Here is a 57,671-nt window from a genome sequence, read left to right as displayed (position 1 = left end):
AGCTACATGGCGACCAAGAAGGCCAAAATGGGACACATCCTTCCCGACGAAAGCATCCCGGCGCCGGCCGGTCGACCGTCGTGATCCGGCCGAGCGAATTCACCGCCGGTGAACAACTCGTGTTCGGCCGATCGCCGCCCCGCCGCACAGCGTTGGATCGCATGCCGGGCTGTTGTATTGTTTGCTGACGCTTGTCTTGTTGCCCGCAATGCCAGGATCCGCCATGCATTTTCGACTTGCCGTGTGTTGCCTGTGCGTAACTTTCAGCTCCGGGATTTTTGCCGCGGACTTTGAACACGACGTCGCACGGGTGCTCGTCCGGCGCTGCCTGGAATGTCATAAGGGAGCCGAACCGTCCGGTGGTTTGTCGCTGGAAGACGCCAGCGGTCTGGCTCGCGGCGGCGATTCCGGCCCGGCCGTTGTTGCCGACAAACCAGACGACAGCTTTCTTCTGCAGCGTGTCCGGTCCGGTGAAATGCCGCCGCCCGTCAAAGGTGTCGAACAGCGGCTGCCCGACGATGAAGTCCGGCTGCTTGCCGAATGGATTGCCGCCGGAGCCGCATGGCCGAAAGAACGCCGACTGGACCTGTACGAAGTGACGACCGACATTCGCGGCGGCCGCGACTGGTGGGCGTTCCAGCCCGTCCAGCGCCCCGAAGTTCCTGACGTGCCGTCGTCGCAAAACATCGCGAATCCGATCGATGCGTTCGTGCTGGCGAAACTGAACGCGAACGGAATGCAGCCGGCGGCCCCTGCCAGCGGCCCGGAACTCGTGCGGCGGCTGTTCTTCACCACCATCGGCCTGCCTCCTTCCGTCGACGACCTGCAACGATGGTCGGCGGAAAAAAACCATGACGAACTGGTTGACGAGCTGCTTTCCAGTCCGCATTTCGGCGAACGCTGGGCTCGCCACTGGCTGGATCTGGTTCGATACGCCGAAACGTCCGGCTATGAACGAGACCAGCCGAAGCCGTTCGCGTGGAAGTACCGCGACTGGGTGGTCGACGCGATCAACAGTGACATGCCCTACGATCAGTTCGTGCTGCAGCAACTGGCCGGCGACGAAATTCCGGATCGCACAAAATCGACCGTCATCGCCACGGGATTCCTTCGCCTGGGCACATGGAACGATGAACCGAACGACGACGAAGACTACCGGTACGAACGTCTGGAAGACATGGTTCACGCCGCGTCGTCGTCGTTTCTGGGACTAACGGTCAAGTGCGCTCGATGCCACGATCACAAGTTCGACCCGATTCCGCAGCACGACTACTATCGCATGGCGTCCGCGTTCTGGCCGGGGCCGATTGCCGCGCGGGATCGAGCGCTTCTGGGAGGACCGTCCGCCGAGGAACTGGGCTTCGACGATGTCCTGGGCTGGACGGATCTGTCAGCGACGCCCGCGCCTCTGCACGTGTTGAAAAGTGGTGAACGTCACCATCCGCTGAACGAAGCCGTTCCCGGTCCACTGACGCTTTCGCCGTCGCTGTTCCGCGAATTCGAATCGCCGGCCGACTCTGCGAAAACAAGCGGCCGGCGTCTTCAACTGGCCGAATGGATCATTGATCCTCGCAATCCGCTGACGCCGCGAGTCTTCGTGAACCGCCTCTGGCAGCATCACTTCGGAGAAGCCATCGTCCGTTCACCGAACAACTTCGGTTACAAGGGAGACCTGCCGACTCATCCCGAACTGCTGGACTGGCTGGCCGACGAATTCGTCCGCAGCGGCTGGTCGGCAAAGCACATTCATCGGCTGATTCTGACATCGAACACGTGGCGGCAGTCATCGCTGCATCCGCTCGCGGCGGAATACTCGCAGCGTGATTCGTCAAACCGGCTGTGGTGGCGAGCCAACCGCCGACGGCTCGACGCGGAGACTCTGCGCGACGCGCTGCTGACCGCGTCCGGAGAAATCGACCTGACCGTCGGCGGTGAAAGCTTTCGACCCGAAATCAGCGCGGAAGCTCTGGAAGGCCTGTCTCGCAAGGAAGCCGCTTATCAGGCGTCGCCGCCCGAACAGCAGCGCCGCCGCAGTCTGTACAGCTTCGTTTCCCGAAGCCTGATGCCGCCGATGATGACAACCTTCGATCAGTGCGACACGACACTGCCCTGCGGTCAGCGAGACGTGACGACCGTTCCCACGCAGGCGCTGGCAATGCTGAACAACGATTTCGTCCACGCCCGCAGCAGAGCCCTCGCGGCCCGCGTCCAAACTGCCGCACCGGATGATCTCGGGGAACAGATCACCGCCGCCTGGCGATTTGTGCTGGGCCGTGCTCCGGATGACGACGAACGCCGGCTCGCGATGCAGCACCTGACATCACAAACGTCGCGACATTCGCTGTCAGAACAGCAGGCGCTGGCCTCACTGTGCCACGTCCTGCTGAATTCCAACGAATTCCTGTACGTGGACTAATGCCGTTTCTTCTGAATCCAGCAGAAGAAGCGGTCGATGAAGGCTTACCGATGTTCGCCGTCAAAGGACACGTCCGGTTGTTGATACCCTGAGGGCAGGCACAACCTCAGCCGGAGCCACCAGGCTCCGGAAGCCGGTGTCTCCGCGTCTGCAGGCCTGAAGGGCCGACACGCGCTGCGGTTAAACCTGTATCGCCCCTCCGAGGCTTTGGCCGGAAATCAGCTCTTCTCCCGCTCACCTGAACCTGCTCAATGGCACTTGGTTCCTCTCCGTACAATGACAGATAGTCGACGTCTTCCAGCATGTCATGTGTTCCGCTGGACAGGACGGAGGCAAATGTTCGGAGTGCTCCGCTGAATGAGTGGCTCAAGTGTGGCATGCGAATTCGTCGCCTATTTGATTTCACAGACAGGAACTCGACACTGCAGGCGGCGCGCATGGAAGGTACCTGTAAGGCGATCGGCGGATGAGAATTTACCAGTGCAGAGCGGCGATTGCTTCACCCTCCCGTTTCAACGGGAGGGTCGCTGAGAAATCGGCGTTCAGCCGATGTCTCGCGGGGAGGGCGATGCACGGGGAGCTCCCGTTGCGCGGTCCACCCTCCCCTCGTTTGAAGGCGGATGTGGCGTCCCAGATTCGCAGTTGTCCCGCGCTTGTCGGCTGACAGCAGGCTGAAGCCATCGGGGCTCCAGTCGAGGCCTTCGACGCCGTCTCTTGAGGCCGTGATTCTCAGGACTTCCGCGTCGGAATCCGTGTTCCAGAGCCTGACGGTGCCGCCGCTGCTGACACTGTCGACGATCGGATGATGTGCCACTGGCTGTGCCAGTGTTCGACGTTGCGTGACTGTGGGCACTGACACAGCCAGAAGTGGCACGCTTTACCGTTCTCACATTCTCCGACCTTTCACAAGTGCCACCCGCCGCGTGATCGACCGCAAAGCCCCGTCCGTGCTGCCGCCCAGAGTCGTCACCTTCTGCGACCGCGAACGACGCAGATTGTCGAAGCCGTACGCGATCACCGTCCCCCGCTGATCTTGGTTACTCTTTGCAGTTTTCAGGAATTCAGTCGATCAAAGGTTCCTGACACCTTTGTCGCTCACCGACGCAGACTGTCGAAGGCGTAGGCTGATCACCTCCCCCGCTGATCTTGGTTACTGACTTTGCAGTTTTCAGGAATTCAGTCGATCAAAGGTTCCTGACACCTTTGTCGCTCACATTCTCCGACCTTTGTCGCTCTCATACCGCCGCGTGATCGACCGCACAGCCCCGTCCGTGCTGCCGCCCAGAGTCGTCACCTTCTGCGACCGCGAACGACGCAGACTGTCGAAGGCGTACGCGATCACCGTCCCCGCTGATCGGTCCGCTGGCCAACAGTACCGTCACAATGATAAGTTTCAAAAAGTAGAATCGCACCAAGTGAATGTCACCGATTTCGATGGACTTCGTCTGTCTCGCGATAATCACTGCAGCATTCCATGTCGCATACAGAACAGAACCAATCCTCTGCCGAAACTCCTTGACGTAGTTACGCCGTCGCATGTGTAGATCGTCACTAAGTCATCGTCCGTGAGACACAATAGGTGAAGCAGCCACTGAGATTGCCTCGTCGGCAGCGGCGATGCGTGCCTCTAGCTCTTTGGAGTCGTCGTAGTTCGTTGTCATTCCCCAATTCTGACAATAGCTCGTCCTTTGTCAGCTCGTTGATGTTGCCAGATGTAATCTTGTCACCCTGTGACGAGTAACCGGCGTGATGGAACGCCTTGGACGAGTTTATATCCCATCCTTTGCAACGCCGACAGCACTTTGACAGCGGCTTGTCGTCTCCGTACGCGATGCACCGTGGCAGCATGTTGGATGCAACCTAAATCCCATTTCGCGGATATTTGCAGGAAACGCAATTGCAAATGCAAATTCTGATCGGCGTCTGTTGTGTCAGGAACGCAAGGCCTTCCGGCGTTACCGCCGCACCTTCAAGCCAATACGCCGAAATTCTTCGGTGCCCGGGTGTTGTGGAAACGTTTGGAAGCAATGGTGGATACCATTGGCAACTGCTCTTTTCGTTACCCGTGATGATGGCAACGGCTGCCTCCTCGTTGCCCATAGCGAATTCGTGTGTCCAGCAAGTAGATATGGAAAGCGTTATCCTTGTCGATATTGCAAAACGACTGCCATTGCAATTCTCTGTACACCATTTCCCTTCCGCGATCGCCCCGTTTACTCAGAGTGTAACCACCACGCAGGGATGAAGAGGAAGCAGCGAGAGGAGGCTCGAAGTGGATCGACATCGTGCTCGTGCAGTGCGGCAAAGCAGACGAGATCGTCGTGAGTCTGAATTTTCCAGCGACTTCCATGAGAGCCTGCCGCAGCAGCAAAATACTATCCTCGCTCATTGTGTGAGCACCGCTCGCCACGCTGGGCGAAATTGTTGAGCCAACTGAAGCCTCTGGGTTTCTGCGAGATCAGCTAGTTCAGATATAATGTGCCTCGACCTCCCAGATGCTCAGCAAATGAAACGTAAATGGGAGCCTTGGAACGCGACCATATTCACAGCCGCAGTAAACCTCGCACATGCAGAGACATAGTCTGCAGGGTCTGAAGATGACGAAAGCAGGATCGCATCGCTCCACAATTGAGGGACTGTGGGCTCTGCTGCATTCTTCGAACCGCACAAAAGTAAATGCCAGCGTCGCAAGTGAGACTACTTGTACAGCAGCCGTGAATAACGACGTCATCATACGCGTCCACTTCGCCAGCATAGCTCTCCGCCCTCCTAAATCAACGGCAAGTGCCAAAACAGCGCGGTGATCTCTTTCCACTCTTTAACATTCTTGAATGTGTCAACGGGCCATCACCGCGTCCAGCTTTTCAAAGTCGCTTTAACATTCTTGAATGGACACTGCTGAAACAGCCACAGGTCTCGCCCTTCCCCCGCAGTGGCCAATCCGGTGACGGCCAGCAGTAGTTGGACTCGTTTTCCGGCCAACTGGTTGGCGGTTTTCGCCCGCCAGTGGAAACCTCCACCGGTTCTTTCCCCAGTGACACGGGTCTGGATAATCATCCTTATTTATCACGCAGCAAGTGTACTTCATCAACTGTTCAATAGCTTCGTCTGCCAAATTCGCCCTGCCTTCTTCCAGACACATTCGATGATTTTCTTGAGACTTCCCCTCAGCACTACACTTTGTAAGTGTGATGAGATAGTCGTCAATTGGCTCACGGAACAGATCCTTATGATCGACGAACATTTTCCTGCACATCTCCCGCCGCCCAGGGGTTACGACCTTTTCGAAACCCGGATCCACGACCATCGTGCCGCCTGGATCAGTCCTTCCGAAGACGAAATATGCCGTATACATGCTTCCGCCATCAACAAACCCCAGCGGATCCCGGCCGATGAATCGTCCGATACCGTCGTGGTAGTAGCGTGCCCGGAAGTAGTGCATTCCGGTTTCGGCGTCGTGTTCCCGGCTGGTGAAGCGGTATTCCCAGGCGTAGTCACTGATTCCGTCGCCGTCGGCCGTGAAGTCGGCTTCCAGCACTGTCGAGCGGCCGTAGGCGTCGTAGACGAAGCGTTCGACGATTGTTCCGCTGGTGTCGGCCAGGGCGGTGATGTTCCAGTTGGCGTCCTGCAGGGCGTACAGCGTTTCGTCCAGAGACCCGTTGGCGTCCGTGTCGCGGGTGCGGAGCACGAGGTCGTCGACGTAGCGGGCTCCCAGGTGAACTGCCGGTCGGCGGAGGTCGACGAATCCACGCGTTCCTCCAGCACCTGATTCCGCATGGACAGGTAGATGTGCCGGGTTTCGTCGAGACTGCCGCCGCTGTCGATCTTCTTCACGATCCGGCGGTTCAGGCCGTCATACTGGTACTCAGCCACGGTGTTCGCTCCGTCGACGACTTTCACCAGCCGGTTCCAGGCGTCCCATGTCAGGTCGTAGTCGGTCGACCAGGAACCCGGCTGCGGCACCGTGGTCATGTTGCCGGCCGGAGTTCCGGCCCAACGGGCCAGCCGTTCGTCCAGCCTGGGGCACCGCCCCAGGAATCTGCGCCGCGAATGGCCCCAAGGCCCAACGGGCCGGCCGTTCCAAAGGAAGCTCTGGTGACGCGAAGTCATCCAGTGCCTGTCAGAATTCGGCTCCCGCTCCGGGTTGCCCTGTGCGGATGCGGCGTGCGGGGTTGGGGCGAACTGTCGGCCCGCTGGGCCTTTGCCGAATGGGGTTGTTCCGAACCTGGGGCGATGCCCCAGGCTGGATGATTGACCGGCCCGTTGGGCCTGTACACCGGGCGTGCTGCCGCTGACCGCTCCGGAGTGCGACTGCTGGCTCTTCGTCACTTTGCCGAGATCATTGAGCGTGTACACGATCTGGTTCTCGACGCGGGAGCCCCGCGAGGCGATTCGAGCTTCCGCTCGGAACGAAATTGTCCCGAGCGGCGTGGATTCGTGATTCCAAAGGCAAACGGGACGGGGTGGCATCGTCCGGATCGTCCGTCTGGTTGCCGTGCGACGTGATCTTGTCCACCCGCCCCAGAGAATCATACCGCGGGCGGGTGAAACTGTCGACGCCCCGATGGTGTGCCACTGGCTATGCCAGTGTTTTTGTTGCGTGACTGTGGGCACTGGCACAGCCAGTAGCACACTTTATCGTGCTCACGTTTTCCGACCTTTCACAGGTGCCATCCGGCCGATGTCGACAGCCCGGACCTGTTCGCTTTCCGCAGCACCTACCGCCGCACTGAGTCCGACGAGCTGTTCAACAGCGCCTTCGAGTCCGATGGCGACGGCGACATCGACGTCCTCGACTACTTCGCGTTTCGAAGCCGCTACCGAACGGTTCTGAACCCGTAATCACCTCTACCGCCAACTGCCCCCCGGTTCGCGGCCACCCGGTTTCCGTTGGTGGCGGAAACAGCGGACTTGCATCATCCTTCCGGGACTTTCCATTGGCGGCGGTTGCCGTCGTGGACGACCTAAAAGGTGACTGACGAGAAATCGATGGCGACGATTGTGTCTTGGGGGTTCTCTGGAATTTGCGTGTATTCGTGAGCTACTTCTTTCGCTGTACCTGCATTGACCTTCGAAATAAGAATTTGCTTTTCTGAATCGGCTGCGGGAAATGATGAAATTCCTCCTTGCTTGTGCGATTCTGGCGGCGGCATCGTCTGGGGCAGTCGGCGGCATCATGTACGCGTTCGATCAGACGAACGACACCGTCGCCCCCGGTGGAACGGTCGATGTCCGAGTCTTCTTGCATCAGGATGGCGCGGACACTCTACTCACGGATGGCGGATCAATGCGGTGCATCTCAACGACTGACGTCACAACGCGGCGTCGGAGGTTTTGTTAGGGGTTCTTAGTCTTCGGCTGAACGAAGGAACGCGTCCGGGACCGAATACGTTCGACGTCGCCGGCGGCTTCGGTGTTCGCGATCGTTGCGACCGCTGGCTGTCCGTGGTTCGCGAACACAAAGCCCGGACAACGGTCACCCCCGGCGTGTTGCACACTGCGGAATGCCGACCTTACGCTGATTATGTCTGATTGAAAGTTCAACGAATGGATGTGGTTTCCGATGAACTGTTCCGGGAGCTGGTGCAGGTGCGGCGCGATCTGCACCGCCATCCGGAACCAGGCTGGAAGGAGACTCGCACGGCGGAGAAGATCTGCGAATTTCTGGACAGGCACGGGATCAGCTATCGCCGCGGCGTCGCCGGCACGGGAGTCGTCGCGGATATTCCCGGAGCGCCCCGACGTCATCGTCGCTGTGCGAGGCGACATGGATGCGCTTCCGGTTCAGGAAGAAACCGGTCTGGAATTCGCCTCGGAAGTCCGCGGCATGATGCATGCCTGCGGTCATGACGGTCATACGACGATGGTGCTGGGTGCTGCGGTGCTGCTGAAGGATCGTCGGCTTCCGGCGACTGTACGACTGATCTTCCAGCCGGCAGAAGAAACGGGGCTTGGCGCCAGCCGCATGATTGACGAAGGCGTCCTGGACGGTGTTTCGATGATCTTCGGTGGCCACGTCGACCGCCACTACGACGCCGGCTGCATCGCGATTTCGTCCGGCCCCGTGAACGCTTCCACGGACCAGTTTGAAATTACCATTCGCGGTGGTGGCGGTCATGCGGCGCGTCCTCACGAAGCCGTGGATACGGTGGTCGTTGGTTCGCTGCTGGTCATGGCGCTGCAGACAATCGTGTCTCGGGAGGTTGACCCCGCGCATCCGTCTGTCGTTACCGTCGGTGAATTCCATGCCGGCACGGCTCCCAACGTCCTGTCCAGCCTTGCCGTCCTGCGCGGCACGATCCGGGCTCAGGAGGAATCCGTTCGGCGTCACCTGAAGACGTCGATCCGGCGGATTTCTGAATCCATCGGTCAACTGCATGACACCGCGGTCAGTGTGGAGATTCACGAAGGGACGCCGGCGGTTGTCAATTCCGAAGACATGATTCAGCTTGCGACGCAGGCTGCGATCGCCGCCGTGGGAGCGGAACGTACGGTTTCCATGCGAGCAGCCAACATGGGCGGCGAAGATTTCGGGTTCTACCTGCAGAAGGTTCCGGGGTGTTACGTCCGTTTTGGATCGCTCGTGCCTGGCAAGGAGGGCTATCCCGCTCATTCCAGCCGCTTCGACTTCGACGAACAGGCGCTTGCGGTCGGTGCGGCGTGGTTCGCGGCCGTCGCGGAAATCGCCGGTCAGCGGATGACTTCCCGCACGGGTCTTCGACAGACAGAGGTGACGACGGATGCCGGAAGTTCGTGAAGCCAAAGCGTCAGATGTGCTCGGCATCCGTGACGTCTTCATGACGACTTACGGCGAGGAATATCCGTATCACGAATTCCTCGAACCCGACGCGTTGACGCGCATGGTGTTCTCTGACAACAGCATCCTGCTGGTCGCCGTGGAACCGGAATCGCAGAAGGTTCTGGGGACCGCTTCGGTTGTGATGGACGTGGGAGCGTTCGGAGATCTGACCGCGGAATTCGGGCGGCTGGCCGTTCATCCGGACGCGCGCGGGCAGGGAGTCGGCGGGTTGCTGATGGAAGCACGCCTTCGATATGCCCGCGACAGAATTCACGTGGGCATCGTTGAAAACCGCGTGGCTCATGCATTCTCGCAGCGAATCTCGCTCCGCTACGGGTTCGTTCCGGTCGGCTTCCTGCCGTGGAAGCTAAGGTTCATCGGCCGGGAAAGTGTGGCCCTGTATCTGCAGCATTTTGGTGAGGCCGTCGCGTTGCGGCGAAATCATCCGCGAGTCATTCCCGAAGCGTTTCCTCTGGCGGAATTTAGCCTTCGCAACCTTGGAATCCGCTGCGACGCCGTCGTTACCGACTCCGCCGTTTCTTATCCTCACATCGAAGACTTCGAACTTCAGGAAATGTCCACCGACGGATATGCCACACTATTGCGGCTGCAGCGGGGACGAGTTCACCGGCGGGAAGTATTTGGTCCGGTGCGACTGCACTACGGCCTATTTCAGCTTCAGGCCCGGCGCTGCAACTATCTGATCGCCCGAAGAAGCGGGACGATCGTCGGAGCCATCGGCTTTCTGCACGACAAGAATGAAAAGTCCGTGCGAGTTGTGGAATTGCTGTCTGTCGATGATCAGCCGATTCATTTTCTGATCCGCAGCCTGGAAACGTCCTGCCGGGAAGACTGGCAGGTTGAATACATCGAAGTTGACGTCAACGCGTACGCGCCGCAAATGCAGCAGACGTTTCTGGAATGCGGCTTTCTTCCCTGTGGATACCTGCCGGCCATTGTGTTTCATGAAGTCGAACGGCTGGATTCGGTGCGAATGGCACGGCTGCTGGTCCCGCCGGAGATCCCGGAGCCGGAAGTCACGGAACTCGCCGGGCCGATCGCCCAACACGTTCTTTCCCGGTTTCGCCGCCAGGGAGTTGTCCCGGCAGTGTCGGAAGCGATGGGCGAAGTTGTCTTCTTCGAAGGCATGACGGATGAACAGGCCGTGACTGTGGCGGAAATCTGCAGAACGGCGACATACCAGGAGGGAGATGAAGTGTTTCGCGTTGACGGCGAACCTGCGGAAATGTTTCTGGTGCTGCGCGGCCGAGTCGGCCTGTTTGCGCCGGGACAGACGAGTCCGTGCGGCATTGTGGAACGTGACCTGATCGGAGAATCATCCATAGTGTCGCCGCGAGACCACACGCTGGCCGCGCGAGCTTTGTCGGACTGTCTGCTGGCAGTGATCGATCGCGGACGGCTGGAACAACTGTTACGTCGCCGGACGGATATCGCCATGATTCTGTATCGCAACCTGGCACGTAGTCTGGCTCAGAAGCTTCGCCGCAGCCGATCGGAATGCGACCTGTACTGATGACGGATCCGGCCGGGTTGGTTAATTCCGCCGCCGAAGTCTGCGGGAGACCGCTTTTTCCGCTTCCACCAGCAGCAACAGAGCGGCACTGGCAGCAGCGACTCGCATCCACATCCAGCGCGTCAGCGGCTGCACTTCGAACAATGAATTCGCCAGCGGCCAATACGTGAAGAGGCTCTGAAATACCAGCACGGCCGCAACGCCCCACCAGGAGACCGAGTTTCCGAAAAGGCCCGCGCGATTCAGAATGGAGTCTGTCAGATGGCGGCTGTTGAACAGGTACGCGACCTCGAAAAAGACGATCACGTTGACCGCCACAGCGCGTGCGACTTGAACGCTGTGGCCGGCTCGCACTTCGAAAAAGAACAGCCCGAACGTCCCCGCCGCCATCAGAATCGATACGTAAACGATTCTCCAGATCAGCAACCGGTCGACCAGCGGTGACTTCGGATTTCGCGGCGGCTGATGCATCACGTCATGGTCGATTGGATCAAAGGCCAGCGTGATCGCCAGCGCCACGGTCGTGACAAGATTGATCCACAGAATGTGCAGCGGCAGAATCGGCAGCGTGATTCCCATCAGCAGCGCCGCGACAAGCGTCAGGCATTCGCCGCCGTTGGTCGGCAGGATAAACAGGATTGTCTTCTTCAGGTTGTTGAAGACGGTGCGACCCTCTTCCACCGCCCGCTCAATGCTGGCGAAGTTGTCATCCAGCAGGACCATTTCGGCGGCCTCCCGGGCGACTTCCGTGCCCGTGATTCCCATCGCCACGCCGATGTCCGCCTGTTTCAGAGCGGGTGCATCATTGACGCCGTCACCGGTCATGGCAACGACTTCGCCCTGTGCCTGCAGCGCCTGAACCAGCTTGAGTTTCTGTGCCGGCGAAACGCGCGCGAACACGTCCGCTTCGGCAGCGGTTTTGCGGAACGTTTCATCGTCGAACGCATCCAGCTCCGTTCCCGTCACAGCGCCGTGGCCGTCGCTGATGCCGATTTCCCGGCCAATGGATCGAGCTGTGGCGATGTGATCTCCGGTGATCATCTTGACTCGGATTCCCGCCGCGTGACACTTACGAACCGCCGTCACCGCTTCGTCTCGCGGCGGATCCATGATTCCCACCAGTCCCAGCAGCTTCAGTTCGGACTGCGTGTCGTCCGGGTTCAGAATCGTCAGTTGCGCATCGACCTGCTTTTCGGCGATTGCAAGAACTCGCAGCCCTTCCGACGCCATCTGTTCCGCGATGCCCTTCCATGTGACCGCGGCAAACTCCGCATCGTGGTGCCATTCCTGGCTGCAGCGAGACACCACGGCCTCCGGCGATCCCTTCACAAAGATCACCGCGCTGCCGGACGGATTCCGGTGCAGCGTGGCCATGTATTGGTTATCGGCTTCGAAAGGCATCACGTCTGTTCGAGGTCGCGTCCGGCGGAGATCATCGACCGACAGTCCGGCCTTCTCCGCCAGCACCAGCAGCGCACCTTCCGTCGGGTCACCGTCGATCTTCCACTGCCCGTCATGATGTCGCAGGCTGGCGTCGTTGCACAGAACGCCGGCCCGCAGCAGTTCGCTGAGTTCCGGCGCGGCTTCGAGCCCGACAGTGTTCTGCTGACTGTCGAGGACGGTTCCGGTGGGTTCGTAGCCGGTACCGGTGACGGTATAGCGACCGGCCGCTGTGGCGATTCGCGTCACCGTCATTTCGTTGCGAGTCAGCGTGCCGGTCTTGTCGGTGCAGATGACGGTGGTGCTGCCCAGGGCTTCAACGGCCGGCAGTTTGCGAATCACCGCATTCCGCGCGGCCATACGCTTCACGCCGATGGCCAGCGCGATCGTCATGATGGCGGGCAGACCTTCAGGAATCGCCGACACAGCCAGCGCGACTGCGGACATCAGCATCACCAGCGGAGTCTGTCCCGAGAGGACTCCTGCGATGAAGATCACAACGCAGAACACGATGATGGCGACCGTGATGACGTTGCTGAATTCCGCCAGACGGCGAATCAGCGGCGTGTCGACTCCGCGGACGTCTTCCAGCATTCCGGCGATTCGGCCGATCTGTGTGGCGTGGCCGGTGGCGACCACCATGCCGGTTCCGGTGCCCGCGGTGACAAGCGTCCCGCCGAATGCCATGTTGCGTCGATCTGCCAGCGACACGTCACCTTTCAGAACGTCGACGCACTTTTCCACGGGCAGAGATTCTCCCGTCAGCGGCGCTTCGTCGACCTGCAGATTTCTGGACTGAATCAATCGCAGATCGGCCGGCACCTTGTCGCCGCCGTGAAGCACGACGACATCGCCCGGAACGAGTTCGGATGTCGGAACACTGGTCTGTTTTCCGCTGCGCAGCACGATCGCCTGAGGCGCCAGCATCTTCTTCAGGCTGTCGATCGCCTGCTCGGCTTTCGATTCCTGAATGAAGCCGATCACGGCGTTGATGACGACAACGCCCAGAATAACGCCGGCGTCGATCCAGTCACGCAGCGTCACCGTGATGACCGCCGTCACCAGCAGCACGTAGATCAGAGGATTGCGGAACTGAAGCAGCAGCCGAAGAAGTGCCGACGTCCGCCTTCGTTCCTCGATCAGATTGGGGCCGTAACGCAGCAGGCGTCTGCGGGCTTCGTCCGCAGAGACGCCGACCTCGGACGACCGCAATCGGTTCAGCACATCAGCGGCCGACTGCAGGTGCCAGTCAGCCGCCTCATGTGCCGTATGCGAACTGTCAGCCGCTGGGTTCGGGGCGTTTTGGTTGATGGCGTCCACAACTGTTGGCCTGTCGACCAGAGCCCACTCAACACTTGTCTGCGGCGCGGTTCAGCGCATCACTGCCGCTACCAGCGGTAAATGCGTCGAGGTCTGCCGCCGTAGTAAACTCGCACCGACGGGCCTCGGTAACCGCTGCGAAAGCCGACACTGTAGCGCGGTCCCGCGTAGGCATACGAAGGAACATAGCGATACCGATACGTGTACCGCGGCACCGGCGGATAGTAGACCGGGGCCGAATAGTAGTACACCGTCGACGGATAATACGCCGGCGCAGAGTAGTAAACCGGCGGCGAATAGTAGCTCACCGATGCCACCGGCTGCTGGTAGGTGATGATCTGAAATCCCCGCGCCGTGGCCGGAGCGACGCAGCAAAGTCCAGCGACCATCAATCCAGAAATGATGAAATGTCTCATCACAGTCTCCCTTCGAAAATCAGCCACGGAAACACCAACACCGGCCCGCGCGGTCTGTTGTGGAGGCGGCAAACGGTATGCCGATAAGGCGCGATTCTCACAGCGCAATGTGCTGCGCGGCAGCGGACGTCGCCACGTTCACCGCCGTGGGTTGTGAGTCTCGCCGAAGTGAATGATCTCGCGAATCTGCGGCTGGCAGACAAATGCGCCGCCTGGCTGCTTCCACGCCCGAATCCACGCAATGAAAAGGTGTGTCGACTGGCGCACGTGTGCGTTTCGGGATCGCAATGCACCGCCGTGTCAGCAAAATCCCGACACGCCGGCGACCATCGCCGCACCGGCGCGGGAAGATTCGGATGCACAAACCGTGTAAGATGCCTGCAACAGCATTCACCCGCGGAATTCAGACGGGAGCCGGATCCATGATCGACTTTGACTACCTTCACAAGGGACTGTACGGGCTTGCGAATGCGCACAAAGCCAGTGCTCTGGCCGGACATCTGGGAGCCGCCGTCGCTGCCGGGTATTTTTGGGGCGAAGACAACAGTGATCTGGATGAGGCCGTACACCTGGGAGTCGAACGTGAGCTTGACCGGATCATCAAGGGCGAAGAAGCCATCTGGTTCAATGCAAAGAAAGCCGGCATCACGTCGCACGAATTGTTCGAGCCGCTGGCTGACGAAGCCGCGGACGAAAAACTGATTCCCGTCATTGCTCAGGCGCTGGCGGAAAACATTGGCGGAACCCGGCAGTCGGGCCACAACGTCATCTTCGCATCCATCGCCATCCGCGCGCTGCATGACCACCCCGAGTACGCGACGCCGGCCATGGTGGAAGGCATTCGGAAGCTGATCCGGGGATTCAACGGAGCCACCGCGGGGCGCGGCTACTACGGGAAGGAACGCGGCTGGTTACAGGGCGAACAGGTGACCGTCGCAACCGATGACGGCTTCGAGTTGTATCAGTCGGAACAGGAAATGGTCGAAGTGGTCATCGATGAGCTGATAAGTTCCGTCGCGATTCGAAGGCAGGGTTTCGGAAGCATGTGGCACATTATCAACCACACGGCCGGCCTGACGGAGTTATCCCGTTTCGGCTACGAAGAACTCGCAAGGCAGGGCTTTGAGGCTCACCGGCATCATATTCGTCTTTGGCGAACGCTGCCGGATGTCGCATCCGATCTGGGCCCGCTGCAGCGCTCAGAACACGATCCCGGCGAACCGGCGTATTGGACCGGCGATCTGAAACGAGACGAAGCCCGGCTGACGCATCGCATCAAAACGCTTTACGGATTCCACACAATCCTGCGATTCATCGAAGACGCACAAAAGCGGAAGAAGGCGGAAGACAGCCTGCGTTTTCTGATGGCGTGATTGCCTCGGCGCTGTGCATTCTGCGGAACACGCCGCGGCCGGACCGGAGGAAAGATTGATCGCCGACCGGTTCACTGATCGATGGATGAATCCCCCGGCACGTCCGCATCGCGGGAATCCATCGTCGGCAGTTCCTCAATCTGACGCAGGTACGACTGAAACTCCTGCGAATCCTGGCGCGAGTAATTCAGATTGCGGAACAGGCCGGTCAGGCGAGTGAAATAGCTGCGGACCTGGTCTTTGTTCGTGAACAGACGCTCGCGGTCGATCAGCTTCTGCAGCAGCAGGAGCATCTGCTTCTGTCGGTCCAGCGGAACAGAGACGTCCACCTCGTCGAAGGCATCCTGCTGCAGATACGCGATGTCCAGCAGGACCGACTTCTGGTACGTCACGAAATCTTCCAGTGAAATCCCTTCTTCGCCGGTGACCTGCATCATCTGGTGAATGCCGTCGCCTTTCCGCAACAGGTCCGCCAGAGAATCCACAAGTTCCGTCCAGCCAGGATGCACCTGCGAATCGAAGTACTCGCGAAGCTGTTCGCGGTACCGGGACCAGCTGATCAGCGGATCGATCGCCGGGTACGCGCGCCGGTAGGCGCGGTCGTACGACAGTCCCAGGAACGTCTTCACGGTTCCCAGAGTCGACTGCGTGACCGGTTCTTCGAAGTTGCCGCCGGCCGGAGATACCGTGCCAACCATCGTCAGACTTCCGGAACGGCCGTCCGGACACGCCAGCACGCCCGCTCGCTCGTAGACGCTTCTGATCGCGGAATCCAGATATGCCGGATAGGCTTCTTCGCCCGGAATTTCTTCCAGCCGTCCGGACGTTTCCCGCATGGCCTGAGCCCATCGCGAGGTGGAATCCGCCAGCAGCAAAACGTCCAGTCCCATCTGCCGATAGTATTCGCCCAGAGTGATTCCCGTATAGATCGAGGCTTCCCGCGCGGCGACCGGCATCGACGACGTGTTGCAGACAATAATCGTGCGATCCATCAGCGAACCGCCCGTGCGCGGATCCTGAGCGTGAGAGAACTCATTGATCGTGTCAACGACTTCGCCCGCCCGTTCCCCGCACGCGACCACAATGACGAGGTCCACCGCCGAATAGCGAGCAATCAGCGTTTGAAGAACTGTCTTGCCCGCGCCAAACGGTCCCGGAATACAGGCCGTGCCGCCTCGCGCGACGGGAAAGAACGTGTCGATGACTCGGATCGTGGTCACCAGCGGGCCGCTGGGGTATCTGCGTTCGACCTGCTGACGGCTGAGCATTTCCGACGGCAGAGGAACCCGCACCGGCCACCGCTGCCTCATCGTCACCGGCCTGTCCGCGCGTCCGTCATGAACGCGGGCGATCGGTTCGTCGACACTGAAGCTGCCTCCCTGAATCCACGTCAGTTCCCTCTGGCCGGCCAGGTCGAAGGGCACCATGATTTTGTGTTCGATGCCACGTTCTTCCACCGTTCCCAGAACATCGCCGGCCCGAACGCGGTCGCCCGCTCGTCGTCGCGGCACGAACGACCATTTGTGTTCCGCGTCGAGTGAATCCACATAATGGCCGCGGCGCAGAAAGATGCCGTCGCGGCCGGCCAGCGTCTCCAGAGGATTCTGCAGGCCGTCGTAGACCGTTCCCAGCAGCCCCGGACCAAGCGACACAGACAGCAGCCGGTGAGTCAGTTCGACGCGATCGCCGACGCGCACTCCGGGAGTGTCCTCAAACACCTGCAGATCGGCCGAACGGCCGTACACGCGCACGACCTCGGCCTTCAATCGCCCGTCGCCCGTGCAGACAAAGGCGACTTCGTTCTTCACGATGGTTCCGTCCGGAACGTCAATGGACACAATGTTGCCGTTGACTCCGGACACCGTCGCCTGGGCCGGTGCTTCAGTGGTTGATACCGCCATGATCTCCAATCGCTTCCGTCAGAAGTGTTGCGAACCGCTCGCGTCCTGTTGCTTCATCAAGCCGTGTCCAGCGATCCACGATTTCCCAGCGAGCCAGATAAAGCAATATGGTCTCGAACGAAAAATGATAACGGTCCGCCTGGCGGCTCCAGCGATTCCAGTTGCTCAGCAGCAGTTGCCGTTCGGCCCGCTGAGGTTCATTGGCTTCGAAGTGTTCGCGGAACTGTGGAATCCAGGGATGCCGCCGAGCCAGCGCGAAGTCGGGGTGAGTCCAGTGTCGCGAAATATGGTCGACGAACTGTCCCACCTCGGTCGGCGGAGGCTGTTCCAGGCGGCGCCGACGAAACGCACTGGTGATCGTCCGCACGTCCATGCGGTGAGAAATAATATCCCGCAGCAGTTCGTTGGAAATTGTGCTCATTAGCCGATCGTATTCCAGACGTACTTCTTCGTCGGTGCGTTCCCGATGCTGCCGATCCCACAACAGAAAACTCTGCATCTGATCGACGACCGCTCTGTCGTCATCGCCGAGAATCGACAGCCGCTGCTGCAGTCGAATCCGACTGATCGGCACCTGCTCGACTTCAAACGACCGCGGCATGTGCGGCAGACTGGCAACCAGCATGTAGTAGTCGGTCGAAGATGTCACGGTTCGACGAATCCTGGTACCATGAATTCCGGTGCAGGCAGCTTCAAAATTCAGGTGATGTCACCGCTTGCTGCCTGGCATGGCGAAGAACTCGGCGACGGGACATTCGAAATCCGCCAGGCCTGCCTCGCCGCGGATCGTGTCGGCATCCGTCAGCAGCTTTGATTGCTGCCCGGCCCGGCAGATACTGACATCTTTGGCTTCCGGATCAACGACCCACACAACCGGCACACCGTAATCCAGCAACTGGCCGACTTTGCTCATCACTCGGTTCACCCGGTCATTGGGAGACATGACCTCCACAGCCAGCAGCGGCGGCTTCGTCGAATACCGGCGTTCCATATCGTCGGCGGTTTCGTCGTCGTCATAGAACGTGACATCCGGACCATGCACACTGTCGGGGTCGCGTTCGATAATAAGCCCCGAGTCGTTGGTGCAAACGTAACCGTGACCGCGACGCTTCGAAAACTCTCGAAGAATGCCGGCCACATTCCCGCAGACGAAGCCGTGATATTTTCCTGGTGGCGGCACTTCGATCACCTCCCCGCGATCAAGTTCAAAAGATCGGTCAATGTTCTCCGGCTGATGGACCCAGTCGAAGAACTGTTCCGCGGTCAGCTGATTTGTCGAAATGGTCGACATCACAATGCCTTGCTTTGGAAACCGTGTAAGCGTCCGTGTGCGATGATACCCATCTTCAGTGTCGCTGCTGGTGTTGAGAACTCAAGCCGAACCGTGCCGTGCGAGGTGGATTTCCAACGACTCCCGTCGGTCTCGTGGGGCAACGAAATATGGCCCTTCCGGGGAATGGGGGTGTTGCTGATGGATCGGTCGATGAAGGCTTGCGGATGTTCGCCGACATTCCTGCGGAGACTTCGATCGCATCTGACGTTGCGATCCGACATCCGTGCGTTTCCGGTTGTTGATGCCCGGAGGGCAGGCACAACGTCAGCCGGAGCCGACAGGCTCCGGAAGCTGGTGTCTCCGCGTCCGCAGGCCTGAAGGGCCGACACATCCACTGCGGTGAAAGCTGTATCGCCCCTCCGTCGGGGCTCTTGCCAGGAATTCCGCGCCTGACCGGTGGCTGACGCCACCGGCTGAGGTTGTGTCGGCCCGCCGGGCCTGAAACGCTGTTCCATCAACAACCCCATTTTCCGGATGAGCCCGAAACACCCCTATTGCACGATGCCTTCCATCATCGCCCGGAACCTTGGCGTCAGGTGACGCAGCAGCAGGGTCGCGATGGATCTGTCCGTCAGATCGATTTCGATGTCGTCGTCCTTGAGAGCGATGCGAATCCCGGGAGATTCGTCGTCGCGAACGCCCACGTCCATGCCTTCGCGCAGCATGTCCTTCATGATCGTGACGACGTAGTGGCTGAGCGTCCCTTCTTCCGCTTCTTCCGGATTGCGACGCAGCTCTTCCAGCCCGACCGATTCGTTGGGCAGCAGAATCTGAGCCGTCCTGTCGGCCGACGGAGCCGCGCGACCGGCGACTTCCAGGATCAGTTGTTTTAGGAAGTCTCCGTTCCGCAGTTCGTGACTGACCAGATGCCGGATGCGATCAGCAAACTGCCTGGCGACGTCTGCTTTCAGGCTCAGCATCGCGTCACGGACGGCCAGTTGGACGGCTTCTTCGCCAGCCCGCTTTGTATGGCTGGCTTCGTCGCGTGCCTTCTGGACGATCTGCTCCGCCTGCTGCCGAGCGGTCTCGAGACGCTGTTCGGCCTGGCGACGCGCGTTCTCCACGATTTCGTCGGCTTCGGTCTTTCCGGTCGCCACGCCTTCTTCGCGCAGCCGCTGAATGAGATCGTCGACGCCGGATGTGATACGGTCTGTCGTCATATAACAGTCAGTCCTGAATGGCAAATGTTGTCTGCTGTGTGCGTCGCATCTATTCCCCACCGCCGGGGATTCCGCCGCCGACGATCATCGCGAAGATGAAGGCAAACACGGCGAAACCTTCCACGATCGCGGCCGGAGCGACCGACAGACCGAAGACTTCCGGTTTGGACTTCGTTGTATTGATGGCCGCCGCACAACACGAACCCTGGTACATCCCGCTGAACAGCAGAGCCAGACCGACCAGCAGCCCAATCGAGAAGAATCCGGGAGCCGCTTCCATCGTCACTGCGCGGTTGAACTGCATCGTGACCACAATCCCATAGATCGTCTGCGACGACGGCAGCGCCGATAGCCCGACCAGACGTCCGTAGCCGCTTTCGACGTCCAGCAGCGCTCCGGCGGCCGCCTGACCCGCGCGAGCACAACCGATCATGCTGCCAATCGCGCCCAGCGCTGTCGGCAGAAACACGCCCGCCCAGCCCAGCAAAAGTATGATGCTGTCCATAACTATTTCACCCTCTTACGAAACGGCCGAAACGGAAACCCTTCGCCTTCCAGTCCCCAGCCGAAGAATTCGATACAGTTCAGACGCAGTCCGTGAACCACGCCGCTCATCACGATCAGCACAAAATTCAGACTGTGACCGATCAGCAGCACGAGAAGGGCCAGCAGACTGCCGACACCCGCGGTGCCACTCGCCTGATGGGACAGGTCATTGAATGTGATGGCAAGCTGAGCACTCGCCAGGCCCAAGGCAAACAGCCGCAGATAGCTCAGCACGTCGCCGAAGGCTTTGGAAATACTCGTCAGCGACAGGATGCCATCAACCAGCCGCAGTCCGTGATCTTTCAGTTTCGCTCCGGCAAACGGCCGCTGGCTGCTGAACAGGAGGACGGCGACACCTCCGACAGCAATGGCCCAGCCGCCGAAGATTGACAGGGCATTCTGAGGCTCGATGCCGGCCCTGCCGAATCCGAATGCCAGGCCACCGGCCAGGACTGCCACCCATCCCAGCGATCCGATCATGCGCAGGGAATGCCGTCGGTGCCAGGCCAGCACCAGATTCGCGATCACCAGATGAATGACTCCCACCGCCACCGAAATCAGCATCATCAACCGCGTGTCGGTCGCGTCGATGACATGCAGTGTTCCCGCGAACGATGCGTCACTCGGCGTCACACCGAAATAGCTTCCCACGGCAACACCGTAAGCGACGGAAGCCCCCACGACTGCCAGGACAAGTTTTCTCAGCCGCCGTCCGCCATCCATCCGGCCGAGCCGTTTCCAGACCAGCAGCAGGACGACGGCCAGCAGCGCAGCGTAACCGGCGTCGGCCATGATCATGGCAAAGAACAGACTGAACGATACAAACACGATCGACGACGGATCCCAGTCGCGATAATCGGGCGTTGTATAAAAGGTCACGGCCTGTTCGCCGCCTTCGGTGACGCCGGAATTATGCAGCAGCGTCGGCGGGTGATCGTCGTCGGCAGGAGCTTCCACGGTCAGCGACATTGCTTCGTCGCGGCAGAATGCTTGAAGCTCGTCAAGCCGCGGCTGCGGCACCCAGCCCTGAACGACAAACAATGAGGGATCGTCCCAGGCACGTTCGGCCGCGTGCCGCAGTTCCGCGCGGTCTTCGGCGATCGCGATCGCTCGCGACAGCAGCGCGTTCCACCTTGTCAGCGAGACCCGGCGAAAGTGCAGTTCTTCAAGCTCCGCATCGACAGACTTCAGTCGTTGTCGCAGTTCTGACAGCGGCCTGTCGTCCAGGCGGACTCGCGGCACCGGCATGTCGGCCGGTTCGCTTTCGTTGACGACAGCAACATAATCAAACCGGTTGTCGCGAGACACCACCTGCCACGCTTCCTTGCGACTTGTCAGTTCGGCACGGCGATGATGCGGAAGAATGTAGAACCATAATTTCAGCGAACGGAGTTCTCCGTTGTTCGGCAGTCGAAAATCGCCCCACGGCTGCAGATTTTTCACGGCCAGCAGTAACTCGTCGCGTTCCTCGTTCAATTCCTGTTCGTGACGTTCCAGTTTCAGCGCCTGATGCACGATGCCTTCAAAGTCAAAGTCAGATTCGTCTGTGGCCTGCCGATGATGCTCGTGACAGGTCTGCAGATACCGAACGGCGCGGAGAGTTTCGGTCGAGATATCGTGCGGCGGACTGCTCGACTTTCGACGACCACTCAGATCCAGCAGGTGTATGCAACCCAGCTTCTGCAGCCGGTCCAGCTGACTCCTGCTTTTGCCGCGCACTGCCGATCAGGCAGACTTTGCGAACCGGGACAATTGCCATCAGCCGAGCCTCCTGGATTGCGCTGTCTGCTGGCGTTTGGCTTTGGCAATTTTGGAACGCACAACGGCCGTGCGTTCGGCATCGGCCAGGTAGATGCGAATCCGCTGAATGTTTTCCTCCGCGCGCGGAATGAGCACTTTTTCGAACAGGTTCACTCGCTGAGTGATTTTTCGAACAGCTTCGTTCAATCGTTGGACACGTTGTTGTTCGACGTGTTGTCGCAGGCTGAGTCGCGCCATTGATTCCAGTAGTTCCACCAGCAGATCGACCCAGAACGGCTTCGCCAGCATGGAATACTCCTGCCGACGAAACGTCACGTTCCCCAGCGTCGGCAGTCGAACACCCAGGACGTTTTCTTCGCCGAAGTCCGCGGATGCCACTGTCACAAGTCCGGACAAATCCTGCTCGCTTGCTCCGAGCAAAGCGAACAGCTCAGCGTTCTCAGTTTCCAGGTGAGCGATCTCGCGTTCGGTTGCGGCGATCACACTTTTCGCCTTTTGAAAATCGGCGATCAACTGCTGTCGCTTCAGATCGAGCGATGGCAGAAACCTGTTGTACATCGCCAACTGGTCGCGTTGTTGTTTGAGCGATGTTTTGTTGATTGCGAGAGACATGGGTCAACTCTCAACTCTTCCAAAGTACTTATCCACCAGTGACTGCTTCATCAGCAGTTCGTCGGCGTCAAAACATTCGGCGAGTGTCTTCCAGCTCAGGTCCAGAGCGTCATTGAGCGGCATGGAAACGTCGATATTCATGAATCGGTCGACAAACAGTCTTCCAAACCGCAGCAGCTTGTGGTCGAACGCCGACAGGTCGAAGGCCATGGCCTGTTTCTTTTCCGCTTCTTTGGCTCCTGAATACAGTCGGATCATTGTGTTCATGACCTGAGCGTGATCTTCGCGAGTCACCTTGCCGATGACCTGCTGCTTCAGTCGAGACAGTGAACCAAACGGATCGATCATGCCGTCGTGCAGATAGAACTGACCTTCCGTGATGTAACCCGTGTTGTCGGGTACCGGATGCGTCACATCGTCGCCGGGCATTGTCGTCACAGCGAGAATCGTGACCGAGCCCGCTCCCTTGAAGTCGCAGGCTCGCTCATAGCGCTGGGCGAGCTGCGTGTAGAGGTCGCCCATATAGCCGCGGTTGGACGGAACGCGTTCCATGGCGATGCCGATTTCCTTCAGCGCGTCGGCGAAGGCTGTCATATCGGTCAGCAGAACAAGAACTCGCTTGCCTTCTTCCACCGCGAAGCGTTCGGCCACCTTCAGAGCCATGTCGGGAACGAGCAGCCGTTCGACGATGGGGTCGGATGCCTGGTTCACGAACATCACGGTCCGGCCAAGAATCCCTTCGTCCTCGAACGTTGTGCGGAAGAAATGATAGTCGTCGAAGATCAGCCCCATGCCGCCGAAGACGATGACGTCCGCGTCTGCCTGAATGCCGATGCGCGCGAGCAACTGGTTGTACGGTTCACCGGCGACGGAGAAGATCGGGATTTTCTGACTTTCGACCAGGCAGTTGAACAGGTCGATCATGGGGACCTGAGTGTGAATCATCTTCTGCGGCACGACGCGCATTTTGGGATTCACGGAAGGGCCGCCGATGGGAATCTCGGGTTCACCGGAAAGATCGGGTCCGTTGTCAATCGGTTCGCCCGAACCTCGAAAAATGCGTCCGGCAATCGCCGGAGAAAACGTTACCTGCATGGAATGTCCGGGGAAGCTTACGCGCGACTTCGTGGACAATCCTGTTCCGCCGGAAAAAACCTGCAGTGAAACGATGTCGCGGTCCAGTTCGATGACCTGAGCCAGCGACGTCCGGCCGTCGGGATTCTCCACAACCGCCAGCTCACCAAATCCAACATCTCGGGCACGCACCTTGAGAATGTCACCAACAATCGCCAGAACGCTGGTGTATCGGACAAGGTCGGAAATCATGGCGGCGGGTTGCTCCCTGATCAGCGGCACCTCGGAACAACGCTCGATCGCTGAAGCGGCCTTCCCGCGATCGGCACCGGCGGACAGGCGTCGTTATAGCGACAGCGGCTGACGAGCCGGGGAAAGGTTTCGCGATTCTTGCCCATCATCCTTCCGTCGTCAAACCGCGCCGATACATCGTCGGCCGGAGGCAGTGACGTGAGTGCCGCCAACACGCCGCATTCCCGGAAGAGCCACAATCGTGCGCCATCGGCGCGCTTAACTGCACACAGCTCGGGTTAGAACAGCCGAGGAGCCGGACGTCCCGTCTGACGAATTCTCAGTTCGTTAACGAAGAGTCACTCGCTGGGTGACGGCGACAGGCACCGGGCATGCGTCGCGGGAACAGGCTGTTCCGCCGTGAATTGGCGTTTGCAGCGGGAGTCCATTCGTTCGACTCAAGCGTGCCTTGTGCTGAACGTGCCAAAAACGGTACGTGGTTTGCCTGTCGGAAATGCTGTGTGCAGTGTCCGTCCGGATTCCGGAACAACATCGGGTTCACAGAGTTCATAGCGGAGCGACAACATGGCGATCGAACACATCATCACGCGGGGCGGTTCGTTTGATTCAGAATTGAGTCCGCCGAATCACCGTGACAACGGTTCGACACTGACGCTGATCGTGAAGTTTCACCTGTACCAGCTCAATCCTCGCGGCACCGATCACCGCGGATCGTTCAATGACTCTGGGAACACCTATCAGATCCAGCGGTGGGATCCCGGAGACTGGGCGGTGTTTCGCAGACGGTTTGACGATACCTGCGAACGCATCTGGTCGCGTCGTCTGTTTCTGACGCCGCCGGCCACGCTTCCGAATCTGGCCGAACTGAGGGCTCCCGGCAACGACGAGACAACTCCCTTTCCCTACGTCACCTGCGCTCTGGACGTGCAGGTCGTTGATTCGCTATCCGAATCTCACGTCACCATCGGCTGTTACTACCTTGCGCCGGATGAAAGACACGTGTTTCGATCGTGGATCCAGCGATCGTCCGGCCGCGATCGAGGCCGGTTCTGCAACCGCGACTTCCTTTCGGAGCCAGGTTTCGAAGGAGCCGTGTACCAGGACTTTCACACTCTGGCTCATGAAGTGGGACACATTCTGGGACTGGATCATCCCGTCTGTCCGGGCAACGCAATGATTTGCTACGGAGCGCCGGGATCACCGGGCTACGAGTCGGTGATGGGATTCGGGACGAATGTTCTGCCCGCGTTCGCCGAACCCTGGCGGCGTCGCATGGGGCTGCATGTCGGGCATTCCACGAATTCCGGCTGGACGCAGAGCATGACGAATCCGCACTACGACGCCCAGGCGACGCTCGATCGCCTGATGGGCCGCGCTGGTCCACCGCGGCATCCGTCGTGTCGTCCGGGAATGCGGCCCGGCCCGCACCTGCCGCCATAGGTGCCGGGAGAATATCGGTTCCCGGTGCAGGGCCTGCAGGATTATCGAACCCGGTTTCGATGCAGACCAGACCGGCTGCAGATGTGCCACCGGCGCTTGTGAGGGCGCGGCTCCTGCCGACCCGCGTGTGCCTCACCGAACCACACAAGTATTTGGGTCGAAAAAGGGCTCTTCGGCGAAATGGGGAGACGTCTGCGGAACGACAGCAGTTCCGGTGCGACGCCGCGAGGTTCGGCACCAGGATTTTCCGCTGGCACTCCGCGGAGAATGGACATCACTCTTCCTTCGGTTCCTTTGGTCGTTTCGCCACCTCGGCCATCGTTCTCAGCAGGGATTCCCATTCCGGTCGATTGTGAAGTGCGTCCAGATCGGGGTCATTCAGGACGTGGCCAACGTCGCCGAACCCGGATTCGATGGACCTGGAAAACAGATCCACCGCGCGATCCAGATACTGCTCCCGCTTTTCGTCACTGATGCCGGGAACTTCGTCGGTTCGGGCATAGGCGCAGGCCGTGTTGTAGAGCGTAATCCAGCGCATGTCTCCTGCCTCTTCAGGAACCCGGGACAGGATTTCATCCGCGTATTCCAGGCCCGCTGCGACATCACCGCTGCGGATGCGGGCAATCGCCAGCGTACTTTCGGCGACGATGTCTTCCGGCTGCAGTCGAATGGACTCCTCCAGATCCCGCAGCGCCGGACCGATCCTGTTGTCACGAAGATACAGCGACGCTCGCGAATGCAGGGCGTCCGCCATAAAGGGATCTTTGGCGATGGCATCGCTGGCGGCTTCCAGAGCTTCGCTGTACTGCCGCTGGTCGGTCGCCTGGCTCATCCTGATATAATCTGCAATGCCGGGCGACTTTTGTAACGAACGCTGTATCGCCAGCTTTGCCTGTCCTCGCAACATTGAGGAACGCGAGATGTAGCAGCGGTTGAGGATGCGTTTGGCTTCGGGGTGAGAAAACGTGCTGACCTGAGCAATCAGGTTTTGAGCGTATCCGGCTTCCTTACGGTCGAATTCTTCTTCGGAGTCGGCACGCAGTCGCGTTTGCTCCAGAAGCCGCAGCAACAGATTCAATGACTCCGGCGACGGATTCGCGCCCATGATCCGCAGAACGGCTCCGTCGCGAGCCGGGTTCTTGCCGAGCGTGCTTTCCGCCAGCTCCAGCCATCGCGGATGATTCGACGCAGCAAGCTGTTGCAGCAGCAGAGTCTGAGCGGAATCGTCCAGCCCGTTGAAATCTTCGATCAGCGGGTCCAGTTGCCGTCCCGTCGCACAGTGGATGGCGGCGGTCATCAGATTGTTGCGGACAGAAGACCGCAGCGACGCGTTCTTCGAAAGCTCCAGCAGCCGTTCGGTGTAGCGCTTGTCGGGAAACTGTGTGACCACGGCAATCAGCCGGTCGGACGTGGTTCCGTGCGGAAGCCGCAGATCGATGTACTGCCGCGCCAGTTCCGCATCGGTCGGATCATTGAATGCCAGCAGAAATTCCAGAACGCGGTCCTGCGTCTCCGGTTCGTGAATCTCCAGAACGCGAGCCCTGGCAAAATGCACGAAGCCCGGTTCCTCATGTTCCTCAAAGAACGCCAGAGTTCGCTGCAGCAACTGCGATTCAGAACGGGACAGCGGCGCGGGTGTGTCTTTGGAATCGGCTGGAGCCGCGTGTGCCACAGGTTTGTCCGGTGCTTCGTCCGGCGGATCTTTCGGTTCAGCGGAATCAGCGGACGACGGTGGTTCTGATGCTGACCGCGCGGCTCGATCCAGCAGTAGTTCGGCGGTTTCGCGAACGTAGGACGACCACCGATCGTCATCGGCGCTCAGCATTTCGTTGACGATCCGTTCCCGAAAACCGGCGTTGTCGACGCTGGTCAGCCAGATTTCGTGCACGACGCGATCGGTCTCGGGCGACAGACACTGCACCAGCGAATTCAGCGCGGCCTGAGATACTTCCGCGTCGGAACTCAGAACAAAGTTCCGCAGCGATTCCACAACTCCGGGATACGCCACCTGACTCAGCAGCTCTGCGACAAGAGCCTGCTGCGACGCCGGTGCGGAAGCGACATCAGCGATGACCTGCCGCAGTTGCTCGGGAGTCAGCCGATCGATGCTGGTCGACAGCGCCGCGCGGCGGATGCCTGGTTCAGAACTCTGCAGTCCCGCAAGTGCCGTATCCACCGGCTGGCGCTGGTACAGATCCTGCAAAGCCGCGGCGACCGCGCGTTCCCGATCCGGATGCAGAAAGGTGGAACCGCCGGAATTCCGGTATCGCCGGCCGACTCGATAGTTGCCGGTCGAATTGCCGAAACCTGCGGCATGAAACACCGGAAATTGCACGGGAGACCGGGGCTGCGGACCTGTCGGAAGACGCATTTCTTCGTTGCCGATGCGAGCGGTGGCCAGCCATGACGTGATCACTCCGCGCTGCGGCGAATGCGATTCGCCAATGCTGACGACGACCAGTCGCCGCATGCCGGCTTCGTGAAGTTCGCGGAACGCCGTCGACAGGACCCAAATCATTTCCCTGTCGATCGCATCGTTCAGCGTCATGACAGCCAGACAATTGTCCGGGCCGATCCGTTCCGTCTTCACATTCAGCAGTCGACGCAACTCTCCGTTGATCGACCAGGACAGCGTTTTTCCGTTCACCTGCCACGTCAGCGTCAGCTCCGGTTCATCGGTAACCGGCCCGGCGATCGAAAACGCGAGCCAGCCAGCAATCTCCTCGCCAGGAGCCAGAGTGCGGTCTTCCTTCAGCAGCGCATCGGGATACACAGGATTCGGGCTGAAAGCGGTTCCGTCACACGTCAATTGAATATCGCTGAGCTTTACTTCCAGCGGTCGATCCAGCGTGTTGGATACCATCGTTCGCACGGCAACGCTTCGAGCGGCATCGAGTGGCTTCGTCACAGTCCTTTCGAGATTGACCGTGACCTCCAGAATGTCCACTCGAAGGCCGGATTTCGGCGACGATTCCTGCTTCGCCGCGGCGGAGCCGGCTGCGGCATCATCAGACGCCGGCGCTGCAGCGGAAGTCAGCAGCACTGCTGCCAGGACTGCGATGATGGTTGTCAGGCGAATGTCTGCGGGCATTCGATGAGGTCTCCGCCAGAGAAAGCGCGACAGCGCCAGAGCGTCGTCCCGGTGTCCACGGCACGTGCCGAAGTGCCTCACCGATTGTACACGGACAGTGGTGAATGGGGCGAGCCGATTGTTGCGTCGCCATGCGCCACGTGCCTGCGCCGCCGCCGCGCCTGGCGCGGTGGGCGGTGCATCTTCAGCACGTCATTTGCCGGATGCCCTGACTCGCCGGCTTCAGAACAAGTCCGTGATGACGTCGCCGTCGGCCAGCAGGTTGAACGGCCGGCCTTCGAAATCCGTGGCCTGAAGGTCGTTGATGTTCATCGCGTGGTAAACTGTGCGAGTCACGTCGGCGGGAGTCAGCGGTTTTTCCGCAGGATATTCGCCCAATCTGTCGCTTGTTCCGTAAGTCTGGCCTCCCTGAATTCCGCCGCCGGCAAGAATGTCGGTCAGGCAGTGAGTCCAGTGGTCGCGGCCGGCACCGGCGACTCCGCCGGACCGAGGATCGCCGATGCGCGGTGTGCGGCCCATTTCGCTGGTCACCATCACCAGCGTCTGATCCAGCAGACCGCGCTGCGCAAGGTCTTCCAGCAGCGCGGAAAATCCGCGATCGAACTCCGGCAGCAGATTTTCCTTCAGACAGTTGAAGTTGTTTCCGTGAGTATCCCAGGCTCCGGCGCTGGCGCACTTTTTCGCGAGGCGGCTTTCGTCTTCCTTCCAGAACACGGTGATAAAGGGAACTTCAGCTTCCACCAGCCGGCGCGCCAGCAGCAGACTCATGCCGTTCACCGTCTGGCCATATCGCTGGCGGATCGAATCGGGTTCCTGACTGACGTCGAAGGCGGCCGTCGTCTTCGACGAAGTCAGCAGCGAGAACGCTCGCTCCTGCTGCCGATTCCAGACCGTCACGGAATCCACCGCGTCGAATTCTCTTCGCGCGGAATCGATCGCGGTCAGCAGACTTCGCCGCGAATCGATTCGGTCGCTGCTGGAACCCGGCAGCAGTTCCAGAGACGGTGCGTGAAACTTCAGCGGTTCGTCCAGGCTGCCCTGCAGATACACCGGGTCGTGTTCGACTCCCAGCCGTGCGGCAAACTGTCCTGGTCGAGTATACGGAGCCTTGCTGGGCTTATGCGGCAGCGTGACGGCGTTTGGCAGATACGGATGCCTCGGCCGGCGGGAACCGACGACGGTTCCCATGAACGGCCAGTCGTCGGGCATCGGGGTGCGATTGTTGCCCAGCGACTGAAAGGTGGGATCGGGAACATGGCCGGTCAGGTTGTAATAGTAGCCGGCGTGGTGGTCGTTGGTGTTGACGGTTCCTCCCACAGAATTCAGCACGGCCAGGTGATGCGCCTGCTGAGCCAGCAGCGGCAGGTGTTCACACAGACGAACTCCGGAGGCCGACGTGCTGATTGGCGAAAACGGCCCGCGATATTCCGCCGGAGCGTCCGGTTTCATGTCCCACATGTCGACGTGCGAAGCGCCGCCGCAGAGGAAGAACAGAATTGTCGACTTCGCCTTGCCCACACCGTTCGTGCCGCCCGACGCGCCTTCCGGCTGTGACGGACGCGGAACCGCCAAAGACGCCGAACCAAACGGAACGCCTGCCAGACTCAGGCCCGACGCAACCAGCATCGCTCGCCGATTGACCGATCTGTGAAGTCCGGCCGCAGCGGCATCAGATTCGTGACGAAGCATTTCTGATTCCTGAAGAGTGCCTGACCAAATTATGAAACACCTGTGAGCGACAGGCTACTGAATTGTCAGTTGTGATTCGAGAGATGTCTGAGCGCGACCGATTCGCCTGGAGTCACCGCGCCGTCCGAGGACGCCCGTCGTCGGCAGGAAACGGTCGTCGCTCGGCCACCGAAGCGAAGTCAGTTCGGCGACGTCAGCGGTTGCGCCCCGCGCGGCTGCCGCCAGCCGATCCGATGCTCGACACGATCGACGCTGACCGGAACCGGCGTTTATAGTTCCAGCCGTGCGGTCGTTCGAGGGGAAGCTTGCGGGCGTCTCGTTGTTCGAGATCGCCGCGCGACGTCTTTGTCCCCGGTTTCGTCGTCTTCGCGGCAATACCGAAATTCGGTCACGATCGTTGTTCGTCAGGGTTTCCAGGTTCACCACGGTTCGGAGTTGTTCATGCCCACGGTTGTTGTTACCGACTACTCATTTCCGTCGCTGGATATCGAAGAGGCGATTCTGAAGTCTGCCGGCTGCGAACTGGTGGCCGGGCAATGCAAAACTCCCGACGAACTGAAAGCTCTCGTCGCCGACGCCGACGCGGTGATCACGCAGTTCGCGCCGGTGAATGCCGATGTTGTTGCGGCGATGAACAGAGCGAAAGTTATCGTGCGCTACGGCATCGGCTTCGATAACGTGGCCTGCGACGCGGCCCGCGATCGCAACATTCCCGTCTGCAACATTCCCGACTACTGCATCGATGAAGTCGCTGACCACACGCTGGCATTCATTCTGGCGGCGACTCGCGGCCTGCGAGCCAACCAGTCGATGATGACCGGCGGTGAATGGGGACTGGGACTGCCGCTGGAACAGATGAAAGCGCTGAAGGACCAGACGGTCGGAATCGTGGGACTCGGACGAATCGGGAAGGCGGTTGCCGCGCGACTGCGTGCGTTCGGCTGTGCGATGCTGATCGCGGACCCCGTCGTTGACGCCGACGCTGCGAAGGAACTCGGCGGCACACTGGTCGGCATCGACGATTTGCTGAAGAACAGCGACGTCGTGACTCTGCATTGTCCGTCCACACCGCAGACTCGCGGAATTATCAACGAATCATCACTGGCCGCGATGAAGGCCGGAGCAATTCTGATCAACGTCGGGCGAGGTGATCTGGTCAACCTGAAGGCTCTGACCGCGGCACTGGACAGCGGCCACATTTCGGCGGCGGCTCTGGACGTCTTCGAAGTCGAACCGCTGCCCGCTGACAGTCGCCTGCTTGCGATGAACAACGTGATCGTTTCGTCGCATGTTGCGTCGGCCAGTCCGAAAGCCGTTCGCAAGCTGCGGGAAACCGCAGCCAGGGCCGCCGTGTCCGCATTGCGCGGGGAACCTCTGCAGAACATCGTGAACGGAGTCGTCGTCGATGTCTGACAGCGGTTCAGCAGTCGTCCTGGTCACGGGCGGAGCCGGATTCATCGGAACGTGGGTTTTGCGCGAATTGCTGGCGCGCGGCGCGCGACCGATCGTCGTTGACGTGAATCCGACCGATGATCGCTGGCACCGGATTCTGGGCGATCGCCGCGGCGATGTCACAAGGGCTGACGCGTCGCTGCTTGACTGCGACAGTCTGCTGGCCGCCATTCACGAATATTCCGTCACGCACATGATTCATCTGGCCGCACTGCTGACGCCGGCCTGCCAGCAGGACCCGTTGCTCGGATGCCGCGTCAACGTGCTGGGCAGCACCAGCCTGTTCGACGCCGCTCGCCGATCCCGGCGCGTCAACAGCATCGCGTACGCAAGTTCGTACGCGGTGTACGGTGATGACACGGGGCCAGGCCGCTCGTCAAACAGCAGTCCGCCGATGTTCTACGGAGTCTTCAAGCAGGCCGTGGACCAGATCGCGGAACAGTATTGGCGGCACTTTGGGATTTCGTCTGTCGCCATCCGTCCTCACGTCGTTTACGGTCCGGAACGCGATCAGGGGCTGACAGCCGGGCCGTCGCTGGCCTGCAAAGCAGCGGCGCTCGGCAAAGACTATACGATGGGCTACACCGGCACGGTTGGATACGACTTTGTTCCGGATGTCGCAACCGCATTTGTCCGAGCGGCGCTGGAATGCCCCGACGGAGCGGCGATCGTGGACCTTCCCAGTCAGCCGGCGACGACAGAGGAGTTCGCCCGGCTGATCGAAGAAGTCGCGCCGGAGTCTGCCGGCCACATTCTCGTCGACGGTCCCGCCATTCCGTCAAACATCCCGCCGGCGCCCAATTACATCGCCACGCTGTTCCCGGACTGGCAGCCGACTTCGCTGCGTGATGGAATCCGGCAAACGGTTGACTTCTATCGTTCCGGAGCGACCCATCCATGAAAGTGTCCGTCGCCGACCTGAAAGACTTCACGGAAAAGTGCCTACGCTCGACGGGGCTCGGCGACGATGATTCCGCCACCGCCGCCGATGCACTGGTGACGACCGATGCGATGGGCGTGTTTACTCACGGACCAAACTGCTCAACGGGTATCTGAAGCGACTGTATGGCGGAGGCTACACGACGACTCAGTCACCCGTGATCGAGCCGCGAAGGGCCGGCCTGGGCCGTTATCGACGGAGCCACCGTGCTCGGTCAGATCGGCAGCGTCTATGCCATGAAAACCGCCATCCGCAAGGCACGAGACGTCGGCATCGCCTGGGTCGGGCTGAGAAACACGGGCCACATCGGAGCGGCCGGATACTATGCGACGCTGGCGGCCCGCGAAGGATTCATCAGCATGGTGACCGGCAACGACATCCCCAGCGTCGCGGCTCCCGGATCACGCGGGCCAGTGCTGGGAAGCAATCCGCTGGCCTATGGAGTTCCGGTGACCAGGGCTGACCCGATCATTCTTGATATCGCCACCGCTGCTGTTGCGGGAGGAAAGGTCTACGCCGCGTGGCAGCGCGGGGAACCCATCCCGCCGACCTGGCTGATCGATTCCGAAGGCCGCCCCACTACCGACGGAAGTCTCTATCCATTCAATGCCGCTCTGGCTCCCATGGCGGGACACAAGGGCTATGGTTTTGGACTGTGGTGCGAAATTCTGTCCGCAATTTTGCCAGGAGGAAATATGACCTGGCAGGTGGGAAGCTGGCTGTTCGACGAACCGTCGAAGCCCTCGTGCCATAACGCTTCCTTTATCGCCATCAGCGTCGAAGCGATCTCACCGCGAGAACAGTTCGACCAGCGCCTGCGAGCACTGATCGACGAATTGCATCAAGCGCCGACTGCCGACGGTGTTGAACAAATCCTGCTGCCGGGAGAACGAGAATGGCGACACTACCGTGAATCTCAACAACACGGAATTCCACTACCGCAGGATGTGGCCGATAAGGTGCTTGAAGCAGCCGAACGTGCATGGTGGAGGCTCCGCGGCACAAATAGCAACGGAGAATTGTGGTCACGCGCGTTGTAACCCGCCAATCGGCATTGGTTGATGGCTGTCGATCATTGGTCCATTGCAGAAATATCCGGAGACGATTGATGCATCCTGCGAGACAAACACTTTGGAACCGTCCCTGCCCAACCTTCCACTTCCTGTCGCTGATCCCTTGCTGCATGGTTCGCAACAGCCGACTGATCGCTGCCTGCTGCCTGCTGATCCTGGTTGACGGTTCGCGTACGTATGCGGACGAATCCAGGTTTGTCGATTGCTCACTTCTGGTGGCTCCGGAATACCCCGCGACCTGGCCAACGCCGTTTCCCCGATTTCAGATCGTTCACCAGAGAACGATTGGTCCGGACAGCGCATACAACATTGACTCTCTGCTGATTGACGGCAATACGGGAACTCAACTGGACGTCCCGCCGCATTCCGTCGCGCGACCGGATCTGAATCGTCCGAAATCCGGCCCGCTGGATTGGCGTACACAGACAGAATTGAAGCCTGGCAATTCGGCGGCGAAGCGTGTGTTGTCGATGTACGCGATCTGCTGGACAAAGCTGCAAAGGGAGTCAGCCCGCTCGTCCGGCCTCAGCACGTGGAACGGTTCGAGTCCGCCTACCGCACAGTGAAGTTTGGCGACGTCGTGCTGTTTCGCAGTGATTACTCGGACACATACTATCGCCCGCTTCCCGAAGGACGGCGTTACATCGCAGATATTCTCGACCGAAAAGCTCCCGCTATCCAGACCCGGATCCGGACTGCATGGAACTTCTGGCGACTCGAGGAGTCATGACACTGGGAACAGACAGCGCCAGCATGGGACCGCTGCCGGACCTTGCCGAACCGACTCACTATGCCGGCCTGAAACACGGCATGATCTGGACCGAAGGAGCGACAAATCTTGCACAACTGCCAGCCACCGGATCCTTCTATTGCCTGCTGGCACCAAAGCACGAAGGCGGCCCCTACAGCGAAGGGCGAGCGTTCGGGATTGTCGGCGGCGAACTGCCGCAGCGGCTGATTGATGCGTGCCGCAACAAGCGAGCCGTGGACCTTTCCCCGACGCTGTCGCCCTCCATGCCGCTCACGTCACCCGGCATTGGCACCGGCGAACATCGGCAGGTCTATCTGAAGGTCGATTTTCTGTATTCCGATTACCTCGACATGTGGCACCACACGCATCTAATGGATGCCACAGCGGGAACTCACCTGGTGCCGCCTGCATTCGCCCTGCCACGACACGATGAACAGCCGGCGTATGCTCCGGAGGTCCGTGGCTGGCTGGAGGAATATGAACAGAAATACGGCAAACGCGGAACAAGTGAGCTGACGACCGAAAGGGTCCCTCTGGAATGGACCTGCGGGGATCTGCGAGTCATCGACGTGCGATCTCTTGCGGGCACCACAGACCGCGGATCGTGGCCATCGTCGCCGGAGATCACGCCGGATGTCATCGAAATGTATGAAGCTGCGACCGGACCACTTCAGCCGGGACAGATTGTTCTGTTTCAGACTGGCCACCTGGACCGACATCTGAAGCCGGCGCCCGACGATACGGGAGTCTGGTCAGACCCCTTGAAGGGCGACGCTGAGGGCTGGCCGGCGCCGGGACCGGACGCCATTCTTTACCTGCACAGCAAAGGCATTCGCTGTGTCGCCACCGACGCGCCGGATCTTGGCGGTGTCGAACGTCGGCGAGCACTTCAGACGTACTGGGCTCTGGGCAGCCGCGAAATGGTTGGAGTCGAGTTCCTTCACAACGTGGACAGCATCCCCTCCGGCACGAAACCATACTTCCTGTTCGCCGCGATCAAAGTGCGAGACTGCCACGGAGGACCGGGAAGAGCGATTGTGCTGTGGTAGAGAGAGTTGAGAGACGAGAGACGAGAGAATTGGGAATGGGAATGGGACGTTGCAATGGTGTGAGCTGCCTGGGTGGCGTTTTTTTGGGTGCCATCCTATATCCACGTGCAGTTGCCGGCGCTCATGACACGCTGCGGATAGTCAATTTCAGGTGACAACAGACCAATGACTGATTATCAGCTTCCGAAGACTCACCTTCCTACCTGGGATCTGGCGGAACTGCCTGAACCGAAGCCGCTTGGCCTGCGGAATCTGGCCGGGTTTATCGGTCCGGGGATCGTGATGTGCGGCATCCAGATCGGTGGCGGTGAGTGGCTGTTCGGGCCGGCGATCACGGCAAAATATGGCGGCGGGCTGATGTGGATCGCAACTGTCGCCATCCTGTGCCAGGTGTTTTACAACGTCGAATGCGGACGCTACGCGCTGTACACAGGAGAACCCGTCTTCACCGGATTCATGAGAACCAGCCCGGGGCCGGGGTTCTGGGTCAGCGTTGCAGTTTTGCTAAGCCTGGGCTCATTCATTCCGGGACTCTCCACCAACGCGGCGGTGCTGATTTCGTCGATGTATCTGGATCGTCCACCGACAAATGATGACACATTTATGGTGAACGCCATTGCCTATCTGTGCCTGGCGATTGTCGTCCTGCCGGTGCTTGTCGGCGGAAAGGTTTACAACATGCTGCAGATTGTGATGACGGCCAAAGTTTTTGTCGTGCTCGGTTTTTGTCTGTTTATCGGGGTGTTTTTTGTCAGTTGGCAGGGCTGGGCGGACGTGTTCAGCGGATTTCTGAAATTCGGCAATGTTCCCGTGGACGACGGTGCCGGCGGTGAACGTGTCGTCAACGCGTTTTCACATTATTTCGAACACGGCGAGTTTCCCGTTGTGTCGCTGGCCAGCATCGCGGTGCTGGGTGCCTTTGCGGGATACGCGGGAGGCGGTGGTCTGAGCAATTCCACCTACAGCAATTTTGTTCGCGACAAGGGCTGGGGGATGGGCAGCCAGGTCGGTGCCATTGCCAGTGCCGTCGGCGGACGGAATATCACGCTGAGTCACATCGGCAAGGTGTTTCCGCTGAACGACGACAGCCTGCGAAGGTGGAAGGGCTGGTGGACGTATATTCTGTCAGACCAGTTTCTGGTCTGGATGCCGGGTTGTTTCATGGGAATGGCCCTGCCGGCTCTGCTGTCGATCGAGTTCGCGTCAGGTTCGCCGATGTTCGGACAGGATCTTCCGTATGCGCAGTCGCTGATTTCCGCGGACGGCATCCGCCACGCTCCAGGCGTCAGCCCGGCGACTCGCGAGTTATTGTGGATGGTGACATTGTTCGTGGGGCTGATGGTGTTTCTGCCAAGCCAGATGTCGATCGTTGACGACGTTGCCCGTCGCTGGACGGATATTGTCTGGTCGGCCAGTCCCGGCATTCGATCTCGGCTGAAACCCAATCAGGCAAGCCGCATCTACTACACAATTCTGACGGGCTATGTGCTGTGGTCGTTTATTTCGGCGACGGTCTTCCTGACGTTTGGCGATGCACCCAGGCTGATGGTGCTCGTTATCGCGAATCTGAACAACGTGGCACTCGGGCTGACGTCGTTCCATGTCTTGTGGTTGAATCGAAACCTGCTGCCGCAGACGCTGCGTCCCCGCTGGTTCAATCAACTGGGAATTGCCGCCTGCGGCGTGTTCTATTGCGGCATGGCTGTGCTGGTGTTCGTCGCCAAAGTCTGGCCCTTGCTGTCAGGATCGAATCAGGTGTGATTGCCGCCGGTTTTCATCTACTCATGCCTCATAGTCGGAAGTCTCATGCCCGCTGCAACATTTGATCTTTCCGGAAAGGTCGCCGTCGTATCGGGGGCTGCTCAGGGAATGGGACGAGCGACTTCGATCGCACTCGCCGAACATGGCGCAGACGTTGTGCTGGTTGACCTCAACGCTCCCGGCGCGGAATCGAGCGCGGAAACGGTTCGGTCACTTGGCCGAACGGCACTGACGGTTCCCGCCGACATCTCCAGTCCGGACGCCGTCGCTGAACTTTTTCAGCAGGTCGACCGCAAATTCGGCCGTGTCGACTTTCTGGGCAACATCGCCGGCGAAGGATGCCTGGCAAAACCGGAAGACCTGACGATCGAAGAACTGCACCGCGTCCTGCAGAATCTGGTGGTGGGCCGGTTCGCGATGTGCCAGCAGGCGGGGCGCCGGATGCTGAACCAGGGATCCGGTTCGATCATGAACATTGGCTCCCTGGCCAGCAGTACCGCGCTGGGGCGCGGACATATCGCGTACAGCATGGCGATGGGAGCCGTCATTCAGATGACTCGCGAACTGAGCACCGAATGGAGTTATCGCGGGGTGCGCGTCAACTGCGTTACTCCCGCGCAGGTGGTCAATCCCGGTTTGCAGGCGCGCATGCAGGACGACCCGACTCTGGAGGAACGATTCCTTCGAGGCATACCGGCCGGAAGACTGGGTGTTCCCGAGGACATCAGGGGACTGGCAGTTCTGCTCGCGTCCGATGCTTCTTCCTGGATCACGGGAGCCATCATTCCGATGGATGGCGGCAATATGGCAATGAACGCCGGCGGCAGCGCCGGACACCTGCAGCATAAAGTGCAGCGGTTTTCCGGGAAGTAGCAAATCACGGTCGTCGACCAGTTTCATCACGATCCATCACCAATACCAACACCAATGACAAGTGACCACCGGCCGATGACGAATGAAGTTCTGCTCAGTTTATACCGCACTATGCTGACCATCCGTCACACGGAAGAACAACTGGCGCGATGTCATCAGCGCGGGCTGGTTCTGGGAGCGTGTCATACATATGTCGGCGAAGAAGCGATTGCAGCGGGCGTGTGTGCTCATCTGAAGCCGACCGACGCGGTTTTCAGCACACACCGCGGACACGGACACGCTCTGGCGAAAGGTGTCGCGCCGGAAGCGTTGATCGCGGAGCTGTTCGGCCGCCGGACTGGTGTGTCACATGGCCGCGGCGGAAGCATGCACCTGTTCGCACCGGAAATCGGCATGATGGGAACCAGCGGAATCGTCGGTCCCAGCATTCTGCAGGCCTGTGGCGGCGGTTACAGCGCGAAGATTCGTGGAACCGACCAGGTTTCCGTCGCATTTTTCGGCGACGGAGCTGTCAACAACGGAGCGTTCCATGAAGGCTGCAACATGGCCAGTATCTGGAAACTTCCGGTGCTGCTGATCTGCGAAAACAATCAGTTCGCCACGGAGGTTCCGTTTGCCTATTCGAGCGGTATTCCGGACGTCGGGCGGCGGGCCGCGAACTACGGACTTCCCGGATTCGAAGTCGACGGCAACGACGTTGTGGCCGTGTATGAAACGGCCCGCGAAGCCGTCGAGCGGGCTCGTTCCGGAGGCGGTGCGACGCTGATTGAGTGCAAGACCTACCGAACGCGCGCACACGCGGAAGGCATGGGCGACTACACGTACCGCACGCGCGAAGATGTGGCGGAGTGGCGGCAGAGGTGCCCGATCCAGCGGCTGGCGAATCGGCTTCTGGAATCCGGAGCGGCAACGGAAGAGGAACTGTCCGCCATTGATGCCGAAGTCAGTGCTCTGGTGCTCGAAGGCAGCAACGCGGCGGAAGCGGCTGCCTGGCCGGATGCCGTAACCGCAACGCGACACGTCTACTTCGAAGGACCGCCGCCTGTGGTCGCGGGTTCGGAGCCGGATCCGGGAACTCGCATAGTCAATTATATCGCCGCCACTCACGAAGCCCTGGATTATGAAATGCAGCACAATCCGGCCATTTTTGTGATGGGAGAAGGCATCGGCGCCCGCGGCGGAAACTTCGCGACAACGACGGGACTGTATCACAAGTACGGCGCCGAAAGACTGTGCGACACGCCCATCTGCGAACGAGGATTCGTCGGACTGGCCTGCGGAGCGGCGATGACCGGAGCCCGGCCGATTGTCGACTTCATGTTCATCGATTTCATCAACGATGCGTTCGGTGAGACAATCAATCAGATTGCAAAGATGCAGTATATGTCCAGCGGCCGGCTGCGAATGCCGGTACTGCTGCGTGGCTGTATTGGCATCGGTCACAGCGCGGCGACCCACCATTCCGGCAGCTATCATTCGATTTACTCGCACATTCCGGGACTGCGAGTGGTGATTCCGTCGACGCCGTATGATGCGAAGGGTTTGTTCCACCAGTCACTGCGCTGCCAGGATCCGGTTTTGTTTCTGGAGCATCGTGAACTGTACGGCATGAAGGGTGCCGTGCCGGAGGAGCCGTACGAAATCGAATTTGGCCGTGCCGCTGTCGTTCGAGACGGAAGCGACGTGACGGTGGTGGGCATTGCTCTGATGGTCCACAAGGCAATGGAAGCCGCCGAGCAGCTTGCCACCCACGGCATTTCCGTTGAAGTGATTGACCCGCGGACAATTTCGCCGCTGGACACGGAAACGATCCTGAAGTCGGTATCAAAAACCGGGCGGCTGCTGATTGTCGACGAAGCATTCGCGCCGTGCAGTATCGGAGCGGAAATTGCCGCGCGCATTGCGGACGAGGGTTTCGACGAACTCGACGCGCCAATCAGGCGGCTCAATGGCGCCTTCGCCCCGACGCCGTATAGTCCCACACTGGAAGCTGCCGTCGTCCCCGGCTCCGGCGATATTGTGGAGGCGATTCTCGCGCTTTGCTGCGGAATGAAGGCCGACCGCCTGCCGCGGAAGCCGTGCTTCGGAAGCTCAGATGCCAGCGATGACCGACAACAGAGAACAGTGAACCAATGACCCACCGCCAGATCACAATTCCCGACTCGGCTGGAGTATGGACGAAGGTACGTTCGCCGAATGGGCGAAAGCCGACGGCGAATTCGTCGCGGCGGGGACGTGTTGTTCCTGATGGAATCCGAAAAGGCATTGCAGGAAGTGGAATCCGTTGACGAAGGCTTTCTGCATATTCTTCCCGGCGGACCGAAGGAAGGGGACGTTGTCAGAGTGGGGACCGTGATTGGATTTCTGCTTGGCGAAGGAGAAGCGATTCCGGAAGACGACTGGAATTCGCAGGCGGAAGCACGCCGGCCTGCGCTCGACGGCGGGTCATCGGCGACGCTTGCGGAATCGTCGCCACCGGTTGCCGCGGCTTTTTCCGCACCGGCGCCCTGCGCTGCAGCTCCTTCCGTGCGGCGACTGGGCGCGAACTTGGTGTTGATCTGACGTCGCTGAATCTTCCGGGAACGGTTTCGGAACACGACGTCCGCCGTGCGGCGCAGGTGCAGACGCCGCGCGCTCCGCGCATGGAAGCAGGTTCGCCATTGTCGGCCGTCGCGGCGCCAGCCTTTTCGATGCCGCCCGTTCGCAATTCGAATCCTTCGCTTCCGAAGATTTCACCGCGAGCGGCCCGGACGGCGCAGCAGTTTCACATTGACTGGTCGACCATCACGGGCAGCGGACGCGGCGGCCGCATTCGTGAACGTGACATCCTGGCGCTGGTTCCTTCGACGCTGCCCGCCGAACCGCAACCGGATGCGCCGGGAGTTCTGCATCCGGCATCGGGAACTCGCCGCACGATCGCCAAACGGATGCTGGAAAGCGTGCGGCAAACAGCAGCGGTGACTCTGACGACAAAGGTTGACGCGTCGGAACTTGCGACATTCCGGGAACGACTGCGGTCCGCGGCAACTGACGTTGTTCCGTCGTACAACGACATGCTGGTCAGGCTTGTCGCCGGTTGTCTGGCCGACTTCCCGCAACTCAACGTTGTCTGGCACAACGACGGAATCTATGTATTTGACGAAGTGAATATCGCCGTCGCCGTGAACACCGACGCCGGGTTGATGGTACCGGTGCTGAACAACGCCGATCGCCTGAGCTTGTCGGAAATCAGCGTCAAGACACTGGAACTGGCACAGATGGCTCGTGCCGGCCGGCTCCGCGGTCCGCAGCTTTCCGGAGGCACGTTTACGGTCACGAATCTCGGGGCGTTCGGAATCGATTTATTCACGCCGATCATCAACCGTCCGCAGTCGGCCATCCTGGGAATCGGTCGCATCATTTCGGAGCCCGTCATTCGCGAAAACGAAATCGTCGCCGGGAAGACGTTGTCGCTGAGTCTGACGTTTGATCACCAGGTGATCGACGGCGCTCCGGCGGCTGAATGGCTGCAACAACTGTCAGCCAGAATCGTCGCGCCGGAACCGTACCTTTGAGGTTGAACAACGTCGCCGCGCGTGCCGAGCGACAAGTGTCCGGAATTCAACGCCGGCGGCCTACGCGAAGTGACTTCGCGGGAACCGCCGGATCAATGGCTTCGGACGCTACTCGCTGCTGTCAGGTTTCGGACGCGGGATCCTCACGGCAGTGAGTTTCTCAGCGTCCGGCGACAGGTTTTCGGCAGGAAACGTGTGCAGCGCTCGGCTGTGGTTCGCTTCCGTGTACAGCGGAATGTAGATGTTCTTTCGAGGCTTGCGAGCCTTCAGGTTTTCAAACTGTTCCGCCGTCAGCGCGATCCGAAAATAGCCGTCGGCATCCGGACGGGCCGGGCCGGCGTATGGAAAATCCACCTGGATTTCCGCGCCTGGCCATGGCAGCGGATTCAACACCGGAGGCGAACCGTCTTCGAACAGAAGCCGGCCGTAATACGTTGTCGACCGCGCCACCGACACCGGCTTCGCGCCGTCGGGAGTGAACGCGAAGCTGTCGACGTCCAGTCGCGGATCCGCGGGCTTTGGCTTCACCGTGTAGTTGCCGACGGTCATCGTCAGCCACAGGTCACCCTTCTTCAGCGCTGCCAGTTCGTCCAGTGAAAACGCCGCGGTGAACTGCCCTTCGTTGCCGACTGTGCCGAGATCGAAGCCGTGTTCCTGGTCTTTTTCCCAGAGCGTGACGGTCGTCGACATGCCGGATTCAAAATCGACCGCCGGTTTGCCGTCGTCGAACTGAATCACCGCATGCAGCAGCTTTCGAAATGGCTGTTTGGCCTGACTGGAAAGATCCCAGTCCGCGACGTCGTTCTGAATCACGATACTTTCCGGCCAGGCATATTCCTGAAGCGCCTTCTGCTGCTGTTCACCTGCCACATAAACCGTCAGCACGGGTTCGTAGGTTTGCGGCTGCGGATCGGTCGTCTTCGTGTGCCACAGCGCGATGCCTCCAAGCACGTTCAGGCTGACGTTGTACGCGAATTCCTGTTTCTTGAACGACGCGACGGTGGGATCGCCCGGCACGAGCCTGACGACATGGTCCCGCAACCGGACTTTGGAAAACTTCGTGATCAGATCCGTCACATCGTCAGGCTTCGCGTTGAAGTAGAACGTGTCATTCCCGTTGACCCACAGCGAATAGACCCGCGACCCGTGCCGTGGCAACTCCACCAGCCCATGAGCCCAGTCCGGCTGCGGATGCGCCATCAGATCCGGCCCGATCCGTTCTTCGGCCAGGCCGAAAGCAATCGGACCGGCGCACACACCTGCGACACTGACAAGGACGGCTGGCAGAAGTGATCGAAACATGGGATGGCTCCGGAATTCTGCGGGCAAACCGGAAGATTCCGACAGCCGCACGATTCAAACCTTTATCCTATCATACGAGCCGACGTGACAAGTCCGGGTCACTGTTGGTCACCCGCTCGGCACCGTATGTCTGCATGACAATGAAGTTCGCAGGACAGTCTCCGAATCCGTATCAGCCCTCCGCCGCACACACGGCGGAGAGTTCGGAACGCTGTCGTTTGAAGTGTCCCGTTTGCGGTGAACGTGCAGGGTCGACACTCAGGCTGTTGGCTGCGTTCGCGATTCGGGCCAGCAAGTGTTCAAAGTGCGGATCACACGTCATGGTTTCGGGTTCAGACACCAACGCAACAATGCGCACATTCGCGAGCCTTCAGCCGGCACTGTTGCTGAATTTTGCGGTCACCGGCACCATCGCCTTCGCCGGTCATCCGGTCGAAGCAGCGTTCTGGGGTGCCATCGTGTATCTGGGCAGTGCTGCCGCTGTACGTCTTTGGCTTGAACGCGATTTGTTGCAGATCGAAGCCGCCGTTGATCGCAAGCGCCCCCACACGTGGCGACTACCAATCGGCCGCAAGGCGATGCTGATGGCATTCGCGCTTTTCGGTACGATTCACTTCTCGCTGTCGACCGGATTCTGGACCGTGATATTCCTGCATTGCTACCTTTGGGACCCATCAAGCTGGTACTGGATGAACAGCGAGTTGGTAGTCACATTCTGCCTGTGTGTGACAGCTCTTTGGGCGTTTTCGCTGAGCGTGGATCTTGCGTTTCGAGAATCTAAAGCCGCGGAGGGGGTTCTGTTCCTATCGTCCGTGTATTGTGCAGCGGTGTTTGTGGCTGGCACTGGGTTTGGTTCGGCGCAGATTTACAGCCTCGGTCCGCCGGGTACGACGAACTTCTGGGCAACTTGGTGGTGGTACGGGAAGATTTCCGGCAGTTGGTCCTTGGCCGAAAGAAGTACTGCTGCGACAATATTTGTGGCTTTGGTCGGAGCAGTGTTGTGGTGGTGCCATCGCAGGCGATTGCAGTTTCTGCCGCACATGTCCCTCGCACGTGTCGTGAAATCACCTCTTCCGAACCAGGGAACGCAATCAGATGCTCGATAGTCTACCGACGGTTGGCTCTGGACTTGCACTAATGCGTTTGAACCTGTTGCTGGCGGGCGCTATCTTGGTGTGCAGCGCCTTCGCGTTTCGTTCGATTTCGCGGTCGCGCCGCGACCGTCACACGCAGGAAGGAACGAGATTGGCGTTCGCTGCTCTTTGCACCGGACCGCTCCTTTCTTCACTGCTGTGCGCCGGAATGCTGCTTCACGCAATGTTTGTTATTCGTTCAAGTGTCATCGTGAATGACGTGCTTCACTTGCTCGCGCCGATTTTCGTTATCGGCTGTTTCGTTGGAAGTGTGGCGGCAATCGTTCTGAAGGCTATCGTTCGGTAATCGCGATACCCGAGCGCAGGAGGTGCGGTCGGGACCGCACGAGACATCGACCAACATCCTCAAACCCGCGCCGTTGCTTTGCAGTCCGGGTAGCCGGTGCAGCCCCAGAATTGCTGGCCTTCGTTTCGGCCCTGTTTGGCGGTTCGCAGTGCCATGGGTTTGCCGCAGCGCGGGCAGTCGGGGATTGGATCGGTCGAATCTGACAGATTTGACTGATCTTGTTCTTGCCTGGCCCGTTCGGCCATGCGTTCGGCGGCAAGACGTTCGCTGTAGCCGCCTTCTTTGACGAACTGCTGTTCCAGCGCGTCGATCTGTTTGTCCAGCAGGTAGTTGGCCTGGTGGATCAGGCAGATCACGGCATTTGCTCGCACCGCCGCGTCGTCGTGGTACAGCCAGCGCGAATACAGCCCCCATCGGTGTGCATCAGAAAGACCGGTCAGATCTGTCGGATTGGACTGATCTGCCTGATCCTGTCTGAAACGCTGAGGCACGGCGCGCACCGCCGATGCTTCGGCGGAATCCGGCGCCCACTGCCGCAGCCGCCGATGACGCAGGTAGTCTTCGTAGTCCAGCAGCAGTTCTTCCAGGCTCGCGCGAGCGACATTCACGAGCCGCAGTTCGGTCTGCGAAGACGTCGCGGACGCGCGGCTGCCTTCGGCGATGTTCTGCCGACCTGATCGAGCGGCCTGGACCATCTGATCGACCGTGCGCGACCGCGAATCCAGAAACCGCTCGCAGAACCAGACCGTCGCGTCGTAAATGATCGTCGACGTCTGAAACGAAGCCATTTTGCGGTAACCGCCGCTACTGCGAAAACGTGCCATGGTCTTGCAGAATAAGATCAGTCGGATTGGTCGGATCAGACAAATCAGTCTGATCGATTGTTGAACGGCCAGCACTACCGATCACGAACCCGCAGATCAAATTCATCGCTGTTGCCCACGAGTTCCGGGGCGTACATGCCTTCGATGATGGCGGGCAGAGCGCTGACTTGTTCGCTGGGAGACTCGGCTCGCAGGCGGTAGCTGATGCTGTGCGTGCCTCGGGCGAGGGTACTTAAAAAGAACGTGACTTTGGCGTCGCGCAGTTCGCGGTAGGCTCGCAGACCTTCGAATACGTAGCCGCTGCGCTGGTCGTCGGGTTCGAAGCCGCTGGGTTTGCGGTCTTCCAGCATCAGGTACTCGTAGTCATTCTTGCTGTCGACGATCAGTTCCACTTCCACCAGTTCGCCGCTGGTGACGCTGTCCAGGTTTTCCAGCGGAATGCGTTTGTACTTCGCGGTCTGCTGGCTGACGACCTGGCCGCGATCTCCCTGCACGCTGACTTCTTTGTCGTCTCGTTCCAGCCGATAGAAGCGGCGAGCCACCTTGACTTCCAGTCCTGTGGCGGTGATCGGGTCTTCCTTCGTGAAGTTGGTCAGGTATGCGTTGAAGTAAACCGGACCGGTTCCCGTGCGGCGGATTTCGATCCTGTGCGCACCGGTCTTGACGGCATCACCAACCAGTACCATCGCGTTGTCGAAGCTGAACAGATTCTCCGGCGTGATGGACACTTTCTTCTGAAGCGTGCCGTCGACGAGGATTTCGACGGTCATGTTGGGTTTATCTTCACCGCTGACGGCGATGTAGTCGGCCAGAGCTTCCACGACCAAAGCGGTGTCTCGAGTGCTGTTCCAGTACGTACCGTGTTTGCGGTTGTTGAGCAGGTACTTAACGAGGCCCGGAGCCGTTTCGCCATTGGGCTTCACTTTCAGCAGCAACTGCAGGTAACGAGCCATCGCTTCGTTTTCGCTGCCATACCAGTACCACCAGAAGTTGCCGGGAAGTCGCGCAGCCAGGCGGTGTTGTTTTCGTCGTCGGTGACGAGAAACTGTTCGATGTTGCGAAGGATCATGTCGCGGCGTTCGTGCGCTTCGGCCCGCGGCTCGGCGGGAGCCTCGCCCTCCCAATGCAGCACCAGTCCCGTCAGAGCCATGCCGTAGACGGACAGGTCGCCTCGGTCGCGGTACAGGTAGTCGCTCATGGCCGGATCGCTGGCATCGTGTTCGGTCAGGACGAAGGCGACGAAGGCGTCCATGTTGTCGGCCTGGTTCTTATACGGCTTATGGCGGTCCTTCAGTTCGTCCGGATGTTCTCGCCGCCAGTCGCCTTCGCGCAGTTTTTCCAGTTCGGTGGCCTGGTAGCTTTGCAGCCAGTCGACTCCGCGCTGGATGACGTCGGGAAGAATCGGCACGTCGTTTTTCTGAGCGATGGTCAGGCCGTGAACAACCTGCGATGTCAGATGAGCGGTCGAGTGTTCTCCGAAGCCGCTGAACCAGCCCCAGCCGCCATCGGACAACTGCATTTCCGTCAGCGCTTTGACTCCGTCGGCAATGATGACGTTCATTTCCGTTTCGTCGAAGACGGGATTGCGGTCGTAGCGTTTCCGCTGAGCTGCTCGATCGGCGGCGTTGCCGAGTTCCTGAGCGTTCAGGTTGGTGCGTTTGGCTTTGACGTCGGCCAGGTTGACTCCCATTGTCTGCAGCGTCCGCTGCGTGATCACGGCGGGCAGAAAGCGGTTGAGCGTCTGTTCGGTGCAGCCGTAGGGATAGTCGATCAGGTAAGGCAGCGAATCGACCATCGCCGACGCCAGCGACGGGCTGTAGCGAATCTCCAGCCGCGACTGTTCTTCAATTCTTGCGGCCGGAACGTTGATGTTGACGGTGGCCGAATCGCCGTTGGGGCGGATGATTCCGGTGAAGCTTTCGGTCTTCAGAATGCCGTGGACGTTGACGGGAATCGTCAGTTCGGTGGCGTCGGATTCCTCATCGGTCAGAGCTTTCATGCGAACGGTTGTGGAGCCGGACGCGATGACGTGAACGTTCCAGTCGACTCGGGCTTCGCCGTCGGCGGGAATCTGCACGATGCGTTCGGCGTCGTCGAGCAGTTCGAGCTGCCCGCCTTCGGTTTCCAGGACGACTCGCGCGGACTTGGCGTTCTTCAGGTAGTTGTGAACGACGGCGGACAGCGTGATGCGGTCAGTTTCGGTGAAGAAGCGGGGCGTCTGCGGCCGGATAATGAGATCTTTGCTGCTGATGATTTTGGCGCTGCCCTGTCCGACTCGCGTGCCGTCGCCGATCGTCCAGGCTTTGACTTCCCAAGTGGTCAGGTTGTCGGGAACTTTGAAGCTCGTTTCGACGATGCCGTCAGCGTTGGACGTGACCGACGCGACCCAGTGAGCGGTGTCTGCAAACTGCGTGCGCACGGTCGGTTGGACTTCGGCGGCGGGCGGAACGCCCGGGGCCATTGCGGCTTTCGCCAACGGTGCGGCGAACGCTCTTGCATCACCCATCGCAGCATCGGCGGGTGCCGCGTCGAACTCGACGCTATCCGTCGGCACAGGGCCAGCAATTCGAGAGAATTGTACAACAGGCCTCCCCAGTCCAAATTCACCACGCACCATCCAATCCGCGCGACCGAACCGACTTGGATCTACCCCGCGCAGTTGCTGCATCGCGATTTCGTTCTGAAGCTGCAGCGGGCTTGAGACGTCATTCAGCGTGCAGTCGTTCTGGACATTGTGATAGCGACGGACGTTCCAGAAGAAGGAGCGGATTTCGGGAACCTCACTCGCCGCAATGTATTCCAGGCTGGCGTCGTAAACGCTCAGGACGGTATTGCCGACGAAGGGTCTGCCTTCGAGATTCGTGAGCTTCAGTTTCACCTTCGCTTCGTCACCCGGACGATAGCGTTCGGAGGACGGCAGAACTTCAATATTCGCTATCTTCTTTTCCGGCGGCACGACGATTTCGCGTACTTCGCTGTGGAGTTTGCCGTCAGCGATTGTGAACGCTTCGACGAAAATGTTGGGCATGTCGCGGCGTTCGATCTTCAGGTCGAACGTCGTGCTCTTGCCATCGAGTCGCAGAACCAGTGGTTTGGGAACCAGGCCGTTCATCGCGCGGACAAACAGCAGCACAGTGCTGTCGGACTTATCGGTGTTGATCAGCAGACTGACTTTTTCGCCGGGCTGGTATTCCTTCTTCTCGGTGATCAGTTCGAGAGCGTTGAAGCGAAAGTCGCTGCCGTCTTCGTTGGGACTCGAACGAAGAAGACGTAGCCGCCTTCCTGAGTGTGCGGCTCGGCGGGAGCCTCGCCCTCCCGATCATGTCGACATCCGCTGTGACTTTCACGGACACCTGAAACTGGCCGGAATCGGGCACCGTCATTTTCAGCGATGCAGTTGCCGCGTCATCCGTCATGATGTCCCACGATTCGACTTCGGCTTCCTTCGGCACGTCGGAACCGTCTTCGTACGTCACCGAATACAGCGTCGCCGTTCCTTTGCCGCTGAACTCCCTTGCCGTCGGGCGTGCGAGCCTGAATGCCGACGTTGGCTGTGTCGCCGGTCTGATAATGACCTCGATCGGTCCACACGAACACCTTGAACGGATCACGGGCGACGATCACGCTCCCGCTGCCGATGATCGTGCGGCGAGACTGGTCGACGACTTCGGCTGTGATGTTGTAGTTGTGATCGCTGTCGCTGTGTTCTCGCAGAGCGGCGGCGGTGTCGATGCTGATGAGATACGTGCCGTCCGGACCGATCTGGGCATCACCTTCGGCGACGACCTCCGGCGGATCAGGATTCCAGCCCCACCATGGCGGAATCGGAGCCCAGCAACCCCAGCGGCTCCAGCCGGGATACCATTCGTAATTCGGACTGAACCACCAGTACCCCGGCGAATACAGCCAGTCCCAGCGACCGACCGGATACCACCGCTGATCCTTTTTGGTGCGTTCGACTTTGTAGTGAACGGTGGCTTCGGTCACGGGTGCTCCGAAGTAGTAGCGAGCGGAAATCTGCGCCTGAATCTCGTCGCCGAGTTTGACCGGTTTGTCGGGGGCATCGACGGTCACTTCGAATTCCGGCTTGCGGTATTCCTCGACCCGAAACGAGCCCTGACCAAGCGCATGCACGGCATCGACTTCGTAGATTTCCGGCACACCATTGCGTTCGCGAGTGCGTTGTTCTTTGACCTTCGAACCGATCGCCACGTTGTAATGCCCGAGCGTCGCGTCGGCGGGAATTGTCCATTCGCCGTCGGCACCGGCCCAGCGGTCGGTGACGACATCCTTCGTAAAGACGGAGTCACCCTTCGGATTGCGAATTTCGATCGTGAAAGGTTTGTTTGCGAATTGCGTGTCCTCTTTGTCGAAGTTTGGTTCCCGCACCCACAGTCGAAACTTGACTGTGTGATCGGGCCGATAAACCGGGCGGTCGGTGACGGCGAAGACTTTGGTCGGGCTGTAGTGCAGTTCGTCGAGCTTTTGGGGATTCCAGACTCCGTTGAAGCCGTCGTACGCCATCCGGCCGTCGTCGGTGCGAGCAATTGTCAGCCACTGAAACTGCGGGTTAAGAAACTGCGTTGACGGGATCGCCAGCCCGTCGTTGTCGGTGCGGTCGGCGAAGCGACTGGTGCGAACAACCCATTGACGCTGGCGAGGCTGACCGATTCGTTCCTGTTGCCAGCCGAAGAATTCCAGGTTGGCTCGCGCGATCGGCTTGCCGCTGACGGCGTCGGCGACGAAGTACATTGTGCCACCTTCGACTCGTTTGCGACTGATCGCGGTGTCGGCGACCCACAGCACGATGCGGGCTGAGTTGCCGTCTTCCATCGTGGCCGTGACCCAGTAGGCTCCCGCTTTTTGCAGCGGAGTCGTCACGGTCTGCATCGCGTCGAAGTGGTTGTCGGGAGGCGTAACGTTGAGCGTCCAGTTGGCGACGGATTCGCCGAGGTACTTATCACCGCCTTCGTCGATCAGGCGATGGCCAATGTCTTCGATCCGCAGTTGCTTGTGATCGAGTTGCTCGGGACGGCTCTGCAAATAGGCCTTTGTATCCGCCAGCAGTTGATCGATGTTGATCAGCTTCGCGGTGAACGTGATCTGCGAACCGTTGCGATAGCGAATGTCGAGCGTCGCTCCGTCGCCAGCCGGCTGAACTTTCGTGGTTTCGAACTGAACCCAGTTGTTCAGAATCTGGTCGATACGCCGCTGAACGTTGTTGCGGTCATTGTCGTTCGCGGCAAGTTCAAGAATGCGTTTCAGCAGTTCAGCGGCCTGCGAATACTGGTGCCGGTTCATGCGCACCGAAATCAGGGATTCCAGCGCGGTGCGAAGCTGGCCGTCGGCGCGTTCGATGACGTTTTTGTAGATCGCGACGTGATTGAATTCATCGGGCAGCGCGAAGCGTTTCGTTCCGCTTGCCAGGCGGGCGATCGTTTCGTTGTCGGGCAGTTCGTGAGCGTTCCATGTTGTGGCGTCGCGCGGTGTCTGGTCATCTTCGTCGGCGTTTGTGCGGACAACGGGAATCGGCCCGGCGGATTGTTCACTGACGCCGAACTGCGACTGCAGGAAGCGAGCCCACTCCAGGTCCACACTGCTTCGCCGCGATTCGTCGGCCTGAACGACCCGATTCAGAGCCCAGCGCCAGCGTTCTCCGTCGGACTTTGCGGCGTCCCAGGATTCCGGCATCTGATGAAACACGGGGTCGCCGTTCTCGTCGACGGGGGCTCCCTTATTTCCGCCGCCGACAGGTCCCCAGCCCCACTGGTTGGCATCTTCGAAGTCGGGGAGTGCTTCCAGATCGGTCAAGTCCTGCAGCTTCCAGGCTCCTTCGAAACGCACCGAGCCGACGGCATTCGCAAGCTGTTGGTAGACTTCCGCTTTTTCGGCGGCATTGGCATCGGAATCGGGTAGCAGCGCGATGGCCTGCAGCAGCAGTTGTGCGGCACGGACTCGGTCACGCGCCATCGCGGAAACGTACCTGCCGCCGCCGCGATGTTGTCCGCGTTCGAACCGACCGGCGATCAGGAAACCACCGTGGTCCACCTGACTTACCAGAACCTGAGCCGCTCGCGCCAGCAGATGCGGATTGTCGTGGCGGGTGGCGACGACCTGTTCAAAGAATTCGTCGAACTCGTTCAGCCGATTCAGATTGGCCAGGCAGATGGTGGCGCTGCCGAGAACCTGTGCGATGTCACGCTGGGGCAGTTTGGATTCCAGAGTCAGCCGGCGGTAGAGCTCGAAGGCGTCGGCGTAGTTGTTGTCGGTGTAACGCTTATCGGCATCCTGTCGCATTGCGGCGTCATCCTGTTGCGGAGTCGTTGCCAGCAGGCACGTGGAAGTCGCCAGAACGGCGGCGGTGAGTGTGCAGACAAAATATCGCATGGGTGCGATCCTTTTTCGCGAAGATGGGAGCGGGTCCGTCACCCGGATTGTAACAGCGCGGACGGATTCTTCGTGCGATTAAGCGTTTGAGCAGGAATGATGGTTCAAAGAAAATCATGCCTCCTGCGCCCGAACCGGGGTGCGCTGGCAGGTTTGAAACACGGAGCCACGGAGAACACCGAGGATCCGTGCGTTGTCGATCAGTGCGTTCGCCGTGTTCACTGTGCCTGTGTGTTCCAAAACATTTGATTGTGGTCCAGCCGATTGCCGGGTGTGGTACCGCTTGTCAGACTGGATGCTTCCAGCCGGATTCTGTCCGGCACCTTCTCCGTTCTCTGCGAAATCGTGCCAATGAACAGCACTGACCACGGGGCATCCAGCCAGCAGCGCGAGCCGCGGTTTCCGATTTCGTTCAGTGCGTCATCGGTGACTCAGTTGCTGGCGGCCGTGGCCTGCTTTCTTGGCGCGTTCGTGTTGCCGAATAATTACCCGGAGCTGGGCAACACGACTCAGATGATTCTGATCGCGGCGGGGTCCGTGTCACTGGTGCTGGGACTTGGCAACATTCTGCTGGGCCGGTTTCTGGCTCGGATGTTTGTGAAGTTTGGCATGAGATCGCGGGTTGTGATTCCCCGCGAAGGCATGGTCTATCTGGGGATCATGCTGATGCTGGCCATCGGTGCTTTGCTGGGGCATCAGAACACGCTGCTGCTGGTGTTTGGTCTGATGGCCGGTCCATTCGTTCTGAATGGCTGGGCGGTGTACGCGATGCTGAAGGGAGTCACGGTGCGCCGAACGGCTCCGCGGCGCGCCTCCGCCGGAGAATTCGTGACGGTGGACGTGACGGTCGCCAACAGCAAACGCTGGTTGTCGTCGCGGCTTCTGGAGATTCGCGACGCGGTTTCGGGAGACGCCATTCGCCGCGAACGACGTCATTTTGAAGGTGTCGTCACGTTTGTGCGAGTCCCGCCGGCTGGCGAACGCACGGGCCGCTATCAACTGTGCTTTCAGCGGCGCGGCAGCTATCGCCTGGGTCCGCTGCGTGCCAGTTCGCGGTTTCCGCTGGGGATCGGCGAACGCGGTCACACGTTTTCTGACTACATCGATCTGCTGGTCTGGCCGCGACTGGGGCGGCTGCATCCGAAATGGAAGCGTCAGCAGCGCGAGCTGGCCGAAGCGGCAAACAACAATCACTCCAGGATCGGCCTGTTCGACGATGAGTTCCACCGCATTCGCGAATACCGCGTCGACGACAACCCGCGGGCGATTCACTGGCGATCAACGGCCAAGCGCGGGGAACCGATGGTCCGCGAATTCGAACAGAACCGCCAAAGCGATCTGTTCATCATGCTGGACCTTTGCGAACAGAAAAACTTCACGGAGACCGCTCGCGAAACCGCCATCAGCCTGGCGGCCACGATTTGCGTCGAACAGGCGCGGGGAGTCTCCGGCGGGCAGTACCTGCTGGGCATCGCCGGCAAAAAAACGACGGTCGTTACCGGACGAATCGCCGGCCCGTTTCGCGAATCGGCCCTGGACGCTCTGGCGACCTGCCAGTCCGCCAAGCGGAGTCCACTGGACGACCTGATTTCGCAGGTCATCGCTTCCGGCATGGCGGGAACAGCGCGAAGCGTGCTGATCACTCCTCGACCGGAGTACGCTCGACTGATCATCCCCGAACTATCCGCGGCGCTGCTGCCCGACGGCATCGATCTGCTTTCCCGCACCACAATCGTCGACGCAACGTCGGCCGATCTGAGTGACGTGTTTGAATTGTCCGGCTCCGGTGCGGATGCAGGGAACCACCAGTCCCGCGGCATCCGCTCGAACGGGGGACCGTCCGGCAACGGAGCCGCGGCGTCGCGGCGTCACGGTCAAGTCAGCGGAGTCAATTCGTGATGAGCGTTCTGACTCTGTCCGAGCATCGTCAGGCAGTGCGTCGCCAGAACGGTCTGGAACGCAGGTTTCTGCGCAGCATTACAATGTGCGTCTGCCTGTCGTCGATCATCCTGTCGCGAGCGGAAGGAGTCTGGTTTCCCGTCGGCGTGACGCCGGTGCTGGCGGTGCTGGCCTATCTGATCACTGACCGGCGCGACTGGTTCTCGCTGCCGATTTACGCGGCGAATGTGCTGGGCGGGATGGCGGCCATCGCCACGGCCATGGAATTCTTCGCCGGCGACATCGAAGGCAAACTGCTGTCGGGAGCCCACATGCTGGTCTACCTGACGTGGATTGTGCTGATGATGAAGAAGGGGATCCGGCAGTTCTGGTGGCTGAGCGCGCTCAGTGTGCTGCAACTGGCGGTGGCGTCCGTGCTGACTCGCGAAGCCGCGTTCGGAGCGTCGCTGATTGGAATGCTGCTGCTGCTGATCTGGACGCTGTCGCTGTTCACACTGTTTCGCGTTCGAATGATCTCAACGGGATCGGCGGCGGAAGCGGATTCGCTGATCGTTGCGGACTCACTGGCCGAGGGTTACCGCCGATCGGCAGCCGGTCCGGTGCTGGTTCGCAACAGCGTGCAGATCGACGCGGGAGAATCGTGGACCGGCTGGCGTTTTCACGGGATCGTGGTTTCGACCTTCGCGGGATCACTCACTGTCGCCGCGGTCGTGTTTGCCGCGTTTCCGCGCATCTGGGTCGATTCTCCGCTGGCGCCAACGGAACGTGACCGATCGGCCTACCACCATCGCACCGGGTTTACGGAAGAAGTGCAACTGGGCGAAATCGGTGAAATCCTGCAAAGCGATTCGCGCGTGCTTCAGTTTTCGATTCGCGAACTGAACACCGGTCGCCCGGTGTCGATCGAACAGTTCAGCACCGCCATGGGATTCGACGAACTGCGGCTTCGCGGCAACGTGCTGAGCAACTACGTGAAAGGACGCTGGAGCCGCGGAGCGTCACGCACGGACCGCCCGGTCGATTCGTCGCAGCGGTTCCCTGCGCTGACCGAAAGTGCGAATCCATTCGCCATCCGCATTACTCAGGATCCTCCGATCGGGACCTTTGCGTTTGCCGTGATGCCGCTGGTCAATGCCGTTTCGATTTCGTCTCGCGGCGAACTGGCTCAGCGCGAAAAGACTCAGACGCTGATCCATACCCTTGCGGATCGCCGCAGCGATGTTCCCGTCACATACGAAATCCACTGTCCCCGGCTGGACCCGTCCGATCCTCAGACGGCGAAGCTGTGGGTGCTGTCGGACGTCGTTGCCTGGCTGCGGAATTCCCCCGGCCCCGGCGACGCCGAAAAGCGGTTGCGCAACCGAGACGTCCGCGAAGAAGCGCTGACGCCAAAACTTCGCGAAGAGATGCCGAAGCTGGTGGAGCTGGCGGAATCCATCTGCCGGACAGAAACGGGAGTCAGCGACGATCCCGCCGAGTGCGCCGATCGCATTCTGAAGTTCCTGAACGCTTCCGGTGAGTTCACGTATTCGCTGAATCAAAACGTCAGCGATCGATCGCTGGATCCGGTTGAGGATTTCCTGCTGAACCACAAGATCGGCCATTGCGAATACTTCGCGTCATCCTGCGCTTTGATGCTGCAGGCCGTCGACGTGCCCGCGCGCATCGTTAACGGCTTCAAGGGCAGCGAAGTCAACACGGTGACCGGCGAACACGAAGTGAAGCAAAAGCACGCTCATACCTGGGTGGAAGCCTGGATCGACGGTCACTGGGCGACGCTCGATCCGACACCAGCGTCCGCTCGCGAGGAAACGGTGGCGTCGACCGCATCGCTGAGCTGGCTGACGGACCTTCGCGGCGCATTCACCGACAAATGGTTCGCTGTCGTTCAGAACATGAACCTGGAACGGCAGAAGGCGCTCATCAAACCCGCCGTCGACGCAATCCGGAATTCCGCGGAAGTCGTCAAGAAGCAGGGTCTGCTGTCCGCCGCCAAACTGTTCTTTGTCGAATACGTCATGTCGCCGCAGAAGTGGTTTAGCTGGCAGGGCGGAGTCATCACGTTTGTACTCCTGTCGCTGCTGGCCTTCCTGATTCGCCGAAAGCCGTGGCGGATTCTGCTGGCTGCCGCAGCGGCTCTGCGACGGCGATTCAGCCGCACCAGCCGGGCCGCTCGCAGCGTGATTCGCTTCTACGAATCGTTCCGGGAAATCTGCGAACGCCACGGTTTGCCGCTTTCAGACAGCAACACGGCTTTGGAAAACGCCATCGCGGCCCGCCACTTCTTTGCTCACATCCTGACCACCGAAGAACTGCAGGTCATTCCGGAACGCGTGGCCGCGGCATTCAATTCCGTCCGCTTCGGCGCGGCTGAGCTGTCTCCGGAACAGGCGTCCGCGATCCGCAGCGACGTGAATCTTCTGGCCCGCAGCCTGGACTCCGGCCCGCCGCCCAGGCAACGTGCCCACTGACAGGCCCGGTCTCGCGCCGGCGAGTTTCCGGCCGCGCGATTTGCATGTTTCCACTGGAATTGCACGAAAAGAAGACTTGTGGACCTTGACGTCCTGTTTTGTGTACCGTACCTTGCCGGCCGTGATTGAGTGTTCGGACACGCGTCCGAATCATGTTCCCGAATCAGATTCAGTCAGGCGAGGAAAACCATGTTCTGTAATCAATGCGAACAGACTCAGAATGGGGTCGGATGCACGGACATCGGAGTTTGCGGCAAAGACGAAGACATGCAGTCGCTGCAGGAAATTCTGCTGTACGGCGTGAAGGGTATGGCGGCGTATGCTCACCATGCCCGGCGACTGGGAAAAACGGACGAAAACGTCAGCGCGTTCATTGAAGAAGCACTCTTTGCGACGGTCACGAACGTCAACTTCGATCTGGAAAGTCTGCTGGAGATGGTTCTGGAATGTGGTCGGCAGAACATCCGGGTGATGGAAATGCTGGACCAGGGCCACACGGAACGCTTCGGGACTCCCGAGCCCACAACCGTCTACGAAGGAACCAAAGCGGGACCCGGAATTCTGGTCACGGGCCATGACCTGCTGGACCTGTCGGATCTGCTGGATCAGACCGCGGGGACCGGCATCAACGTTTACACACACGGCGAGATGCTGCCGGCTCACAGTTATCCCGAGCTGAAGAAGCATGCTCACCTGGCAGGGCATTACGGAGGCCCCTGGCAGAATCAGCTTTGGGAATTCCCGCTGTTTTCCGGGCCGATTCTGGGGACGACCAACTGTGTGCTGATTCCTCCCGACACGTACGCGGATCGGCTGTTCACAAACCGTGTGACGGCAGTTCCCGGCGGCACTCGATTGAAGGACAACGACTTTTCGGCCGTGATCGAAAAGGCGAAAAAGTGTCCTCCGCTGCCGGAAAACAAGGTTCGCGAATCAACGATCGGGTTCCATCACAGCGTGGTCCTTGGTGTCGCGGGGCAGGTGGTCGACGCCGTGAAGTCCGGTGATCTGAAGCGGTTCTACCTGATCGGTGGCTGCGACGGTGCCGAAGCGGGACGAAACTACTACACCCAGTTGGCGGAATCGGCACCACAGGAATCGATCATTCTGACACTGGGCTGCGGCAAGTATCGCATTCGCAACCACGACTATGGCACGGTCGCCGGATTGCCGCGATTTCTGGACATGGGGCAGTGCAACGATGCGTTCGGAGCCGTCCAGGTGGCTCTGGCGCTGTCGAAAGCCTTCGACTGCGGCGTCAATGATCTGCCGCTGGAAATTGTGCTTTCATGGTTTGAACAAAAGGCGGTGGCGGTACTGCTGAGTCTGCTGGCTCTGGACGTTAAGGGGATTCGCGTTGGCCCGGTGCCGCCCGCGTTTGTGACGCCAAACGTCTTCAAGATCCTGCAGGACAAGTTTGACCTGAAGATTATTGAATCGTCACCGCCGGCAGAACTGGTTCAGCTGGGAGCGTAGTCCGCGAACAAGCGGTGTCGCTGGAGTGCGGCGCGTGTTCGACGCTATCGGAGTCCCATCGTTCAGTGTTCGTTTCGCCTACTCGAAATAACCACCTTCTCCCGGACGCCTTGCCTCAGGAAATTCTGATCGCGGGAACAATCCGGGTTCGCGGTGAGTTGCTCGATGGTGGCCGGGGCTGGACTGACCTCGCGGAGGAAGCCCCCGAGTTTTTTCGGACAATTCGCACTGCCGAAGGGGAGGGGGCCGGTTCCGAGCGCAG

38 protein-coding genes and 1 pseudogene (1 of these 39 only partly in view) are annotated in these 57,671 nt (G+C 59.9%); 21 read left to right on the top strand and 18 right to left on the bottom strand.

What is annotated here, in order from left to right; all coding sequences use genetic code 11:
- A protein-coding gene (gene ribA / locus R3C19_13740; protein ID MEZ6061401.1) for a GTP cyclohydrolase II crosses the window boundary here: on the top strand, positions 1-84 show its final stretch. Its footprint begins 1,164 nt before the window's first position; the window shows 84 of its 1,248 coding nt (coding positions 1,165-1,248); its start codon lies off the left edge, out of view; it ends in the stop codon at positions 82-84.
- Between the two features lie 139 nt (positions 85-223).
- On the top strand, positions 224-2,416 hold the full coding sequence (locus R3C19_13735; GenBank protein MEZ6061400.1) for a PSD1 and planctomycete cytochrome C domain-containing protein: 2,193 nt from the start codon (positions 224-226) through the stop codon (positions 2,414-2,416).
- Positions 2,417-5,291: 2,875 nt separating this feature from the next.
- Here the strand turns inward: R3C19_13735 and R3C19_13730 are convergent.
- Positions 5,292-6,104 (bottom strand): RHS repeat-associated core domain-containing protein, encoded by an 813-nt coding sequence (locus tag R3C19_13730; protein MEZ6061399.1) that lies wholly within the window; start codon positions 6,102-6,104, stop codon positions 5,292-5,294.
- Between the two features lie 1,863 nt (positions 6,105-7,967).
- On the opposite strand from R3C19_13730, the gene R3C19_13725 reads away from it, so the two are divergent.
- Together R3C19_13725 and R3C19_13720 are read left to right on the top strand one after the other, a co-directional pair.
- Entirely contained in the window at positions 7,968-9,173 is a 1,206-nt protein-coding gene (locus R3C19_13725; GenBank protein ID MEZ6061398.1) for a M20 family metallopeptidase, read from the top strand.
- Positions 9,157-10,749, top strand: coding sequence for a GNAT family N-acetyltransferase (locus tag R3C19_13720; GenBank protein ID MEZ6061397.1), 1,593 nt, complete (start codon positions 9,157-9,159; stop codon positions 10,747-10,749). Before R3C19_13725 ends, R3C19_13720 begins: the two co-directional genes overlap by 17 nt.
- Positions 10,750-10,770: 21 nt before the next feature.
- On the opposite strand, the gene R3C19_13715 is transcribed toward R3C19_13720, so the two are convergent.
- Both R3C19_13715 and R3C19_13710 read right to left on the bottom strand, forming a co-directional pair.
- Complete coding sequence (locus tag R3C19_13715) at positions 10,771-13,509, bottom strand: cation-transporting P-type ATPase (GenBank protein ID MEZ6061396.1); 2,739 nt, start codon at positions 13,507-13,509, stop codon at positions 10,771-10,773.
- A gap of 68 nt (positions 13,510-13,577) precedes the next feature.
- On the bottom strand, positions 13,578-13,925 hold the full coding sequence (locus R3C19_13710; protein ID MEZ6061395.1) for a hypothetical protein: 348 nt from the start codon (positions 13,923-13,925) through the stop codon (positions 13,578-13,580).
- Positions 13,926-14,299: 374 nt separating this feature from the next.
- Between R3C19_13710 and R3C19_13705 the strand changes: the two genes are divergently transcribed.
- Complete coding sequence (locus tag R3C19_13705; GenBank protein ID MEZ6061394.1) at positions 14,300-15,298, top strand: hypothetical protein; 999 nt, start codon at positions 14,300-14,302, stop codon at positions 15,296-15,298.
- Positions 15,299-15,369: 71 nt separating this feature from the next.
- Here the strand turns inward: R3C19_13705 and R3C19_13700 are convergent, their stop codons facing one another.
- From R3C19_13700 to R3C19_13665, 8 genes are all read right to left on the bottom strand, one after another.
- A complete protein-coding gene (locus R3C19_13700) occupies positions 15,370-17,199 on the bottom strand; it encodes a V-type ATP synthase subunit A (protein MEZ6061393.1) in 1,830 nt (609 codons plus the stop codon).
- Positions 17,180-17,848, bottom strand: a complete 669-nt coding sequence (locus R3C19_13695; GenBank protein MEZ6061392.1) for a DUF2764 family protein — start codon at positions 17,846-17,848, stop codon at positions 17,180-17,182. The genes R3C19_13700 and R3C19_13695 overlap by 20 nt, the downstream gene beginning before the upstream one ends.
- A gap of 60 nt (positions 17,849-17,908) precedes the next feature.
- On the bottom strand, positions 17,909-18,490 hold the full coding sequence (locus tag R3C19_13690; GenBank protein ID MEZ6061391.1) for a Uma2 family endonuclease: 582 nt from the start codon (positions 18,488-18,490) through the stop codon (positions 17,909-17,911).
- Positions 18,491-19,023: 533 nt separating this feature from the next.
- A complete protein-coding gene (locus tag R3C19_13685) occupies positions 19,024-19,692 on the bottom strand; it encodes a hypothetical protein (protein MEZ6061390.1) in 669 nt (222 codons plus the stop codon).
- Between the two features lie 49 nt (positions 19,693-19,741).
- Positions 19,742-20,197, bottom strand: coding sequence for an ATP synthase subunit C (locus R3C19_13680; GenBank protein ID MEZ6061389.1), 456 nt, complete (start codon positions 20,195-20,197; stop codon positions 19,742-19,744).
- A gap of 2 nt (positions 20,198-20,199) precedes the next feature.
- Entirely contained in the window at positions 20,200-21,957 is a 1,758-nt protein-coding gene (locus R3C19_13675) for a V-type ATPase 116kDa subunit family protein (GenBank protein MEZ6061388.1), read from the bottom strand.
- A 39-nt stretch (positions 21,958-21,996) separates the two neighbouring features.
- On the bottom strand, positions 21,997-22,611 hold the full coding sequence (locus tag R3C19_13670) for a V-type ATP synthase subunit D (protein MEZ6061387.1): 615 nt from the start codon (positions 22,609-22,611) through the stop codon (positions 21,997-21,999).
- A 3-nt stretch (positions 22,612-22,614) separates the two neighbouring features.
- A complete protein-coding gene (locus R3C19_13665; GenBank protein MEZ6061386.1) occupies positions 22,615-23,937 on the bottom strand; it encodes a V-type ATP synthase subunit B in 1,323 nt (440 codons plus the stop codon).
- Positions 23,938-24,501: 564 nt separating this feature from the next.
- Between R3C19_13665 and R3C19_13660 the strand changes: the two genes are divergently transcribed.
- Positions 24,502-25,377 carry a hypothetical protein gene (locus tag R3C19_13660; GenBank protein ID MEZ6061385.1) on the top strand — a complete coding sequence of 292 codons (876 nt, stop codon included), beginning with the start codon at positions 24,502-24,504 and terminating at the stop codon, positions 25,375-25,377.
- A gap of 274 nt (positions 25,378-25,651) precedes the next feature.
- On the opposite strand, the gene R3C19_13655 is transcribed toward R3C19_13660, so the two are convergent.
- Positions 25,652-28,468: a hypothetical protein gene (locus R3C19_13655; protein MEZ6061384.1), complete on the bottom strand. Its 2,817-nt coding sequence runs from the start codon at positions 28,466-28,468 to the stop codon at positions 25,652-25,654.
- Between the two features lie 222 nt (positions 28,469-28,690).
- Positions 28,691-30,157 carry a DUF1501 domain-containing protein gene (locus tag R3C19_13650; protein MEZ6061383.1) on the bottom strand — a complete coding sequence of 489 codons (1,467 nt, stop codon included), beginning with the start codon at positions 30,155-30,157 and terminating at the stop codon, positions 28,691-28,693.
- A gap of 441 nt (positions 30,158-30,598) precedes the next feature.
- Between R3C19_13650 and R3C19_13645 the strand changes: the two genes are divergently transcribed.
- The 11 genes and pseudogenes from R3C19_13645 (at position 30,599) to R3C19_13595 (ending at position 41,610) form a co-directional block, all read left to right on the top strand.
- Positions 30,599-31,570 (top strand): C-terminal binding protein, encoded by a 972-nt coding sequence (locus R3C19_13645; GenBank protein MEZ6061382.1) that lies wholly within the window; start codon positions 30,599-30,601, stop codon positions 31,568-31,570.
- Positions 31,563-32,510 carry an NAD(P)-dependent oxidoreductase gene (locus R3C19_13640; GenBank protein ID MEZ6061381.1) on the top strand — a complete coding sequence of 316 codons (948 nt, stop codon included), beginning with the start codon at positions 31,563-31,565 and terminating at the stop codon, positions 32,508-32,510. The genes R3C19_13645 and R3C19_13640 overlap by 8 nt, the downstream gene beginning before the upstream one ends.
- Positions 32,507-32,665, top strand: a complete 159-nt coding sequence (locus R3C19_13635) for a hypothetical protein (GenBank protein MEZ6061380.1) — start codon at positions 32,507-32,509, stop codon at positions 32,663-32,665. The genes R3C19_13640 and R3C19_13635 overlap by 4 nt, the downstream gene beginning before the upstream one ends.
- Positions 32,666-32,728: 63 nt before the next feature.
- A pseudogene (locus R3C19_13630) lies at positions 32,729-33,589 on the top strand (Ldh family oxidoreductase).
- 143 nt (positions 33,590-33,732) lie between these two features.
- On the top strand, positions 33,733-34,188 hold the full coding sequence (locus R3C19_13625; protein ID MEZ6061379.1) for a hypothetical protein: 456 nt from the start codon (positions 33,733-33,735) through the stop codon (positions 34,186-34,188).
- Positions 34,189-34,321: 133 nt separating this feature from the next.
- Positions 34,322-35,422, top strand: a complete 1,101-nt coding sequence (locus R3C19_13620) for a cyclase family protein (GenBank protein MEZ6061378.1) — start codon at positions 34,322-34,324, stop codon at positions 35,420-35,422.
- Between the two features lie 165 nt (positions 35,423-35,587).
- Positions 35,588-37,183 carry an Nramp family divalent metal transporter gene (locus tag R3C19_13615; protein MEZ6061377.1) on the top strand — a complete coding sequence of 532 codons (1,596 nt, stop codon included), beginning with the start codon at positions 35,588-35,590 and terminating at the stop codon, positions 37,181-37,183.
- A gap of 45 nt (positions 37,184-37,228) precedes the next feature.
- Positions 37,229-38,056, top strand: a complete 828-nt coding sequence (locus tag R3C19_13610) for an SDR family oxidoreductase (GenBank protein MEZ6061376.1) — start codon at positions 37,229-37,231, stop codon at positions 38,054-38,056.
- Between the two features lie 75 nt (positions 38,057-38,131).
- Positions 38,132-40,192, top strand: coding sequence for a dehydrogenase E1 component subunit alpha/beta (locus R3C19_13605; protein MEZ6061375.1), 2,061 nt, complete (start codon positions 38,132-38,134; stop codon positions 40,190-40,192).
- Between the two features lie 60 nt (positions 40,193-40,252).
- A complete protein-coding gene (locus R3C19_13600; GenBank protein ID MEZ6061374.1) occupies positions 40,253-40,618 on the top strand; it encodes a hypothetical protein in 366 nt (121 codons plus the stop codon).
- Positions 40,619-40,746: 128 nt separating this feature from the next.
- Entirely contained in the window at positions 40,747-41,610 is an 864-nt protein-coding gene (locus tag R3C19_13595; protein MEZ6061373.1) for a dihydrolipoamide acetyltransferase family protein, read from the top strand.
- Positions 41,611-41,718: 108 nt separating this feature from the next.
- Here R3C19_13595 and R3C19_13590 read toward each other — a convergent pair whose 3' ends face one another.
- Positions 41,719-42,912 (bottom strand): hypothetical protein, encoded by a 1,194-nt coding sequence (locus R3C19_13590; GenBank protein ID MEZ6061372.1) that lies wholly within the window; start codon positions 42,910-42,912, stop codon positions 41,719-41,721.
- A gap of 320 nt (positions 42,913-43,232) precedes the next feature.
- On the opposite strand from R3C19_13590, the gene R3C19_13585 reads away from it, so the two are divergent.
- Complete coding sequence (locus R3C19_13585; protein MEZ6061371.1) at positions 43,233-44,018, top strand: hypothetical protein; 786 nt, start codon at positions 43,233-43,235, stop codon at positions 44,016-44,018.
- 393 nt (positions 44,019-44,411) lie between these two features.
- On the opposite strand, the gene R3C19_13580 is transcribed toward R3C19_13585, so the two are convergent.
- The 4 genes from R3C19_13580 to R3C19_13565 all read right to left on the bottom strand — a co-directional run bounded on the left by R3C19_13580 (position 44,412) and on the right by R3C19_13565 (position 51,563).
- Positions 44,412-45,176, bottom strand: coding sequence for a four helix bundle suffix domain-containing protein (locus R3C19_13580; GenBank protein ID MEZ6061370.1), 765 nt, complete (start codon positions 45,174-45,176; stop codon positions 44,412-44,414).
- Between the two features lie 74 nt (positions 45,177-45,250).
- Positions 45,251-46,129 (bottom strand): hypothetical protein, encoded by an 879-nt coding sequence (locus R3C19_13575; GenBank protein MEZ6061369.1) that lies wholly within the window; start codon positions 46,127-46,129, stop codon positions 45,251-45,253.
- Positions 46,102-48,384: an alpha-2-macroglobulin family protein gene (locus tag R3C19_13570; protein MEZ6061368.1), complete on the bottom strand. Its 2,283-nt coding sequence runs from the start codon at positions 48,382-48,384 to the stop codon at positions 46,102-46,104. The genes R3C19_13575 and R3C19_13570 overlap by 28 nt, the downstream gene beginning before the upstream one ends.
- A gap of 197 nt (positions 48,385-48,581) precedes the next feature.
- Positions 48,582-51,563: an MG2 domain-containing protein gene (locus R3C19_13565; protein MEZ6061367.1), complete on the bottom strand. Its 2,982-nt coding sequence runs from the start codon at positions 51,561-51,563 to the stop codon at positions 48,582-48,584.
- A gap of 351 nt (positions 51,564-51,914) precedes the next feature.
- On the opposite strand from R3C19_13565, the gene R3C19_13560 reads away from it, so the two are divergent.
- The 3 genes from R3C19_13560 to hcp all read left to right on the top strand — a co-directional run bounded on the left by R3C19_13560 (position 51,915) and on the right by hcp (position 57,409).
- The gene (locus R3C19_13560; GenBank protein MEZ6061366.1) at positions 51,915-53,462 is read left to right on the top strand and encodes a DUF58 domain-containing protein; all 1,548 of its coding nucleotides are present in this window, start codon (positions 51,915-51,917) and stop codon (positions 53,460-53,462) included.
- Positions 53,462-55,933, top strand: coding sequence for a DUF3488 and transglutaminase-like domain-containing protein (locus tag R3C19_13555; protein ID MEZ6061365.1), 2,472 nt, complete (start codon positions 53,462-53,464; stop codon positions 55,931-55,933). The genes R3C19_13560 and R3C19_13555 overlap by 1 nt, the downstream gene beginning before the upstream one ends.
- Before the next feature lie 189 nt (positions 55,934-56,122).
- Entirely contained in the window at positions 56,123-57,409 is a 1,287-nt protein-coding gene (hcp, locus tag R3C19_13550) for a hydroxylamine reductase (protein ID MEZ6061364.1), read from the top strand.
- Positions 57,410-57,671 lie beyond the last annotated feature (262 nt).

It is taken from the genome of Planctomycetaceae bacterium (assembly GCA_041398785.1).
Taxonomy (GTDB): domain Bacteria; phylum Planctomycetota; class Planctomycetia; order Planctomycetales; family Planctomycetaceae; genus JAWKUA01.
The sequence above is the reverse complement of the archived record's forward strand: the minus strand, read 5'-3'. Positions and strand labels throughout refer to the sequence as shown.

Coding starts and splice junctions, on each gene's coding strand:
- R3C19_13735 (MEZ6061400.1), top strand. CDS start 224: ATGCATTTTCGACTTGCCGTGTGTTGCCTGTGCGTAACTTTCAGCTCC.
- R3C19_13725 (MEZ6061398.1), top strand. CDS start 7,968: ATGTGGTTTCCGATGAACTGTTCCGGGAGCTGGTGCAGGTGCGGCGCG.
- R3C19_13720 (MEZ6061397.1), top strand. CDS start 9,157: ATGCCGGAAGTTCGTGAAGCCAAAGCGTCAGATGTGCTCGGCATCCGT.
- R3C19_13710 (MEZ6061395.1), bottom strand. CDS start 13,925: ATGAGACATTTCATCATTTCTGGATTGATGGTCGCTGGACTTTGCTGC.
- R3C19_13705 (MEZ6061394.1), top strand. CDS start 14,300: ATGCCTGCAACAGCATTCACCCGCGGAATTCAGACGGGAGCCGGATCC.
- R3C19_13700 (MEZ6061393.1), bottom strand. CDS start 17,199: ATGGCGGTATCAACCACTGAAGCACCGGCCCAGGCGACGGTGTCCGGA.
- R3C19_13690 (MEZ6061391.1), bottom strand. CDS start 18,490: ATGTCGACCATTTCGACAAATCAGCTGACCGCGGAACAGTTCTTCGAC.
- R3C19_13685 (MEZ6061390.1), bottom strand. CDS start 19,692: ATGACGACAGACCGTATCACATCCGGCGTCGACGATCTCATTCAGCGG.
- R3C19_13680 (MEZ6061389.1), bottom strand. CDS start 20,197: ATGGACAGCATCATACTTTTGCTGGGCTGGGCGGGCGTGTTTCTGCCG.
- R3C19_13670 (MEZ6061387.1), bottom strand. CDS start 22,611: ATGTCTCTCGCAATCAACAAAACATCGCTCAAACAACAACGCGACCAG.
- R3C19_13665 (MEZ6061386.1), bottom strand. CDS start 23,937: ATGATTTCCGACCTTGTCCGATACACCAGCGTTCTGGCGATTGTTGGT.
- R3C19_13660 (MEZ6061385.1), top strand. CDS start 24,502: ATGGCGATCGAACACATCATCACGCGGGGCGGTTCGTTTGATTCAGAA.
- R3C19_13655 (MEZ6061384.1), bottom strand. CDS start 28,468: ATGCCCGCAGACATTCGCCTGACAACCATCATCGCAGTCCTGGCAGCA.
- R3C19_13650 (MEZ6061383.1), bottom strand. CDS start 30,157: ATGCTTCGTCACGAATCTGATGCCGCTGCGGCCGGACTTCACAGATCG.
- R3C19_13645 (MEZ6061382.1), top strand. CDS start 30,599: ATGCCCACGGTTGTTGTTACCGACTACTCATTTCCGTCGCTGGATATC.
- R3C19_13640 (MEZ6061381.1), top strand. CDS start 31,563: ATGTCTGACAGCGGTTCAGCAGTCGTCCTGGTCACGGGCGGAGCCGGA.
- R3C19_13635 (MEZ6061380.1), top strand. CDS start 32,507: ATGAAAGTGTCCGTCGCCGACCTGAAAGACTTCACGGAAAAGTGCCTA.
- R3C19_13625 (MEZ6061379.1), top strand. CDS start 33,733: ATGGTTCGCAACAGCCGACTGATCGCTGCCTGCTGCCTGCTGATCCTG.
- R3C19_13620 (MEZ6061378.1), top strand. CDS start 34,322: ATGGAACTTCTGGCGACTCGAGGAGTCATGACACTGGGAACAGACAGC.
- R3C19_13615 (MEZ6061377.1), top strand. CDS start 35,588: ATGACTGATTATCAGCTTCCGAAGACTCACCTTCCTACCTGGGATCTG.
- R3C19_13610 (MEZ6061376.1), top strand. CDS start 37,229: ATGCCCGCTGCAACATTTGATCTTTCCGGAAAGGTCGCCGTCGTATCG.
- R3C19_13605 (MEZ6061375.1), top strand. CDS start 38,132: ATGACGAATGAAGTTCTGCTCAGTTTATACCGCACTATGCTGACCATC.
- R3C19_13600 (MEZ6061374.1), top strand. CDS start 40,253: ATGGGCGAAAGCCGACGGCGAATTCGTCGCGGCGGGGACGTGTTGTTC.
- R3C19_13595 (MEZ6061373.1), top strand. CDS start 40,747: ATGCCGCCCGTTCGCAATTCGAATCCTTCGCTTCCGAAGATTTCACCG.
- R3C19_13590 (MEZ6061372.1), bottom strand. CDS start 42,912: ATGTTTCGATCACTTCTGCCAGCCGTCCTTGTCAGTGTCGCAGGTGTG.
- R3C19_13585 (MEZ6061371.1), top strand. CDS start 43,233: ATGGTTTCGGGTTCAGACACCAACGCAACAATGCGCACATTCGCGAGC.
- R3C19_13580 (MEZ6061370.1), bottom strand. CDS start 45,176: ATGGCACGTTTTCGCAGTAGCGGCGGTTACCGCAAAATGGCTTCGTTT.
- R3C19_13575 (MEZ6061369.1), bottom strand. CDS start 46,129: ATGGCTCGTTACCTGCAGTTGCTGCTGAAAGTGAAGCCCAATGGCGAA.
- R3C19_13565 (MEZ6061367.1), bottom strand. CDS start 51,563: ATGCGATATTTTGTCTGCACACTCACCGCCGCCGTTCTGGCGACTTCC.
- R3C19_13560 (MEZ6061366.1), top strand. CDS start 51,915: ATGAACAGCACTGACCACGGGGCATCCAGCCAGCAGCGCGAGCCGCGG.
- R3C19_13555 (MEZ6061365.1), top strand. CDS start 53,462: ATGAGCGTTCTGACTCTGTCCGAGCATCGTCAGGCAGTGCGTCGCCAG.
- hcp (MEZ6061364.1), top strand. CDS start 56,123: ATGTTCTGTAATCAATGCGAACAGACTCAGAATGGGGTCGGATGCACG.